Here is a 56982-nt window from a genome sequence, read left to right as displayed (position 1 = left end):
GTCGCGCAGGCGCACGTCCGTGTGGCACACGGTGTGCGCGATGGTCGCGAGCCGGTGCACCTCACTCGACAGCGACTCCTTGACGATCTCGAGCTTGGCCTCCGAGATCATCTCCGGAAGCGTGCCCATGGCGTCGCCCGTGAGCCGGTGCAGGGTGCCCGCCAGGGGGGACGAGCCGGCGGGGTCGCGCAGCAGCGCCCCCACCCGCCACGCGGCGTCGTAGCCGGTGGTGCCGGCGGTGCGCCACGATCGCGGCAGCTGCTCGTCGCCCTCGAGGATCTTCTCGACGACGACCCAGGCGCCGTCGGTGGCGTCGTGTAGGCGCTGAAGATAGCCGGCAGGGTCCGCGAGGCCGTCGGGATGGTCGATCCGCAGTCCCTGGAGTGTGCCGTCCTTCACGAGGTCCACGATGACCCGGTGGGTGGCCTCGAACACGTCCTCGTCCTCGACGCGCACGGCCACGAGCGAGCCGACGTCGAAGAACCGTCGGTAGTTCAGCTCCTCGTTCGCCACGCGCCAGTAGGCCAGGCGGTAGTGCTGCTGGTCCACGAGGTCGGCCATCGGCAGGTTCTCCGTGCCCTCGCGGACGGGGAAGACGTGCTCGTAGTACCGCAGCACGTGGACCTCGCCGGCGTCCTCGAAGCCGGGGATCACCATCGTGTCGAGGTGCAGTTCGTCGGCCGCGAGCACCGTGCCGATGCGCTGGCCGAGCACCGGCATCAGCACCGGGTCGCCACCGGACCAGTCGACATCGAACCAGTGCGCGTGGTCGGACTCCTCACCGTGGGCGAGGACCGACCACAGCGCCTTGTTGTGGAACGCAGGAGTGGGAACGGCCATGTGGTTGGGAACCACGTCGGCGATGAGGCCGATGCCGCGCTCGCCCGCCTTCCAGGACAGCTCGCGGAGAGAGTCCACGCCGCCCAGGGACGCGGCGATGCGCGAGTGGTCGACGACGTCGTAGAAATGCGTCGACCCGGGGGACGCCTCGAGCACGGGGGACAGGTAGAGGTGGCTCACGCCCAACTCGACGAAGTAGTCGAGGTGCTCGGCGGCATCGGCGAACGTGAAGTCCGCGTTGAGCTGCAGCCTGTACGTGGAGTTCGGTACCGGTGCGTCGAGCCGGTGCCCGGCCCTGCGCGTGCGTTCGTGAGTGGCGTCGGTCATCGAGTCGCGTCCCCGTTCGTTGCGGTCGTGCACATCATCCCAGATCCGCAGGGACGCGCGTCGCCTCAGCTGGTGGTAACCGTGACCCTGACGGGGATATTTCCGCGAGTGGCGTTCGAGTAGGGGCACACCTCGTGCGCCCTGTCGGCCACCCGGCGTGCGGTCTCCTCGTCGACGCCCACGAGGTGCACCTCGAGGGTCACGGCCAGTCCGAACCCGCCGGTGAGACCGAGTGCGCCGATGCCGACCTTGCCCGTGACGGTCGAATCCTCGACGTCGACCTTGAGCTGCTTCGCGGCCTGGCCGATCGCCGAGTTGAAGCACGCGGCGTACCCGGCGGCGAACAGTTGTTCGGGGTTGGTGCGCTCGGCCTTCTTGAACGGCTTGGGAGTGGCGAGGTCCAGGTTCAGCAGTCCGTCGTCGGTGGCGACGTGGCCGTTGCGTCCGTCTCCCGTGGCGGTGGCGGTCGCGGTGTAGAACACCTTGGGCTTGGTGGCAGTCATGGGAATGCGGCTCCGTTTCGTGGGGAACTGTTGTTGAGGTACTAGTCAGTCTACAAAGGAACGCGAGTACCGTGGAGGGCATTCCCAGGTATGTGACAGCGATGGAGGCGATCATGGCCGCAGACACCATTCGGGGGCGCGCTCGTGAGGCGATTCTTGGGGCCGCCGTCGCCGAGTTCAACGCGCACGGGATCCGCGCGGTGAGCGCCGACCGGGTGATCGCCGATGCGGGCGTGTCCAAGGTGACCTTCTACCGGCACTTCCCGACTAAGGACGATCTGGTGGTCGCGTACCTCGAGTCCGAGCTCGAGCGCGTGCAGCGCACCGTTGCAGAGATGACGGTGGCCGACGCCGGTGAGGGGGAGGCGCCGGGTCACTGGTCCGCTGCGCTCGCGGAGGAGATCTGCCGCCCCGGGTTTCGGGGGTGCCCCTTCATCAACGCGGCCGCCGAGTACCCGGACCCCGATCACGCCGTGCGGGCGGTCGTGGCGCGATTCCGTGCCTGGATGATCGGCGCGATCGCGACTGGGCTCGAGTCGCAGGGCGTCGCGGAACCCGCCAGGGTCGCCCGCCAGGTCATGATGCTGCGAGACGGCGCTCTCGTGGAGGGCTACGTGTCGGGCGACCCGGACCGGGTGGCCGCCGAGCTCTGGGCCGGAGTCGACGCGCTCGTCGGCGCTTCATGACCGCCCCGGGTAGCGTCGAGGGATGAGCTACTCCTGGCACGTGCGTGACTGGCGCGGGCAAGTGTTCGAGCTCTACGCCGCGGTGCGAGCCGAGCCGGACCCGGTCTCCGCGCATCGGCTGTGGGTCGACGGTCGCGACCGACTGCTGTCCACGCACCCGGCGTCCCCGGTGCCCGAGGGCGAGCGCACCGGCTTCCGCACCCGGGTGGCCGACTACGACCCCGACTACCGCTTCGAGGTGCCGGTGCAGACTGCCGAGCCCGAGCGCCGCGAGGTGCCCACGCCGAGCGACGGGCTCGTACCCTTCGAGCGCATCGGCCGCGTGGCCTTGCCCAGCCTCGGAAGCCTCGATGTGTGGTGGCTGGACTCGTATGGCGGGGGAGTGTTCCTGCCGCTGCGTGACGGCGGAGCGGGCGACACGACCTATGGCGGCGGGCGCTACGTCCTGGACACGGTCAAGGGTGCGGATCTCGGCGGCGGCCCGCGATCGCTGGTGATCGACCTGAACTTCGCCTTTCAGCCCTCGTGCGCGTACTCGAGCGACTGGGTGTGCCCGCTGCCTGGGCCAGGGAATCGTCTCGATACCCGCGTGGACGTCGGGGAGCTCGTCGGCTCGGCGTAGCCCCGGACTGTGCGGTTCCTCACGTTCCCGGACCGTCGAGGTATCCCGGTGATAGCGTCGGCAGCCCTGGCAGACGGTCGAGGAGAGACATGGTTGCGTTGGCATCTACCCACTGCGTGGTGAGTGCCGCCGACGGTGCGAAGGGCCCCGAGTCATGACCACGCGCGAGCCGCTGGCGGTCGAGCTGCAGCGTGGGCTGCTGATGAACGTCGTGGACCAGGTGGGAGAGGGCGTCGCCGTCTTCGACATGGAGGACAGGGTCGTCTATGCGAATCTCGCCCTTGCCGAGATTCAGGGCACCACCGTCGACCAGATCGTAGGTCTGCACCTGAGTGCATTCATCCCCGAGCCGCCCCCGGGGACCGAGGAGCAGCGCAGCGCCGCAGAGCAGTCGGGCAACGGAGTCCTTCGCGCCGAGATGCCGGGCACGCGCCGTGACGGCAGCCGCGTTGATGTGGCGATCACGGTCTCACCACTCCTTGACAATTCCGGAGAGCAGATCGGCAGGATCGTCATCGTACGAGATGTGACCGTGCGGAGGCTGCTCGAGGCACAGCTCGAGCGAGCCGCGCTTCGCGATCCGCTCACCGACCTGCCGAACCGCCGGCTGCTGTCTGACCGTCTCGAGCAGGCGCTCGACCGTGCGGAGAGCTCTGGCAGTGCCGTCGCGGTGGTGTTCATCGACCTCGACGGGTTCAAGGTCGTCAACGACGCGTATGGGCACGAGGCGGGGGACGAGGTGCTGCGCGAGACTGCCCTCCGGCTCGAGGCATGCCTGAGCCCCGCTGACACCTTGGCGCGCCTGGGCGGCGATGAGCTGGTGGTCCTGGTGGAGGACGTGACCGACCTGGACCAACCGATGGAGAAGGCGCGCCAGCTGCTCGAGGCGCTCGCCACGCCCTTCACCGTCGGTGATTCGCGGATGACCATCACGGCGAGCATCGGCGTCGCGATGGCGACCACGGGGCCCCAACGGGCACTGCTGCATGCTGCTGACGAGGCGATGTACGAGGCGAAGCGGTCGGGTCCGGGCCGCATCGTCGCGAAGTCACCCGACGCGGGTGGCGACCGGGCGGTGTCGGATCCGGGCGTGGGAGACGGCCTGCACTGATCGCCGGTCCCGGGCCGGACACGACAAAAGTCGGCGGGAAGGTCGGTCTGTCGCGAGGCCGTTGACTGCGACACCACGATGGGAACGCTGCGTGAGCCGTTCGTGATGAGAAGGTCGCTCCACACCGGCGAGGGCTTGCGTTCTCCGGGGGCGCCCGCAGGCAAGTCGCCGTACCTCGGCATCGCCGTCGCAGCGCCGTTGCGGTGTCCTGTGGCCGCACCGCGAAGCGAGAACTTGCGGAGAACCAGCCGCCTCGCTCGGGCGCCGGACTCGCCACGGTGGGCATCGTCGCCGGCTATCTCGGCATCGCCGTCGGAGTGGTGTCGCTCCTCGCGCTTCTTGCCATCATCGACTCCCTGGGTGGCGCGTGGGACTAGGGCAAGCATGCGCGCCGATGAGAGGTCCATGCTGGATGCATGGCCGGTAGCCGTTCGACCCACCGTGTGAAGACGGCCGTCGCTCTCGTGGCTGTGGTCGTGGTCGGCCTTGGAGTCGCGGTGTGGTTCGGGCAGCGCGCGCTGATGTATCACCCAGACACCACACCGGTCGCCTCGGCAGGTGATGTCCTGACAGGTGGACGCGACGTCGTCCTGAGCACCGCGGACGGTCTCGCGCTTGACGCCTGGTACGTGCCGCCCGTAGAAGGCTGCGATGCCTCAGTGCTTGTCGCGCCGGGGAACGCGGGGAACCGGGCCGGGCGCGTCGCGCTTGCCGAGGCGGTGACCGACTCGGGCTTTGGGGTCATGCTCATCGACTACCGCGGCTATGGCGGCAATCCCGGAACTCCCTCGGAGTCTGGGCTGGCCCTGGACATTCGTGCGGCACGCGCCGCACTTCTCGAGCAGGGCCAAGCCGAGGACCGCATCATCTATCTCGGCGAGAGCCTCGGGACGGGCGTGGTGAGTGAGCTCGCAGTCGATCACCCACCGGCTGCCTTGGTGTTGCGTTCGCCGATGACCTCGTTCGGTGCGGTCGCTCAGGACCTATACGGCGTTCCGCTGGGTGGGCTGCTGCGTGATCAGTATCCGGTGATCGACCACGTGCGGCAGATCACGGTGCCCGTCGCAGTGGTCAGCGGGACGTCGGACGCGCTCGTGCCCCCGGCGCAGAGCGAGGCCGTGGCCGACGCGGCGCGCCACGCTGGCGCGGAAGTCGTCGAGGTCTCCGTACCTGGCGCGGGCCACAACGACCCCTCGCTCACGCGCGGTCCGGCATTGATCGGGGCGCTGGCAGACGCCAGCCGGCTCGCCGGCATCCGCAGTTGCCAATGATTGGGGTGCCGGAGTGACGCCGCGTGGCGATCAGCCGAGCCGACCTGGGCGCGTGTCGACGGGGGAGAGTTGATGCCATAAGAGCGGGTAGAACCACAAAAGCCGACCCGAAGGCCGGCTTGTCGTGGACATGGTGGGCGATACTGGGATCGAACCAGTGACCTCTTCCGTGTCAGGGAAGCGCGCTACCGCTGCGCCAATCGCCCGAGGTGGAGATGGGATTCGAACCCACGTATACGGCTTTGCAGGCCGCTGCCTCGCCTCTCGGCCACTCCACCGTAGTGCCGCAGCCACAGAGGGCTCCGGCGCTCCGAGCGGACGACGGGATTCGAACCCGCGACCCTCACCTTGGCAAGGTGATGCTCTACCACTGAGCCACGTCCGCACACGTCTGGGCTATTGCCCTGACGAGATTGGAACTCTAGCCGACTTCTGGGCCCAACACAAAACGCCGGGCGTCTCGGCGCGGCGGCCGCGAGGCCTCACCGCCCGAGCCCGCTAGCGTGGGGAACGTGATGAACGCAGACGCCGGGCGGGTGGCGGGCAGCGCCGAGTTCCGTGGCGTCCGTGCCCGTGGCGTGATCGAGCACATCGATGCGCGCGTGGACGGGCATCGCTTCTCCGAAGGCGGGTTCTGGGTCGTCGTCGGCGACTTCGACGGACGCATCGACGCGTGGCGAATGGACGAGGTCGACTACACCCATGAGCGTGAGGGCGACGCGCGTCCCGCGCCGCCGACGGGGCGCGCCTGGCAAGGCCCGGCGGCCGATGCGTGGGAGACCTCGCTCGATCGCGGCGCCTACATGGGGGGCGTCGCGCGCATTCGGGAGGACATCCGCGACGGCACCGTCTACCAGGTGAATCTCTGCAGGGTGCTGAGTGCGCCGCTGCCTGCGGGACCGGATGGTCCGGATGCTGTGGCGCTCAGCGAACGTCTCGCGATCGGCAACCCGGCGCGCTACGCGAGCCGGATCGTGATCCCCGCAGGCGACGCCCACCCGGGCGCGTGGATCGTGTCCGCGTCACCCGAGCTGTACCTGGGAGTCGAGGGGCACCGGGTGCGGTCCTCGCCGATCAAGGGGACCGCCGCCCCTGGAGTGGCGATGCTCGACAAGGACGTGGCCGAGAACGTGATGATCACGGATCTGGTGCGCAACGACCTGTCGCACGTCGCGCAGCCCGGGACGGTCGCCGTCCCCGAGCTTCTCGGGGAGCACGAGCACCCTGGCCTGACCCACTTGGAGTCGACCGTCGAGGCGTCGCTCGCACCGCGGTACCAGTGGACGCGGTCCATGTGGCCGATGCTGCTCGACGGCACCTTTCCGCCGGGGTCCGTCTCGGGGGCCCCCAAGTACTCGGCGCTGCGCATCATCGAGCGCGAGGAGACGGCTCCGCGGGGCCCCTACTGCGGCGCGATCGGGTGGATCGATGGCGATGCTCGGCGGGCGGAACTCGCCGTGGGCATTCGCACGTTCTGGTGGAGCGACGGCATGCTGAGGTTCGGCACGGGGGCGGGCATCACGTGGGGGTCCGACCCGGCAGGCGAGTGGGCGGAGACCGAACTGAAGGCAAGACGCTTGATCGGCCTGGCATCTACCGAGATACTCGACAGATGACGGTGATCGTGTGGAGTGGGGGCTCCCTGCGCGCCTCGGATGAGCCGATCATCACGGCAACGGATCACGGGCTCACCGTGGGCGACGGGGTGTTCGAGACGATCACGATCCGCGACGGGCGGCCCTTCGCGCTCACCCGGCATCTGGCGAGGCTGCGGTACTCGGCCGCGCGCATCGGACTCGCGGAGCCGGCCGAGGACGCGATCCGCGCGGGAGTGGAAGCGGTGATGGAAGCGGGCAAGGGGAGTCTCACTCGCCTGCGCGTGACCGTCACCTCGGGCCCGGGGCCGATGAGTTCGGCGCGCGGAGACGGAGCCCAGACGGTCGTCATCACCGGCGGGCAGGCGGCCCGCCCGCGCGTGTGTCACGCCGTGAGAGCGCCGTGGCATCGCAACGAGCGTTCGCCTCTGTCCGGAGTCAAGTCCACCTCGTACGGCGAGAACGCCGTGATGGCGGGATATGCACGCGAGCGGGGTGCGGACGAGGCGCTCGTGGCCAACACGCATGGCAACCTCTGCGAGGGCACGGCGACCAACGTCTTCGTCGAATGCGACGACGAGATCCTCACCCCGCCGCTGGCCTCGGGATGCCTTCCTGGCATCACGAGGGGCCTCGCGCTCGAATGGGCGGCCGATGCGGGGCTGCCGATCCGTGTCGCCGCGCCCGGCGAGCTCACCATGGGCGTCTTGGACGCGGCGATCGACGGCCGCGCGTTCCTGGCGGTCACGTCCTCGACGAGGGGGGTCCAGCACGTGGCGAGCCTCGACGGCCGCGACCTGGCTGCGGGCCCGCTGCTGCGCCGGCTCAGCACACTGTTCGAGCTCAATGCCGAACGCAACCCCGATCCGGCGCCCCGTCGTCCCTCGTAGAAGCCCTATGAGAGCACTCTCATCCGGATCTCCGGGTTCTCTCATGCAAGGCAGGGAGAGTAGTCCTCGTACAGCCCACTAGGGCTCGACGAGAGGAGAACATCATGGCAAAGCAGACAGCATGGATTGTCACTGGGGCACTGGGCATTGCGGCTCTCGGAACGGGCGCCGCGTTCGCCAACGTGAACGATGACCGCTCCGAGCCCGGCGCTGGAGTCGAGTTCACCGAGACGGGCGAGCGCGAGCGCGGTGTGGTCACTGTCGGCTCGCGGATGTCGAGCGTGTCCCCCGTGAGCGTTGCCTCGCTTCCGTCGCCGGAATCGACCGACAGCCCGGTGTCACCGGATAGCCCGGTCTCGCCGGACAGCCCTGACTCACCCCAGAGCCCGGATTCGCCCCAGAGCCCGGATTCGCCCCAGAGCCCGGTCTCGCCCCAGAGCCCGGATTCGCCGGACAGCCCGGTATCGCCCGCGAGCGCATACTCAGCGCCGAGCCCGGATTCGCCCCCGAGCCCGGATTCGCCCGACAGCCCTGACTCACCCGACAGCCCGGACAGCCCGGACTCGGCCGAGTCGGCCGACTAGGCACCCGGCACCAAGCCCGCCCGCTTCCCCTGATCCGTCAGTGGGAGGCAGGCGGGCTTAGTCGTGTCTGTGGTGCCGTGCACGTGGCCAAGCCGTGGAATGACCCGTCAGGCGGGGTCGGACCAGCGCGGCCATGGCGGCAGCACGACGCCACCGGGAGCCGTCGTCGCAGAGGCTCCGTGTCAGACGTCGTCACCGATACATGAGAGCACTCTCATCTGGCTCTCGCTGTGCTCTCATGGAGGGGGACCAGAGTAGTGGCCAAGGAATCCATTGGGGTTTCCGTGAGGAGGGAGATCATGGCCAAGCAGACGGCATGGATCGTGACCGGAGCGCTCGGTATCGCCGCTCTCGGCGCCGGTGCGGCGTTCGCTACCAACAACTCCGACGGATCGGACCTCGGCCCCGGAGTCGAACTCTCGGAACTGGGTGAGCGCCAGGGTGGTGCGGTGACCCTCAGCTCTCGCATGTCGACCGTCACCCCCGTGAGCGTTCAGTCGACGGCCTCGCCGCAGTCCGCCACGAGCACGCTCTCGCCGAACACACCGGTCTCCGTCAACACGCCGGCATCGCCCAACTCGCCGGCATCGGCCAACTCGCCCGCCTCGGTGAACAGCCCGGCATCGGCGCCCAGCCCGGCGTCGCCACAAAGCGTGGAGTCGGCCGACTCGCCCCCCTCAGCCGAGTCGTCCGACTGACAACCACGAGAACCCGCTCGCGCCTCCCTGACTCCTCAGCAAGGCGCGGGCGGGTTTTGGCTTGCCGCGCTCCGTCGCGAGCAATGGTCCGCGTGGGCTGCGGCCCGCACCCGCTTCACTCCCGCTGAGCAGCCCCAGCGCGGCGCCAGCGATAGCCGACGCCCCGGACGGTCTCGATCCACTCTGTCCCGACTTTGGCTCGCAGATAGCGCACGTAGACGTCGACCACATTCGAGCCGGGATCGAAGTCATATCCCCACACCTGGGCGAGCAACTGCTCTCGCGTCAGGACCTGGCCCGGGTGGCGCATCAAGGTCTCCGCGAGGGCGAACTCCCGAGCGGAGAGGTCGACGGTGCGGCCCTCGAGCGTGACTGTTCGAGCGCGCAGGTCCAGCACGAGCGCGCCTTGCTCGATGGTTGTCGAGTCGGCACTGTCAACGTGGCGCAGGCGCAGCCGAATGCGGGCCAGGAGCTCGTCGAATCCAAAGGGCTTGGCCATGTAGTCATCGGCTCCGCCCTCGAGTCCCGCCACGGTGTCGTCGAGAGACCGCCGGGCCGTGAGGATGATGACCGGTGCGCTGACGCCGCTGTCTCGCATGCTGCGCAGCAACTCCATGCCGTCGCCGTCGGGAAGGCCGAGGTCCAGAACGATGAGCGCTGGATCGTGCACCAGCACCGCATCCATGCCCTCCCGCACGCTCGACGCCCGGATCGGGACGTAGCCGGCGCCGGTCAGTCCTTTGGCGATGAAGGAGGCGATTCGTTCCTCGTCCTCCACGATGAGTATTTGAGTCACTCGGTGACCTCCGGTTCAGCAGGCAGCGGCAGCGCAATGGTGAAGGTCGAGCCGACCCCAGGCTCGGATTGGCACCGGACAGAGCCGCCGTGGGCGTCGGCGATCGCGCGCACGATGGTGAGCCCGAGGCCGGACCCTTCGGTGGACCCATCCCCTGCGCGGACGAACCGCTCGAAGATGCGGTCCTGGTCCGCGGGGGCAATGCCCACACCTTCGTCGCGTACCCAGAGTCGAACACTGTCCGCATTCGCATCCGCATCGGAACCGAGCGAGATCGCCGAGCCTGCGGGGGAGAACTTGACCGCGTTCGCCGCCAACTGAAGCCATGCCTGGGTGAGGCGCTCGCGATCGCCGAGGACCGTCACATCGGCCCGCGAGACGACGTTCCACTGGCGATCGCCGAGCATGGTCGCCTTATCGAGAAGCTCGTCAGTCAGCGGGCCAACGCCTACATCGCGGTGCACGACGAAGTCAGGTCTGTCGATGGTGGCGAGTGTGGTCAGGTCACCCACCACCCGGTTCATGCGGTTGATCTCGTCGAGCGCGAGCGCGCGCACCTCACGCGCGTCTTCGGGGTCGGCGGGGTCCATGAGTTCCAAGTGCCCCCGGATGATGGTCAGCGGAGTGCGAAGCTCGTGACGCACGTCTCCCACCAACTGGCCCTGGGACTCGAACGCGTACTCGATGCGGTCCAGCATGTCGTTGACGGATGCCGTCATGCGCGCCATGTCGTCCGTGCCCGAGACGGGGATGCGTTCCGACACGTCGCGGCGACCGATGCGCGTTGCCGTATTGGCGAGCACCCGCACAGGAGACAGCACGCGCCCGGCGACGAGCCAACCGACGGCCGCGACGACTGCCAGCGACGAGGCCGCCACCCACGCGTACGTGGTGAAGACGCCTCCGAACTCCGCCTGCTCGGCGGCGATGTCGTAGCCGAGGACCAAGGCGGCTACCGATTCCTCGGCGGGGGTGGGGTCTCCCGGCTGAGCGGTCGAGGGGTCGGTCGGCGAAACCGAGACGGGGACGGCGGCGAGGCGGTACTGCGTCGCGTCAGTCGTGATGGTGGTGTAGAGCGCCGTGTCCCCGGCCACGAGGGCGCCAAGGGCGTCGACGAGTTCGGGGTCGTCCTCGAGAGCGATATCGGCGCCGCGCGACGTGTATTCGATCTCCCCGTTGACGATGCCGAGCACTCCCTCATTGCGCCCAGGAATGATCCGCTCCATCGCGGTGCGCACGAGGTCTTGGGGAGAGGAGAACGCGTCGCCGGTGCGCGGGTCGACCCCGACCTCAGCGAGCACCCGAAACTCCTCAGCGGTGGCGCTCAGGTCCGCGTCGATGCGGGAGTTCACGCGTGTCTCTTGCAGCGCGAAGGCCGTGTAACCGGCGGTGACGAGTGCCAGCGCGGTGAGTCCGAGCACGGCGAGCAGGATCGCGGAGCGCACGGTGAGGTGCGGCCGATGCGGAGGCCACCGACGGCGGGACGGCGCCGCCTCAGGGTGGTCGTCTACGCTCTCGGACATGCCGCTAGTCTCGCACTGACACAGCCACGCACCAGGGCTGACGCGTGAGAGTTCTCTCACGAACGGAGCGCCGAGCGGCGCCGTCCGTGCACGAGTGGGGGCTGGGACGCGCTACTATGGATCTCGCTCAGGGCGATTGGCGCAGTGGTAGCGCGCTTCCTTCACACGGAAGAGGTCACTGGTTCGAACCCAGTATCGCCCACCCCGAGAAAGCCTCGATGTCCCTCCTCGCCGAGGGCGTCGGGGCTTTCTTGTTTCTGCGCTGCGGTTCGCGGTTAGCCCCGTAAGGGGGATCTCCCGATGGGCCCGCCGGTGTCCCACGAGCGCGGGACTGCAGAGGGCGGATGTGCAGAGCACCCTTCGTTTCACCACTGTCGTCGGCCCGAACTTCCGGGGACCGCGCCACGCGGGACTTGTGGGGGTGGACTCTGCGTTGGGGTGGGAGAGATGGCCTGGTGGCTCGATGCCGGGTGACGACGCACCACTCCAGGAGGAAACACGTGGAACTTGCAGCTTCCGGACGGCCGGCAACGGGTGCGGATGGCGTCCGCGTCCGCGGCGCGAGAACCCACAACCTCGTCGACGTCGACGTCGACATCCCTCGCGATGCGATCGTCGCGTTCACGGGGGTGTCCGGCTCGGGCAAGAGTTCGCTGGCCTTCGCCACCATCTACGCCGAGTCTCAGCGCCGCTACTTCGAGTCGGTCGCGCCCTATGCGCGGCGACTAATGAGCCAGGTCAGCGCTCCCGATGTCGACGCGATCGAGGGGCTGCCTCCCGCCGTCGCGCTGCCACAACAGCGGTCTGGCGGCAACGCGCGCTCCACTGTCGGCAGCGCCACGAGCATCGCCAACGTCGTGCGGATGCTGATGTCGCGGGTGGGAACCTACCCCGAGGGGGTGCCGATGCTGCTCGCTGAGGACTTCTCGACGAACACTGTCCAGGGCGCGTGCCCGAGATGCCACGGGCTCGGGCAGGTGCATGACGTGCCGGAGTCTCGCATGGTGCCGGACGACTCACTGTCCATCCGAGACGGTGCGCTGGCCGCATGGCCGAGTGCATGGCACGGTCAGCAGCTGCGGGACAGTCTTGTCTCGCTCGGCTACGACGTCGACATCCCGTGGCGGGAGATTTCCCCATCGAGGCGGGAGTGGGCGCTCCATACGCGCGAGACTCCGCAGGTTCCCGTCTATCGGGAGCTCACACCGCAGCAGGTATGGGCAGCGGTGGAGCGCGGCGACGAACCGTCGTACATGTCCTCGTTCGTGGGCGTGGAGCGCTACGTGTTCGACACGTTCGCGAACTCGAAGAGCGCACGCATGCGCGAGCGTGCAGCTTCGTTCATGGTGAGCGTCGCATGCCCGCAGTGCCACGGGAAACGCTTGAAGCAGGAGGCACTCGGCGTCACCTTCGAGGGATATGACGTCACCGAGCTGTCGGCGCTCCCTCTCGATGACGTCGCTGCGCTGATCGAACGCGTGCTCGACCCCAGCTGGGAGCCGCTGGGGGAGACTGCGCCCGTGGCGGCCGAGCGCAGGCTCGCCGCGCAGCGCCTCGGCACGGAGGCACTGTCGCGCATCGCGCCGCTTGCCGACCTGGGGCTCGGATACCTATCGCTCGATCGGACGACTCCGACGCTCTCGTCGGGCGAGCTCCAACGGATGCGGCTCGCCACACAGGTGCTGTCGCAGTTGTTCGGGGTGGTGTTCGTGCTCGACGAGCCCTCGGCTGGTCTCCACCCCGCCGACACCGAGTCGCTCGTGGGGGTCCTCTCGTCCCTCAAGGACGCCGGCAACACGGTGTTCCTCGTCGAGCACTCTCTCGATGTCATCCGTGGCGCCGACTGGATCGTCGACATCGGGCCGGGCGCCGGGGCCTCCGGGGGCGCCGTCGTGTACTCAGGGACGCCCGACGGACTGCGCGAGGCCGAGGAATCGGTGACCCGCCACTACCTATTCGACTGGGGTGACGTGCCTGCCGGGGCCCGGCAGGTGCGGCGGTCCTCGGATACGCGGCTCGAGCTCGTCGATGTCACCCGCAACAACGTGCGGGAGCTGTCGGTGAGCTTTCCCCTCGGCGTGCTCACCGCGGTCACCGGGGTCTCTGGCTCCGGCAAGTCGACGCTCGTCACCCAGGCGCTTCCCGACCTGCTGGGCTCCGAGGTCGAGGCCGAGGTCGAGGCGGATGCGGACAGGGGAGTCACGGGCCGAGGCGAAGCCGATGCCCCCGCTGAGGGCTCAGGCGCTCTGCTGCTCTCGCCTTCCCCGGAGCACACGACGGGGCGTGCCATCACGGCCGACCACGGGATTCGGCGGGTCGTCCAGGTGAGCCAGCGCCCGATCGGTCGCACTCCTCGCTCGAACGTCGCGACCTACACCGGACTCTTCGACCGGGTGCGGGCCCTGTTCGCCGCGACGCCAGAGGCTCGTCGCAGGCGCTACGGCGCTGGCCGGTTCTCCTTCAACCGAGCGAGCGGCCGCTGCCCGACCTGCAAGGGCGAAGGCACGATCGAGGTGGAGCTGCTCTTCCTGCCGACCGTCCAAGCGCCGTGCGCGACCTGCGGCGGCACGCGATACAACGCCGAGACTCTCGAGATCGAGCTCGACGGCCGCACGGTGGCCGAGGTGCTCGCCATGAGCGTCGCCGCGGCGCGCGCCGCCTTCGACGACCCCGAGCTCGTGCGTCACCTCGATGCGCTCGTCGACGTGGGACTCGGGTACGTCTCGCTCGGCCAGCCGGCGACCGAGCTCTCAGGTGGGGAGGCGCAGCGCGTCAAGCTCGCGTCGGAGCTGCGGCGGGCGCTCAGCGGTGACACTCTCTATCTCCTCGACGAGCCGACATCGGGACTTCACCCGGCCGACGCGGATCGCCTGCTGCGACACCTGCAGCACCTGGTCGATGCGGGCAACACGGTCATCATCGTCGAGCACGACATGCGCATCGTCGCCCAGGCGGACTGGGTGATCGATCTCGGGCCGGGTGCGGGAGATGCGGGCGGCTCGGTGGTCGCGCAGGGAACGCCCGAAGCAGTGGCGACCGCGTCACAGAGCCGCACCGCGCAGTACTTGGCAGACGCCCTCGCACACCGCGGCTCGCCGAGATAGCCCGGCGTCATGGCCGTGCATCGAGGTGTTGATCTGGACGCCGGCTGCGTTGCTGACGTGCACGACGCGGACCTGCCAACGGCGATCGATGGTGAGCGCCGTGGGGGAATGAGGAACCGGTAAGCGCCGTTGTCCGAACCGTCCGATGCCTTTCGATGGGGGCGAACCATGAGCACCGAGGACAATCTCAAGAAGGCCAAGGACCAGCCAGCGACGGTGGCGAAGGATCATCTCGACGACGCCGCCGAGCAGATCGCGGACGACACGTCGGCAGCGCCCGGCGAGTCCTCGGAAGACGGCAAGGGCTGACCGCCGCCTGCTGATCGAGAGGAGGCACATCATGGGAAAGCTCGGGATGATCCGCAAGGCCGTGAACGCGGTGAGGAACACCTCCGACGAGCAGATCGACAAGGCCACGGAGAAGATCAGACACAAGGCCCCCGAGTCGACGCACAGCAAGTTGGACAAGGGCGCCGACTGGGCGAAGAAGCACAACAAAGACTGAGCGCCGTCGCGCGCCCGTTCGGTCGACACAGCCGGCCCGGCGTGTTCCGGATGCGGCGCATCGGCCATCTGCGTGGTGAGATATTGCCATGGCGAGCGATCACGCAGCGGCGCCGCTGCTGACCGGGCCCCAAGCGGGCGACATCTTGGCGACCGCACTCGCCACCACTGAGATCGAGCTGGAGTCGTGGACCGTCGACTCCGTCAACGCGCGTCCCGGGGCAGAGACGTCGGTGGGCTACGACGTGGTCGCCGGGGGAGAGCGCATCTATCTGATCGCCTCGACCGTGGAGCTGACCGATGAGCAGCGTGCCGCGGCGAAGGCCGTGCGACTGGCCTCGGACGACGGCGAGGTGCACGTGTGGCGTCACCCCGCGGATCCGTACCTGCCCGGACTGGCCGATGCCTGCATCCCGGAGACCCTCGCGCCGCGCCTGAGCGCCGCGACGGGACGGAGCATCACCATCGAGTCGCTTGACATGATGGTGATGCGGCCCATGCGCCGCGCGGTGCTGCGGGTGCGCACCGTCGCGGAGGACGGCCGGCGCACCTGGTACGTCAAGGTGGTGAGGCCCGAGCGGGCGGAGGCGATGCTGGCGCGGCACCGAATGTGCGATCTTGCGCCGCTCGCGCTGGACGCGGGCGACGGGATCGTGGTGGTGCAGGAGGCCGACGGCGTCCCCATGACCCGAGCGCTGCATCGCCCCGATGGCTCGGATCCCGCTCAGATCGATCCCCAGATGCTGCTCGCGGCGATGGACCGGCTGCCCGAGGAGGCGACGGCGCTGGATGCCCGACCGCCGGTGCCCGACCGCGTGTCGCAGTACGCACGCATGGCGATCGATGAAGGACTGCCCAAGGAGCGGGTGGAGGCGCTCGAGCACCGCATCGGGGCCGTGCTGGCCTCCGCGCCGTCGCACCCGACGGTCGCGACGCACGGCGATCTGCACGCGGCCAACATCTACCTGGACGATGCGGCGGCCCCGTCGCGCATCGAGGCGGTCATCGATCTCGACACCCTGGGTCCGGGGCGCCGCATCGATGACTGCGCGTGCATGCTCGCCCACATGATGGTGCTGCCCCAGCTCGATGCGGAGGGGTACCGCGGCGTGCCCCCGGTTGCCGAGCGCCTGCTCCAGGTCTTCGGCGAACGATTCGGCCTCGAGGAACTGCGGGCGCGGGTCTCCGCCAACATCCTGTCGCTGGTGGCCGGGGCCGAGGATGACGGCGTCGCCGCCGCGTGGCTGGGCACCGCGGAGTCAGTGCTCGAGGACTCATCCGGGACCTGACGGGCCGGTGTGCGCACCGCCTGGGAGGGGTTCGGCACCCACGATGCGCAGGCACCTCAGCACGCAGCACCCCCACGTGCCTCGTCCGGCCGTCCGATGCTTGGAATACCCGCGCCCGTTCGGGGTTTCTCCAAGTGTCAGCGATCGTGATTCCGCGAGGAGGTTCATGATGACGAGCGCACCGACGCCAGACGACGAGCCGGCTTTTCCGGACGACCCCATCGACGATGGCACCGCGAACGACGACGAGCTCGTGCCGGATGAGGAACGGGTGGTGCCCCAGGGCGCCGACGACGAGGTCCAGCTCGCCGGGGACTGGGTCAAGGCGGACGAACCGCCGCAGAACGAGCAGGAGCAGATGGAGGGCGACGGCTACCGGTGACGACGCAGCTCGCGTATCGGTAGCATCGTCGGGTGACCTGGACGCGCATCGGCGCGTCGATGACCCAAGCCTGCCCACCCGAGGAGATCACTGGTGCCCACCATCAACCTGACCGTCGACGGAGACCAGCGACAGGTCGACGCGACGACGACGGGCACGGAACTGTTCGGAGACCGCCGCGAGGTGCTCGTGATGCGCGTCGACGGCGCGCTGTGGGACCTCGCCCGCGAACTTCCCGACGGTGCAAGCGTCGAGGCCGTCACGATCGACGAGCCCGACGGCCTCATGGTGCTGCGCCACTCGACCGCACACGTGCTCGCTCAGGCCGTGCAGCAGGCGCATCCGGACGCCAAGCTGGGCGTGGGACCGCCCATCGACAACGGCTTCTACTACGACTTCGACGTCGCGGAGCCCTTCACTCCTGACGACCTCAAGAAGCTCGAGAAGGCGATGCAGCGCATCGTCAAGGAGGGCCAGGCGTTCGTGCGCCGCGACGTCTCCCGCGAGGAGGCGCTCGCGGAGCTCTCCCACGAGCCGTACAAGTGCGAGCTGCTCAGCCACGAGGCCGACGGTGCCGAGGGCGCCTCGGTCGAGATCGGTGACGGCGACATCACCATCTACGACAACGTGCGCCGGGGCGGCGAGGTCGCCTGGAAGGACCTGTGCCGCGGGCCGCACGTGCCCAGCACCAAGCTGCTTGCCAATGGCTGGTCGCTGATGCGCTCGGCGGCCGCGTATTGGAAGGGCTCCGAGAAGAACCCGCAGCTGCAGCGCGTGTACGGCACGGCGTGGCCCACCAAGGAGGAGCTGACCGCGTACAAGGAGCGGCTCGCAGAGGCCGAGCGGCGCGACCACCGTCGGCTGGGCAGCGAGCTCGACCTGTTCTCGTTCCCCGATCAGATCGGCTCGGGACTGGCCGTCTTCCATCCCAAGGGCGGGATCATCCGTCACGAGATGGAGGAGTACTCGCGACAGCGGCACATCGAGTCGGGCTACGAGTTCGTCTATACCCCGCACGCGACCAAGGCGCAGCTGTTCGAGACCTCCGGTCACCTCGACTGGTACGCCGACGGCATGTACCCGCCCATGCAGATGGACGAGGAGCGCGACGAGGCCGGCAACGTCACCAAGCAGGGCCAGGACTACTACCTCAAGCCCATGAACTGCCCCATGCACAACCTGATCTTCGACGCGCGCGGGCGTTCGTACCGCGAGCTGCCGATGCGGCTGTTCGAGTTCGGCACCGTGTACCGGTACGAGAAGTCCGGGGTGGTGCACGGGCTGACCCGTGCGCGCGGCTTCACCCAGGACGACGCCCACATCTACTGCACCCGCGAGCAGATGAAGGACGAGCTGAACGGTCTGCTCACCTTCGTGCTCGACCTGCTCAAGGACTACGGTCTCGACGACTTCTACCTCGAACTGTCGACGCGCAACCCGGAGAAGTCGGTGGGCTCGGACGAGATCTGGGACGAGGCGACGGAGACTCTGCGAGAGGTGGCCGAGGGCTCGGGCTTGGAACTGGTGCCGGATCCGGGAGGCGCGGCCTTCTACGGCCCCAAGATCTCGGTCCAGACCCGCGACGCCATCGGCCGCTCGTGGCAGATGTCGACCATTCAGCTCGACTTCAACCTGCCCGAGCGGTTCGAGCTCGAGTACACGGCGTCGGACAACAGCCGTCAGCGCCCCGTGATGATCCACCGCGCACTCTTCGGTTCGATCGAGCGATTCTTCGCGATCCTCACCGAGCACTACGCGGGCGCGTTCCCGGTCTGGCTCTCGCCGGTGCAGGTGCGCGCGATTCCCGTGGCCGATGCCTTCGACGACTACCTGGCAGACGTGGTCTCGCAGCTGCGTGCGCACGGCATCCGGGCGGAGCTCGACGCGTCCGACGAGCGGTTCCCCAAGAAGATCCGCTCCGCCTCCAAGGAGAAGATCCCGTTCGTGCTGATCGCCGGCGGTGAGGACGCCGAGGCCGGAGCGGTGTCGTTCCGACTGCGCGACGGGAGCCAGGACAACGGCGTTCCCGTGGCCGACGCCGTGGCGCGGATCGTGGACGCAGTCCGGACCAAGGCGCAGGTGTAGCAGATGGCGGAGATCGTCGACGGCGAGATGATGGGCGGCGAGGCCGACGGCTTCGAGCGACTGTGGACTCCGCACCGCATGGCTTACATCCGCCACTCGTCCGACCGCCCCGAGTACACCGGCGAGCACGAGTGCCCGCTGTGCACCAAGGTGACCGGCGACGACCGCGAGGGGCTGGTGGTCCACCGCGGGGAGCACTGCTACGTGGTGCTGAACCTGTATCCGTACAACCCCGGCCACCTGATGGTGTGCCCGTACCGTCATGTGGGCTGGTACACCGAGGCGACCGACGCCGAGCGCGACGAGATGGGCGAGCTGACGCAAGCCGCGATGCGGGTGCTCACGGACGTCAGCGGCACCAAGGGGTTCAACATCGGGATGAATCAGGGCCAGGTGGGCGGCGCCGGCATCTCTGAGCACCTCCACCAGCACGTGGTGCCCCGCTGGACCGGGGACTCGAACTTCCTGCCCATCATCGGTCGCACCAAGGCTGTGCCAGAGTTGCTCGACGACACCTGGGAGCGCTTGACGCGCGCGTGGGGCGGACTCTAGGACCGGGAGGTCACCTATGTTCGGCAAGCTGCGGCCGTTGATGGCCGCGATCTGGCAGGCGCCCGCGAAGGCGCTGCTCGGCCTCGGGGTCCACCCGAACGCCGTCACGATCGCGGGCACCATCGGCGTGGTCACCGGCGCCGTCGTGCTGCTCCCTCGCGGTGGAATCGCGATGTTCTGGGGCGTCATCGTCATCACGTTCTTCGTGGTCACGGACATGCTCGACGGCACCATGGCGCGGCTGTCGGGCAAGACGTCCCGGCTGGGCGCATACCTGGATTCGACGCTGGACCGCGTGGCCGATGCGGCGATCTTCGGCGCGCTCGTGTGGGGCTTCCGCGAGGTGCACCCGCCGACCGCGCTGGCCGCGCTGCTGTGCCTGACCATCGGCTCGTTCGTGCCGTATGCACGGGCGAAGGCGGAGTCGCTCGGCGTCGACGCCTCCGGTGGCATCGCGGAACGGTCGGACCGGCTCGTGATCAGCCTCACCGCGACCGGCTTCGTGGGCCTCGGCCTGCCGTTGTGGGTGCTCACCTGGACACTGTTCCTGCTGGCCGCGGCCGGTGCGTTCACCGTGGGCCAGCGGACCATGGCGGTGGTGCGCGCCAATCGCGAGGACCTGCGCGACCACGACGACCAGCATCGCGACTCGCTTGACTACGGAGACCATCCCGAGCACAGCCCCGGAGAGCCAGCCTCGGACGGCAACGACCGCGACGCGGGTCGATGAGCGCGTTCCTCACCGCGTGGCGCGTGTCCTCGAGGTCGCCGATCGCGGTGACCCGCGCCGCCGCATCGGCCGTCGCATGGTGGGCGTGGGCCACCCGCGCCAAGCCGGCCGCACGCCTCGAGGACAACCTGCACCGCGTCACCGGGCTCGAAGGGCGTGAGCTGCGCCGGCTGTCCCGGCAGGGGATGGCGTCCGCCGCGCGCTACTACTCCGAGGTTCTCGAGCTGGGCCGCATGAAGCACAGCCAGATCGACGCCCGCGCGCGCACCGAGAACTTCGAGGAGGTCCGCGAGCTGCTGGAAGGCGACGAGCCCGTGGTCGCGGTGCTGTCGCACTGTGGCAACTGGGACCTGGTGGGCGCATGGGGCGCACGCAACCTCACCCGGATCACGGCGGTCGCCGAGGTGCTCGAGCCGCGCGAGGTCTTCGACGAGTTCGTCGCGATGCGCGAGCGGGTGGGCATCCACGTGCTGGGCCATGAGGGCGGCTCGACGTTTCGACAGCTGATCCAGCTGGGACGCGGCGACCGGGGGCTGATCTGCCTGCTGGCGGACCGCGACATGTCCGGCCGGGGCGTCGAGGTGGAGATGTGGGGGCGGCCGGTCAAGGTCGCCCCCGGTCCCGCGGCCGTTGCGGCGGCGGCGCGCATCTCCGTCATGCCGGTGATGCTCCACTACGAGCGCCTGCGTGGCGCGCGGCGCCGAGCGGCGGGTTCCCGCTGGGGCGTGGTGATGACCTTCGGTCCCGTGATCGACCCGGCGGACTTCCCCAAGGACTCGCGCGTCGAGCAGGTGAGCCAGGCGTGGGCGGGCTGGATGGCGCAGCAGATCGCCCGGCATCCGCAGGACTGGCACATGCTGCAGCGGTTCGGGTGGGTCGCATGAGGGTCGGCATCGTGTGCCCGTACTCCTTCGACCGCCCGGGTGGCGTCCAGCTGCACGTGATGGACCTCGCGGAGGCGCTCATCGGGCGCGGCCACGAGGTGTCGGTGCTCGCGCCGGCGGCGCCGGCCACCGGCGTCCCCTCCTACGTCACCACCGCCGGGCGGTCGCTGCCCGTGCGCTACAACGGCTCGACGGCGCGCATCACGTTCGGCATGGCTGCAGCAATGCGGGTGCGCAAGTGGCTGCGCGAGGGGCACTTCGACATCGTGCACCTCCACGAGCCCGGCACCATGTCGCTGTCGGTGATCGCGATGTGGGCGCGCCTGGGGCCGACCGTCGCGACGTTTCACACGTCGAACGACCACTCGCGGATCATGCGCATCGCGAAGCCGTTCATCAAGCCCGGTTACGAGGAGCTGGACGCGCGCATCGCGGTCTCGCCCTCCGCTGACCGCACGGTGAAGGAGCACCTGGGGGTGTCCGCGACGCACATCATCCCCAATGGCGTGGACACCGCCGCCTACACCGAGGCGAAGCCGGTGAAGGAGTGGCGCGGCACCAAGAACGCGCCGACCATCGGCATCCTGGGTCGCATGGACGAGTCCCGCAAGGGACTCGAGCCGCTGCTCGCGGCGATCCCGATCGTGCGGCGCAGGCATCCACGCGCCCGGTTCCTCGTGGCGGGCCGCTTCTCGGATCGCATCGCCGCACGCGCGGCCCGCGCGGGGGCCGAGGTGGTGGGTGAGCTCGACGAGGGCATGAAGGCGCGGTTCATGGCCTCCGTGGACGTGTACTGCGCACCCAACCTGGGCGGCGAGAGCTTCGGAATCGTGCTGGTGGAGGCGATGGCCGCGGGCGCCGCGGTGGTGGCGAGCGACCTGGTCGCCTTCCGCGACGTCGCGACCGACTCCGACGGCGAGGCCTGCGTGGCGATGCACACCGTCGGCGACTCGGTGGAGCTGGCCGCCCGAGTGAACGCCCTGCTCGCGGATCCCGAGGCCCGCCGCGATCTCGCCAACAGGGGCCAATCGCGTGCGTGCACGTTCGACTGGCGCCAGGTTGCGCCCCGAATCGAAGCAACCTACCGAGACGCGATTAGAATGGATGCTGAATTCCATCCCCAGCAAGCGAAGGACAGCACCGCATGAGCGACAACGCCGATCACCCCACCCCCCAGGTAGGCACCGACCTGGTCAAGCGCGGCATGGCCGAGATGCTCAAGGGCGGCGTGATCATGGACGTCGTGACCCCCGAGCAGGCCAAGATCGCGGAGGACGCCGGCGCGGTGGCCGTCATGGCCCTCGAGCGCGTCCCCGCGGACATCCGCGCACAGGGCGGCGTGGCCCGCATGAGCGACCCGGACCTCGTCCAGGGCATCATCGACGCCGTGTCGATCCCGGTGATGGCGAAGGCGCGCATCGGCCACTTCGTCGAGGCGCAGGTGCTCCAGTCCCTGGGCGTCGACTACGTCGACGAGTCCGAGGTGCTGACGCCGGCCGACTACACGCACCACATCGACAAGTGGAACTTCACCGTCCCGTTCGTGTGCGGCGCGACCAACCTCGGCGAGGCGCTGCGTCGCATCTCCGAGGGCGCGGCGATGATCCGCTCGAAGGGCGAGGCCGGCACCGGCGACGTGTCGAACGCGACCACTCACATGCGCCAGATCCGAGCCGAGATCAAGGCCCTTGCGGCGCTCCCGCAGGACGAGCTGTACGTGGCGGCCAAGGAGCTCCAGGCGCCGCTTCCCCTGGTCAAGGAGATCGCCGCCACCGGCAAGCTGCCCGTGGTGCTGTTCACCGCGGGGGGCATCGCCACGCCGGCGGACGCCGCGATGATGATGCAGCTGGGTGCCGAGGGCGTGTTCGTCGGATCCGGCATCTTCAAGTCGGGCAACCCCTCGGAGCGTGCCAAGGCGATCGTCAAGGCGACCACGTTCTACGACGACCCCGCCGTGATCGCGGACGTGTCGCGCGGGCTGGGCGACGCGATGGTGGGCATCAACGTCGAGGACGAGCCTGAGCCCCACCGCCTCGCCGAGCGCGGCTGGTGACGCGACCGCACGACTCGTGACCGCATCGGCCGCCGGGCGCACCCAGCGCCGTGGCGCGCGCGTGCTGCTCGTGGACGACTCGGACCCTGCGGATCCGCGCGTGCTCATGGTGCGCGGCCATGACCCGCACGAGCACGGGCGCTCGTTCTGGTTCACCCCGGGCGGCGGGCTCGAGGCCCAGGAGACGATGCGCGCGGCCGCGGTCCGCGAGCTCGCCGAGGAGACGGGGTGGGTGCTCGAGGAGCACGAGCTGGCCGGCCCGGTGTGGCGGCGAACGGCCATGTTCGACTTCGCGTCTCGCCCTTATGTGCAGTACGAGGAGATCTTCGTGGGGCGGCTCGCCGATGCCGATGCTCGCGCCCGCACCGCTGAGGAGTGGACCGAGGTGGAGCGGGAGACCATCGATGCGGTGCAGTGGATGACTGCCGCGGACCTGCGCGATGCGGCCATCGAGGTCTTCCCGGCCCAGCTGAGGGTCGATTGGAGTGTCTTCTTGGACTGGAACGGCAGCACGATCGATTTGGGAGAGGTGGACGAATGACCACCGTGGGAGTGCTCGCTCTGCAGGGCGACGTCCGGGAGCACGAGGTGATGCTCTCCGGCCTGGGCGTCGAGGTGGTGCGTGTGCGCCGGCTCAGCGAGCTGGACGCCGTGGACGGCCTGGTGATTCCGGGCGGCGAATCCACGACCATGGACAAGCTGCTGAGGGCCTTCGACCTGCGTGACCCGCTGATCGCGCGCATCGGTGACGGGCTGCCCGTCCTGGGGTCCTGCGCCGGAATGGTGCTGCTCGCGCGAGACCTGCGCGACGGCATCGAGGGCCAGCTGACGCTCGACGCGATCCCCATGACGGTGCGGCGCAACGCCTTTGGGCGCCAGGTCGATTCGGCAGAGGTGGACCTGGTGTGGGAGATCGACGGCAGCCCCATGCATGCGACCTTCATCCGTGCGCCGTGGGTCGAGTCATGCGACGAGGGGGTCGAGGTGCTCGCGACCGCCACCGGTCCCGACGGCGAGCGTCATCCCGTCGCGGTGCGTCACGGATCGGCGATAGCGACGGCGTTCCATCCCGAGATCTCGTCGGACACGCGCGTGCACGAACTGCTGCTGGCGCAGCTGTAGGGCCTGGAACCCGCGTGTTCTAGGGCATGGCCTTGATTCGCTGACCTCAAGCCCCTAACCTTGAATCATGTTCGTCGTGACCGCTGACCAGCGCGGCAGCACCGAGAAGGGCGACCGAGTCGAGTCGCTCATGACCTCGCTGCGGCCGTGGGCCGAGCGCTGGGCCGACGAGATCGCGCTGCCGCTCGAGAGGACGGTGGGCGACGAGGTGCAGATCATGCTGACCGACGCCGAGCCCGCGGTCGACCTCGCCCTTCACCTCATGCGCTTGGGGGAGTGGTCGGTGGGCGTGGGGGCCGGTCCGGTCAATGAGCCCTGGGGGCAGAGCGCGCGCGCGAGCTCCGGGGCCGCCTTCGTGCACGCGCGGCAGGCCGTCGAGCGCGCCCGCGGGAGATCCGAGTCGGTGCCGGTGGTGGTGTCCGGCGAGGACGCCGAATCCGGCGAGGGGGCGACCGCGCTGCTGCAGCTGCTGGCCGCGGTGGTGCGGCGTCGCTCCACCGCAGGCTGGGAGGTGGCCGACCTGCTGGGCCCCGATGCCACGCAGCGCGACGTGGCGGCGCGGCTGGGAATCTCGGAGCAGGCCGTCAGCCAGCGCGTGACCTCCGCGATGCTGGATGAGGAGCGCCGCGCGCGACCTGTGGCCGCCGCGCTGCTGGCGCGCGCCGCACAGACGGAAGGGGAGTCATGACGTTCGTGGCCCAGGCCGGGGTGGTGGTCGCGGCGCTCGTCGTGGCCGCAGTCGTCGGCGCGCCGTTGGTCGGTTGGCTGCTGCGCCGCGTGGAGCCCGGCACGGAGACGCCGGGCCTGCTGCGCGGCGGGATGTGGATCGGCGTGCTCGAGAGACTCGCGATCGCGGGTGCGGTGATGGCCGGGCATCCCGAGGCCGTGGCGGTGGTCATCGCCGTCAAGGGCCTGGGCCGCTATCCAGAGCTGCGCGACACCGAGCCGGCGCTGCGGGGCGAGACCGCGGAGCGATTCATCATCGGCACGCTGGCGAGCTTCGTCTGGGCCGCGGCGTGCGGCGCCGCGGGCGCCGCCGCGATCGTGGCGCTCGAGTGATCCTCGTCTCCAACCGCGCACGGCCCCTGCATGAATCCCCGGGAGTGACGCTCTAGACTGTCGGGCAGTCCAATAACGCGTTCGTTGAGGAGCATCACGTGTCCGGCCACTCCAAATGGGCAACCACCAAGCACAAGAAGGCGGTTGTCGACGCCAAGCGCGGCAAGCTGTTCGCCAAGCTCATCAAGAACATCGAGGTCGCCGCTCGCTCGGGTGGCGCGGACATGGCGGGCAACCCCACGCTGTTCGACGCGGTCCAGAAGGCCAAGAAGTCGTCGGTGCCGAACGACAACATCGACCGCGCGCTCAAGCGCGGCGCTGGTCTCGAGGCCGGCGGCTCCGAGTACGAGACCATCATGTACGAGGGCTACGGCCCCAACGGCGTCGCGATGCTGATCGAGTGCCTGACCGACAACCGCAACCGCGCCGCGATGGAGGTCCGCACCGCGCTGACCCGCAACAACGGCACCCTGGCGGACCCGAACTCGGTGGCATACCTGTTCACGCGCAAGGGCCAGATCATCGTGTCGAAGGAATCGGGCGTCACGGAGGACGACCTCATGGTCGCTGCGCTCGACGCCGGCGCCGAGGAGATCGAGGACTACGGCGAGGTGTTCGAGATCACCTCGGAGGCCACCGACGTGGTCGCGGTCCGCACCGCCCTGCAGGAGGCGGACATCGACTACGACTCCGCCGAGGCCACCTGGGTGCCGTCGGTGAAGATCGAGCTCGACGTCGACGGCGCGAAGAAGATGCTGCGCCTGATCGACGCTCTCGAGGATTGCGACGACGTCCAGAACGTGTTCGCGAACATGGACGCCTCGGACGAGGTGCTGGAGGCGGCGGCCGCCGAGTAGCGGCAGCCGCGGACGCCTCAGCACCATGCGCATCCTCGGCGTCGACCCCGGCCTCACCCGCTGCGGTCTGGGCGTCATCGACGCCGCGGGTGCACGCAAGGTCAGCCTGGTGCACGTCGAGGCGGCCACGTCTCCTGCGGGAGACCCGGTGCCGGAGCGCCTCGCGCGCCTGGCCGATGCGCTCGACGTCGTCCTGGAGCAGCACAGGCCCGATGCCGTCGCCCTCGAGCGGGTCTTCGCCCAGGCCAACGTGCGGACCGTGATGGGCACGGCCCAGGTGTCCGGGGTGGTGATGCTCGCGGCCCAGCGGCGCGGACTGCCCGTGGCCCTCTACACGCCCTCCGAGGTCAAGGCCGCCGTGACCGGCGACGGCCGTGCGGCCAAGCCGCAGGTGGGCTACATGGTGGCCCGCGTGCTCGGCCTCGCCGAGCCGCCGCGCCCGGCCGATGCGGCAGACGCCTTGGCCATCGCGATCGCCCACGCGTGGCGCGGCGGGGCCGCCCCGGTGGGCTCGGCCGCGACCACATCGGCGCAGCGACGCTGGGCCGAGGCGGAGCGCTCGTCGCGCCGGCGTGGATGACGGCGGGGCGCGGGCAGCGGCGAGTCGTGGTGCCGCACTGCCGTGCGTCCCGTAGCGTGTTCGTACACATGTTCGAAGGGAGACCGCGGTGATTGCACAGCTGTCCGGCACCGTGCTGTCCGTGCGCGCCTCGACCGCGGTCGTCGAGGTGGGCGGCGTGGGGATGCTCGTGCACTCGACCCCCGCGACGCTCGCGGAGCTGCGCGCTGATCAGGAGGCGCGATTCTTCACGCACCTGGTGGTGCGGGAGGAGTCGCTCACGCTGTTCGGCTTCACCGCCGAGTCGGAGCGGGACACGTTCGAGGCGCTGCAGTCGGTCCAGGGGGTCGGCCCCAGGCTCGCCCTCGCGATGCTCGCGGTGCATTCGCCGGAGTCCCTGTCGCACGCCGTCGCCGATGGGGATCGCAAGGCTCTGGAGCAGGTGCCGGGGATCGGCGCCAAGGTCGCCGCACGGCTGCTGCTCGAGCTGGGCGGCAAGCTGGCGCTGCCGCAGGGCTCGGCCTCGCCTGCCGTGCCCGATGCGCGCGACCAGGTCGAGGAGGCGCTCGTCGCGCTCGGCTGGAACCAGAAGGCCGCCGCCAAGGCCGTCGAGAACGTGGCGCCCGAACCGATCGCGGATGCGGACGTCCCGACCACGCTGAAGGCGGCACTCAAGGCGATGGGTGGGGCACGTGGCTGACGAGCCGGAATCCTTCGAGGGAAGCGTGGTCGACGCCGATGCGGACGCGATCGAGCGCTCCAACGAGGCGGCTCTGCGCCCCACCAGCCTCGACGAGTTCGTGGGTCAGCGCACCGTGCGCGAGCAGCTGTCGCTGGTGCTGCGCGCGGCCGTGAGCCGGGGTGCGACCGCGGACCACGTGCTGCTGTCGGGGCCTCCGGGGCTCGGCAAGACCACGCTGGCGATGATCGTGGCGGGGGAGATGGGCGCGACCCTGCGCGTGAGCTCCGGTCCCGCGATCCAGCATGCCGGTGACCTGGCGGCGATCCTCAGTTCGCTGGAGGAGGGGGACGTGCTCTTCCTGGACGAGATCCACCGGCTCGCGCGACCCGCGGAAGAGATGCTGTACCTCGCGATGGAGGACTTCCGCGTCGACGTGGTGGTGGGCAAGGGCGCGGGGGCGACGTCCATCCCGCTCAGCCTGCCGCCCTTCACGATCGTGGGCGCGACCACCCGGGCCGGGCTGCTGCCCGCGCCGCTGCGCGACCGGTTCGGATTCACCGCGCACCTGGACTTCTACACCGACGACGAGCTGCACCAGATCGTCGGACGGTCGGCGGGCAAGCTCGCGTTCTCCATCAGCGGCGACGCCGCCGCGGAGATCGCGTCCCGCTCCCGCGGCACGCCGCGGATCGCGAACCGGCTGCTGAGGCGTGTGCGGGACTGGGCGGAGGTCCACGGCAGCGGCGAGGGCGACCTGTCGGCGGCGCAAGAGGCGCTGACGGTCTACGAGGTCGACGAGCGCGGTCTGGACCGCCTCGACCGGGCGGTGCTGCGCGCGCTGTGCACGCGGTTCGGCGGAGGTCCCGTGGGGCTGTCGACCCTGGCGGTGTCCGTGGGCGAGGAGCCGGAGACGGTCGAGACGGTCGCGGAACCCTTCCTGGTCAGGGAGGGTTTGATGAGCCGCTCCCCGCGCGGCCGGGTCGCGACGGCCGATGCGTGGGCCCACCTGGGGCTCGAGGCGCCGGTCGAGGCGCTCCCTGGGGCGGCCGGCGGGAGGCTGTTCGACTGAGGGTGGTTCGACGCGCGCGAGATTCACCCCTAGAATCACCAAGGCTCTCGTGAGCAAGTATCAATCGTGAGGAATTCAGTGTCGAAAGTCACCAAGAGCGCGCGTAAGTCGCTGATCTGGCTCGGAGCGATCCTGATCGCTGTCTTCGGGCTGCTGTCCGGAGGTGCCCTGACGGGCAACGCGTCGTGGACCCCAGGTCTCGCACTCGACCTCGCCGGTGGTCGCCAGATCATCCTGACCCCGGTGCTCGATGAGGGCGCCGAGCAGGAGATCCAGGAGTCCGACCTCGAGCAGGCGGTGCAGATCATTCGCGACCGCGTGGACGGGTCTGGCGTGGCCGAGGCCGAGATCACCACCCAGGGCGACAACATCGTGGTCGGCCTGCCGGGCAATCCGTCGGATCAGATCATCGACCTGGTGTCGCAGGCTGCTCAGCTGCAGTTCCGCCCGGTGCTGCTCGTGGGCAACCCGGGATCTCTCAGCGAGGACCTGCCTGCCACGGACCCGAGCGCGGAGCCAAGCCCCGAGCCCGGCCCGGATGACCTCGTGGAGCCGACCCCGAGTGCATCGGCTGAGCCCGGCGCCGAGCCGTCGCCGACCGCCTCCGAAGTGGCGAACCTGGTCACCGGAGCCGACACGGCCGCATCGGCCGAGTCCGCCGCCGAGCCGGAGACCGAGCCGACCCCCGCAGCCACCGCCGCACCCGGCGAGGCTGCCGCAGAGCCCGAGGACCCGTCGTCCTTCGCGTGGCTCGACGAGAACCTCATCGCAGAGTACGAGTCGCTCAACTGCCTGGATCCCGCCAACTGGTCTGGGCGTTCCATGGGAGACCCCGACTCCGGATACGTGGCGTGCGCCGAGTTCGGCGCAGGCAAGCTCGCCATGGGCCCCGTCGAGGTCGAGGGCGACGACCTCGCCACCGCGACCAGCGGCCCCGAGTCCTCGCAGGCCGGCACCCTGACGGGCCGCTTCGAGGTGCGGCTGCAGTTCGACAGCGAGGGCGCCGACAAGTTCGGTGACGTCACCACGCGCCTGATCAATCTCGAGGAGCCGCGCAACCAGTTCGCGATCGTGCTCGACGGAGTGGTGATCTCGAACGCGACGGTGCAGGCCCGCATCACCAACGGCGAGGCCTCGATCACCGGGGACTTCACCCAGGAACAGGCCGAACAGCTCGCGAACCAGCTGCGTTTCGGTGCGCTGCCGCTCAGCCTGGAGGTGCAGTCGAACCAGCAGATCTCCGCGACCCTCGGTGCCGACCAGCTCGAGAAGGGCCTGATCGCCGGTGCGATCGGTCTGCTGCTCGTGTTCGCGTACTCGCTCTTCCAGTACCGCGCTCTCGGATTCGTGACCATCGCGTCGCTCATCCTCGTGGGAGGTACCACGCTGGGCGTGATCTCCCTGTTGTCGTGGGGGATCGGCTATCGACTGTCGCTCGCGGGAGTCGCCGGTCTGATCATCGCGGTCGGTGTGACAGCGGACTCGTTCATCGTGTACTTCGAGCGCATTCGCGACGAGCTGCGTGAGGGCAGGTCCCTGACCTCCGCCGTCGACCACGCGTGGAGGCGTGCGCGCCGCACGATCCTCGCGTCGGACGCCGTGTCGCTGCTGGCCGCCGTCACTCTGTACACGCTGGCCGTGGGCGGCGTGAGGGGCTTCGCGTTCACGCTGGGTCTCACGACGCTGCTGGACGTGCTCGTGGTGTTCCTGTTCACCCACCCGTTGATGGTGCTGCTGGCCCGCACCAAGTTCTTTGGCGAGGGCCACAAGTGGTCCGGGCTCGACCCGCGCCAGCTGGGCCGCGAGGCGCTCTACAAGGGCCGTGGGCGCGTGCGCAGTGGCGGATCCACTCCCGGTGCCAGTGACGATGGGCTGACGCTCGCGGAGCGCAAGGCCGCGGCTCGCCGCGCCGAGCAGCCCGGCGAGCCCGCCACGGTCGGGGGAGCAGATGCGCCCCGATCCCAGGATGACGACGCAAAGGGGGACGCGCGATGAGTTCCAACCTCGGCACGTGGGGCAACCGGCTCCACTCGGGTGAGAAGACCTACCCGATCGTCCAGAGCCGCGCCAAGTTCTTCATCGCGTCCGCGATCCTCGTGCTGGCCGCGGTCGGGCTGCTGCTCGGCAAGGGCCTGAACCCCGGCATCGACTTCACCGGCGGCACGCAGTACGTGCTGGCGGACGTCGCCGACACCGACACGACGCTGGCGGAAGAGGCGGTTGCGGAGATCGCGCCCGCCCAGGAGCCGCGCGTCAGCATCCTCGGCGAGAACGATGTCCGCATCCAGCTGGGCGTTCTCGAGGACGCCGATCAGCGTGCACTCAGCGATGCTCTGGCAGAGGCGTACGGGATCTCCACCGACGACATCAGCTTCGACCAGATCGGCCCCACGTGGGGCGCGTCGGTGGGCAACGCTGCGCTCCAGGCACTGGTGATCTTCCTGCTGCTGGTGTTCACGGTCATCACGCTCTACTTCCGCGCCTGGCGCATGGCGGCCGCCGCGATCGTGGCGCTCCTGCACGACCTGCTGTTCACCGTCGGCATCTACGCCTTGGTGGGCTTCGAGGTGACGCCCGCCTCCGTGATCGGCTTCCTCACCATCCTGGGCTACTCGCTGTACGACACGGTGGTGGTGTTCGACAAGGTCAAGGAGAACACCCAGGACCTGACCGCTCAGAACCGCTACACGTACGCCGAGCTCGCGAACCTCGCCGTCAACCAGACGCTGGTCCGCTCGATCAACACGTCCGTCGTGGCGCTGCTGCCCGTCGGCTCGATTCTGTTCATCGGGTCGTTCCTGCTGGGCGCCGGCACCCTCAAGGACATCGCGCTGGCGCTGTTCGTGGGTATGGCGGTCGGCACGTACTCGTCCGTCTTCGTGGCGACTCCGCTCGAGGTGGCCTTCCGTGGTCGCGAGGCCCGGATCCAGGAGCACACGGCCAAGGTGCTGGCGCTGCGCGAGTCCGGCGAGGCCGACGTGGTGACGCGCGAGGACGGCACGGTTCGTGTGGGTGCGCTGCAGCCGGGTGAGCACCGCGGGACCCAGGCGCAGCCTCGTCGCAAGGGACGCGCCTGAGCCCCTCGAGCCGCCAGTAGACTGGGGCCTCCACCCGAAGCGCTGAACCCGGCGAACCGTGAAGGAGGCGTCAGTGACTGAGATCCGCTCGTCGTCGCCGCCCACGGGTCCGCTCGCGTTCCTGCGCCGCCCGGCGAAGGAGCCGACGGCGATCGACGGGGTGCTGGACACCTACAAGCGGATGTACCCGCGTGCCAAGACCGGCATGATCGAGCGTGCCTACCGCATCGCGGACCAGGCCCACGAGGGCCAGCAGCGCAAGAGCGGCGAGCCGTACATCATCCACCCGATCGCGGTGGCGCAGATCATCGCGGACATGGGGCTGCCCGACACGGTGATCGCGGCGGCGCTGCTTCACGACGTGGTGGAGGACACGCAGCACCCCCTGGACAGCATTCGCGAGGAGTTCGGCGACGAGGTTGCATCCTTCGTCGACGGCGTGACCAAGCTGGACAAGGTCTCGTACGGCGACGCCTCTCAGGCGGAGACGGTCCGCAAGATGGTCGTCGCGATGGCCAAGGACATCCGGGTGCTGCTGCTCAAGCTCGCGGACCGGCTTCACAACGCCCGCACGTGGAAGCACGTGTCGCCCGAGAGCGCACGCCGCAAGGCGCAGGAGACGCTCGAGATCTACGCCCCGCTCGCGCACCGCATGGGGTTGAACGCGATCAAGTGGGAGCTCGAGGACCTGTCGTTCAAGACGCTCTATCCGAAGATCTACCAGGAGATCGTCGACGTGGTCGCGGAGCGGGCGCCCGAGCGTGAGCGCTACCTCGCGGAGATCCGGGCGGAGATCGAGACCGAACTCAAGACCATGAAGATCCGGGGCGTCATCACGGGACGGCCCAAGCACTACTACTCGGTGTATCAGAAGATGATCGTCCGAGGTCGCGACCTCAACGAGATCTACGACCTGGTGGGGATGCGGATCCTGGTGGAGTCCGTGCGCGACTGCTACGCGGTCCTGGGAGCGATGCACGCCCGGTACCAGCCGGTGCCTGGCCGGTTCAAGGACTACATCGCGATGCCCAAGTTCAACCTCTACCAATCGCTGCACACGACTGTGATCGGCCCCAGCGGCAAGCCCGTGGAGCTGCAGATTCGCACCCACGAGATGCACCGCCGCGCCGAGTACGGTCTGGCATCGCACTGGCGCTACAAGGATCGCGGCAACGGCAACGCCGGTGGCGGCAACGACATGGGCTGGCTGCGGCAGATCGCCGACTGGCAGCAGGAGACCGCGGACCCGACGGAGTTCCTCGATGCGCTGCGAGGCGAGATCTCGCGCGCCGAGGTGTACGTGTTCACTCCGCGCGGGAAGTTGCTGGCGCTGCCGCAGGGCGCCACGCCCGTGGACTTCGCCTACGCCGTGCACACCGAGGTCGGGCACAAGACCATCGGCGCGAAGGTCAACGGCCGGCTGGTGCCGCTGGACACCACGCTCGACAACGGCGACACGGTGGACGTGCTCACCACCTCGGACGAGAACGCCCACCCCAAGCGCGACTGGCTCGACTTCGTCCAGTCCGCCCGCGCGCGCAACAAGATCCGCCAGTGGTTCACGCGAGAGCGCCGCGAGGAGTCGATCGAGACCGGCCGCGACATGCTCGCGCGCGCGATTCGTCGTCAGCACCTGCCGATGCAGCGCCTCATGTCCAAGTCGACGCTGCTCGCGCTCGCCAAGGAGATGCACTACGAGGACGTGGAGACTCTCTACGCGGCCATCGGCGAGCACAAGGAGCAGGCGGGCGACGTCGTCGCGCGCATGGTCGACGCCGTCGGCGGCACCGAGGGTGCGGACGAGGACGTCACCGAGATTACGCGGCCCGGGACCGGCGGCGCGCGCGCGAGGCGGGGCGATCCGGGCATCTCCGTGCACGGGCTCACGGACGTGGTGGTCAAGCTCGCGAAGTGCTGCACCCCCGTCCCCGGCGACCCGATCCGCGGCTTCGTGACGCGCGGCAACGGCGTCAGCGTGCACCGTGCCGACTGCCAGAACCTGACCGCCCTCGAGAGCGAGCAGGAGCGGTTCATCGATGTGCAGTGGACCGGCCAGTCCGACGCCACGTTCATGGTGCAGATCGAGGTCGAGGCGCTCGATCGCAACCGTCTGCTCAGCGACGTGGTGCGCGTGCTGTCCGATTACCACGTGAACATCCTGGGCGCACACGTGCAGACCAATCAGGACCGGGTGGCGCTCAACACGTTCACGTTCGAGATGGCTGACCCGTCCCATCTGGGCGCGGTGATCGCGGCGGTGCGCAAGATCGACGGCGTCTACGACGCTCGCCGACTGACCGGAGCCAAGCGCCGCCCGTTCTGACCGGGCCCGACCGCATCGGCCGGTTGCGGTGGCTCCGCCCACCGCGATGCGTCCCGGGACGCGGTGGCCGCATCCGCGACGGCTCCTCCTGGCGGCGCCACACCGATGCCGTGGAAGACCACGGGCAGCGGCCCGCTCCAGTTGCGCACATGGCGGCCGGCGCGATGGCGGGCGTGAATCACCGAGGGAGCCTCGGCGGCTCCGTGCGCCCACAGCGCCGCCGCGCCTGTCGCCTGGCACCCCACGGGCACGCACGCGCCCAGGACGTGGCGTCGCACCGCGGGCACGTCCGGGATGTCGCGGGGCAGGGCGATGCCGGGCAGCAGCGGCACGACGATGCCGTCCCGCACCAGCCGTCCGAAGGCCAGCCGGCCCACGTCGGCACGTGTCACGATCCACATGCGCGGCAGTGTGGCACGCTCACGGGCCCGCGCGCCGGGCGGCATGGCAGGCCTGTGGACAGTCCTGTGGCTCGGGGCCGTGTCGACGCGACGGCCTGCGCCTACTTGACGACGCCCTCGATCTGCTCGAGCCATGCGCGGCGGGCGGCGAGGGCCTCCTCGGCCTCCTTGATGCGACGCTTGTCGCCCTTGGCCTGGGCCTTGGTGAGGTCGTCCTCGAGACCCGCGATCGCGGACTGCAGCTGGGCGGCGGCGCCGGAGGCCCGCCTCTCGATCTCGGGATTGCGCTGGTTCCAGCGCGCGTCCTCGGCGTCGCGCACGGCCTTCTCGACCGCGCCCATGCGCTTATTGAGGCGCGCGACGTCTCCTCGCGGCACCATCCCGGCCGCGTCGAATCGGTCCTGGGCGACGCGCAGCGCCTGCTTGGCGGCGTTCAGGTCCGTGATCGGCAGGATGCCCTCGGCCTCGGCCACGGCGGCCTCCTTGGCCTCGACGTTGCCGGCGAGGGCCTCGTTCTCCGCCTCGGACGCTCCCCGACGCGCGTCGAAGAACGCGTCCTGAGCCGTCTGGAATCGCTTCCACAGCGCATCGTCGACGCTCCTGCGGCCCCGACCGGAGGTCTTCCACTGGGCCATGAGGTCGCGGAACTCGCGGGCAGTGCGGTCCCAGTCCGTCGACTCCGCGAGATGCTCCGCCTTGGCGGCGAGCTCCTCCTTGCGGGAGGCGACCTCGGTGTTGGCGCGGTCCAGCTCGGCGAAGTGGTGCTTGCGCGCCTTCTCGAAGGACGAGCGGGCGGTGGTGAACCGCTTCCACAGCGCCTTCTCGGAGTCCTTGGCGAGGCGGGCGTTGTCGCGCTGGGCGGCCTTCCACTCGTCGAGGAGGGAGCGCAGCTCGGCGGTGTCGTTCTTCCAGTGGACCTGCGCCTCGGGCTTCGCGGCGATCTCCTCGGCGCGGGCGACGATTCTCTCGCGGTCCGCGAATGCGGCCTCGCGGGCGGCGCGGCGCTCCTCGTGGATGCGTTCACGGATCGCCTCCGCCTCGCCCGCGACGACCTCGAGCCGCTCGCGGAGCGCGGCGAGGTCGCCGACGGCCTTGGGCTCGGCGACGGACTCGCGCAGTCCCGTCAGCGCGTCGTCGATGTCCTTGGGCGAGAGCTCGGCGGACTCGAGCCGAGCGTGGAAGCGCTCGATCGAGGCCTTGAGCTCGAAGTAGGCCCTCACGTACGGCTTGAGGGGATCCTCGCCCTTGGCGGGACCGACGGCTCGGGTGTCGTCGCCATCCTTGACCATGACCTGGTCGTCCGCGACGGACCCGTGAGCGGCCGCGGCGGCCAGCTCCTCGTCGGAGACGTCGCTCGCGACGGGGACCCTGACCGGGTGGGTCGCGTGTGCGGCGACCACGGCGGGACTGGCGCCCGATGCGGGCGGGCCAGGCTTGGGGATCGGCTTGGGCTTGGGGGTGGTCATGACAGGGACACCTCGTTCACGATGACGGACTGTGCCGGGCGCCCGTCGGGCTCGCCTGTGATCGTTCCGGCACTGGCAACGTCCTCCACAATACCCAGACCCTGGGTGACCTCACCGAACACGGTGTACCCGCCGGCCGCGTCAGAGGGGATGGTGGAGTCCTGGTAGACCACGAAGAACTGACTGCCCATGGACTCGCCGTCGCCGCCCACGCGCGCCATGGCGAGCGTGCCAGCAGGGTAGACGTCGTCCTCGGGGGCGTTCTCGATGGGACCGTAGCGGTAGCCGGGGCCACCCATGCCGGTCCCGTCCGGGTCGCCGCACTGCAGCACGTAGATGCCTGCGGTGACCACGCGGTGACACTCGGTCTGGTCGAAGAACCCGTCGCGGGTCAGGGCGACGAAGCTCGCGACCGCCTGCGGGGCGGCCTCGCCGTCCAGCGCGAACTCGATGTCGCCCAGGTTCGTGCCCAGCGTGGCGGTCCACGTGCGGTCCTCGGCGAGCGACGGATCGGGCGCCACGCCGGACGTCGCCCAATCGTCGTCACCCGTGGCGGAGGCCTCGGGTGAGGGGTCGGCGGACTGGTCGCTCGGGGCAGTGGTCGATTCGCCCGCGGTGGATTCGGCGGTGGGGACGGCGCTCGGGGTGGTGGCCGCCTCGACGCCCTCGTCGTCCCCGCCGAGCAGCGTGATCAGCACCCACACCACGATGGCGACGACGGCGATGCCGGCGGCGACCAGCGCGCCGATGCGCCAGCGACGGCGGCTGACGGCGCGGGCGGCGTCTCGCTGCTCGTGCTTGCGCGCGAGCGCCTCGCGGCGGCGCTTCTCGTACTCGCGAGCGGCGCTCTTGGAACGCTGGTGCGACATTGCAACTCCTCAGGGCCGAGAGCGGGGTGCGATGCGGTCCCCGGCGCACCATTCTAGGAGGAGTCACGAGTCGCACTGACCAGCGCCGGCGGGGTGGAACAATGTCTGCATGGCCCGCCTCAGACCCCTGTCCGGATACCCCGAGTGGACGCCGTCCGAGCGCGTCGTCGAGGCGCAGCTGATCGAGTCGCTGCAGGAGACGTTCCGCCTGCACGGCTTCGCGGAGATCGAGACCCGCGCGGTCGAGCCGCTGGACCGGCTCGCCGGCTCGTCCGACGCCGCCAAGGAGATCTACACGCTCGGCCGCCTGGGTGCGGACGCGGACGCGGAGTCGAAGGTGGGCCTCCACTTCGACCTGACCGTCCCCTTCGCCCGCTACGTCGAGGAGTTCCAGCACGCGCTGGCCTTCCCCTTCAAGCGCTTCCAGGTCCAGAAGGTGTGGAGGGGCGAGCGCCCCCAGGAGGGCCGGTACCGCGAGTTCTATCAGGCGGACATCGACGTGGTGGGCCGGGACACCCTGCCCGCGCACCTCGAGGTCGAGGTGGCGGTCGTGATGGCTCGCGCGCTCGCCGCGCTGCCGATCCCCGCGGCGACCATGCGCGTCAACAACCGCAGGCTGGTCGAGGGCTTCTACCGAGGGGTCGGCATCGAGGACGTGGCCGGCGCGCTGCGTAGCGTCGACAAGCTCGACAAGATCGGCCCGGATGGCGTGCGCGCCGAGCTTTCCGGCAAGGGCGTGAGCGAGACGGCGGCCGATGCGGTCCTCGAGCTCGCGCGCATCAGCGCCTCGGATGCCGGTTTCGTCGCGGCAGTCGAGGACCTGTGGGCGACGACCCCGACGGTCCCCGACGTCGCGGCGGCGGAGGAGGAGCTCCGCGAGGGGCTGGCTCAGCTCGTGGCGCTGGTCGAGGGCGTGAATGCGGCCGTCCCCGGCACCGCGGTGGCGGACCTGCGCATCGCGCGCGGCCTCGACTACTACACGGGCTCGGTGTATGAGACGTTCCTGACCGGCCACGAGGACCTCGGCTCGATCTGCTCGGGAGGGCGCTACGACTCCCTGGTCGCCGGCGGCGGCTTCCCGGGAGTCGGCATGTCGATCGGCGTGAGCCGGCTGGTGAGCCGCGTCATCGGCGCGGACCTGGCCAGGGCGTCGCGAGCCGTGCCGTCGGCCGTGCTGGTGGCGGTCACCGACGAGTCGTCTCGCGCCGCCTCGAACGCGATCGCGGACGCCCTGCGCGAGCGGGGGATCGCGGCCGAGGTCGCGCCCGCTGCCGCGAAGTTCGGCAAGCAGATCCAGTACGCGGACAGGCGCGGCATCCCCTTCGTGTGGTTCGCGGACTCGGGGGAGGTCAAGGACATCCGCTCGGGCGAGCAGTCGCCGGCGGATCCGGCGAGCTGGGAGCCCCCGGCCGAGGACGCCCGGCCGCGCATCGTGACCGACTGACCCCCGCATCGGCCGCCTATCCCTGTCCGGCACTCATGTCCGGGCGGTGCCGGACAGGAGGCCGCGGCCTCCTGTAGGGGTCAATGAGTGCCGGACAGGGTGGGGGAGGGCGCGCACCGGCCCACGGACCTCGCGCCGCTAGACTCGAACCCACGCTTCCCGTCGTAGAACTCCCGCGCGCCACTCGCGCGCCAGAAAGGCTGACTGTGCTTCGCACCCATCTCGCTGGAAACCTCCGGGCGTCCGACGCCGGCTCGACCGTCACCCTCGCCGGATGGGTGGGACGACGCCGCGATCACGGGGGAGTGGCGTTCATCGACCTGCGCGACGCGTCCGGCTTCGCCCAGGTGGTGATCCGCGAGGAGGTCGCGCACAGCCTGCGCAACGAGTACGTGATCCAGGTCACCGGCGAGGTCCGCGAGCGTCCCGAGGGCTCCGCGAACGCGAACCTGCCCTCGGGCGAGATCGAGGTGGTGGTGAGCGACGTCACCATCCTGAACGAGTCCGCCCCGCTGCCGATGCCGGTCGACGAGCACGTCACCGTGGGCGAGGAGGCGCGTCTCAAGCACCGCTACATCGACCTGCGCCGCCCGCAGCCGCGCGCCAACATCGTGCTGCGCTCGAAGGCGAACCAGGCCGCCCGCCGCGTGCTGGACCGCCACGACTTCCTCGAGATCGAGACCCCCACGCTGACGCGCTCCACGCCCGAGGGCGCCCGCGACTTTCTGGTGCCGGCCCGCCTCGCGCCCGGCTCCTGGTACGCGCTGCCGCAGTCGCCTCAGCTGTTCAAGCAGCTGCTGATGGTGGCGGGCATGGAGAAGTACTACCAAATCGCCCGCTGCTACCGCGACGAGGACTTCCGCGCGGACCGCCAGCCGGAGTTCACCCAGCTCGACGTCGAGATGAGCTTCGTCGACCAGGATGACGTGATCGAGCTGGGCGAGGAGATCGTCCGCGAGCTGTGGGCGCTGGCGGGACACGAGATCTCGACGCCCATTCCGCGCATCACCTTCGCCGATGCGATGGCTCGGTTCGGCTCGGACAAGCCGGACCTGCGGTTCGGTCTCGAGCTCACCGAGCTCACCGAGTACTTCAAGGACACCCCGTTCCGGGTGTTCCAAAACGACTACGTGGGTGCCGTGGTCATGCCCGGCGGGGCGGATCAGCCGCGGCGCACGCTCGACGCGTGGCAGGACTGGGCCAAGCAGCGCGGCGCGCGCGGGCTCGCCTACGTGCTGATCGGCGCCGACGGAGAGCTCACCGGCCCCGTGGCCAAGAACCTCTCCGACGCCGAGCGTGCGGGACTGGCCGAGGCCGTGGGGGCCGAGCCCGGCGACTGCGTGTTCTTCGCCGCAGGCAAGCCCGGCCCGTCGCGTGCGCTGCTGGGCGCCGCGCGGCTCGAGATCGGCCACCGCGTGGGCCTGATCGACGAGGACCGGTTCGAGTTCGTGTGGGTCGTGGACGCGCCGCTGTTCAAGGCCGTCGGCGACGACGATGACGATGACGTCGCGGTGGGCTCGGGTGCGTGGACGGCCGTGCATCACGCGTTCACCTCGCCCAAGCCCGAATACCTCGACACCTTCGACAAGTCGCCCGGAGAGGCGCTGGCCTACGCGTACGACATCGTGTGCAACGGCAACGAGATTGGCGGAGGGTCGATCCGTATCCACCGCCAGGACGTGCAGGAGCGCGTGTTCAAGGTGATGGGGATCGGCGAGGAGGAGGCCCAGGAGAAGTTCGGGTTCCTGCTCGAGGCGTTCTCGTTCGGAGCGCCGCCTCACGGCGGCATCGCCTTCGGTTGGGACCGCGTGGTCGCGCTGCTCGCGGGCGCCGATTCGATCCGCGACGTGATCGCCTTCCCCAAGTCCGGCGGCGGGTACGACCCGCTGACCGCCGCGCCTGCCCCCATCACGGAGCAGCAGCGCGCCGAGGCCGGTGTGGACGCAAAGCCCGAGGAAGAGGCCCAGAACCCCGCTTAGCCGCCCGCGGGGCGTCGGCTCGCCATTCGTGGCGGTGCGACGGGCGCCGGGGTGGCGACGGTCGGTGAGTCGTGCCGACCGAATCGTGAGATGGTGGTCGATACTCGTGCTACGGGCCGCCAAGCTGAAGGGGGTGCCTCGTCCGGTCTTCCATCGCTGTGCCCTTGACGTGCCGCGTAGACCCGGCACGTTCCTCCCCACGGGCGGGGAATGCCGCGAGGCCCACCGCCTGCACCCCTGAACGGTGACGATCATGAAGGTCCGTCAGAGCTCAGACGAGCTGCTTCGCTTGGACAAGTGCGCCCTCGAGCCGATCAGGGTGCCAGGAGCGATTCAGCCCCATGGAGCCCTGCTGTGCGTGGACCTGGAGTCGTTCGAGGTGCTGCAGGCGTCAGAGAACGCCATCGACGTGCTGGGTGTCGCCGCGGCGGCGCTGGTGGGCTCGCACCTGGGCGACCTGTCGGGCGATGCGGTCGTCGAGGACCTCCGCGCGGTGCTCGATGACGAGAGCACGGCCGCGAACCCGGTGTCGATGCGGATCGGCGACCGTGGATTCGACGTCGTGGTCCACCGTGCCGATGGCTTGGGCCTGGTGGAGTTCGAGCCGGCGGGAGCGGGCGATGACTGCGTGGCGGCGGTGCATTCCGCTGTCCATCGGCTCGGCTCGTTGACGTCGGTGTCCGAGGTCTATGAGCAGACCGCCACGGAACTCAAGCGCCTCACCGGGTTCGACAGGGTGGTCGTCTACAAGTTTCACGCCGATGGCCATGGCGAGGTCGTGGCGGAGCGGGCGGAGGAAGGAATGGAGCGCTATCTGGGTCTCCACTTCCCGGCCTCCGACATCCCGTCCCAGGCGCGCGAGCTGTACCTCTCACAGCTCAGCCGCATGATCATCCTGGACGACGAGCAGCCGGCGGCGCTGGTGCCGCCGGTCAACCCGGTCACCGGCGAGTCGCTCGACCTCGGGCACGCCCAGCTGAGGAGCGTCTCCCCTCATCACGTGGAGTTCATGAGGAACATGGGGCAGGTGACCACCATGTCCCTGTCGATGGTGTACGTGGGCCGCCTGATCGGCATGGTCACCTGCTCGCACCGCAGTCCAATGCGCCTCCGCTACGCGATGCGCCAGGCTTACGAGGTGCTGGCACGTCAGGTGGCGATGCAGCTGGGTGCGGTCGCGGAGATCGAACGACTGACCCACCTGCACGCCGTGCGGTCGGTGCGCGCTCGCGTGGGCCGTCAGGTCAAGACGGGCACGGACATCCGGAACTCGTTGTTCAACGGCGAGTTCACGTTGCTGGACCTCATCCCCGCCGATGGCGCCACGCTGCGGCTCGATGGCGTCGCCACGTCGATGGGCGAGGTCCCGGATGCGGTGGTCGATCACAGGCTCCTCGAGGAACTCGCCGGCGACGAAGAGCCGATGCTGGTCTCGGATGCCCTGAGCGAGGACTACCCGGAGCTTCATGCGCTGATGCCTGAGGTCGCGGGTCTGCTGGTGGTGCCCTTCGGGGGTCAGAACGACTGCCTCGCGTGGTTCAGGAAGGAGTCGATCTCCACGGTCCACTGGCTCGGCGATCAGTCGGCCGCCAACCGGAGTTCGCCGCTCGCGCCTCGCAACTCGTTCGCGAAGTGGGGCGAGAGCGTGGCGGGCCGGTCCGAGCCCTGGGATCAGATGGCGCTCATCGAGGCCTCCGAGATTCGTCACGACCTCAACGCCGCGATGCTGCGGGTCGCCGAGTCGGAGCTCGCTCGAGTGGCGCTGCACGACCCGCTGACCGGCCTGCCGAACCGGCGTCTGCTGAACGATCGCATGGGAGACGCGCTGGCCAAGCGCGAGCGCGGCACGCCCGCGGCGCTGCTGTTCGCCGACCTCGACAGCTTCAAGCACATCAACGACACCGAGGGCCATGGCACCGGCGACGCCGTGATCGTGGCGGTCGCGGAGCGCATCCGCGCCATCACCCGCACCCATGACATCCTCGCGCGGGTGGGCGGCGACGAGTTCGTGGTGCTGTGCGAGGAGGCGACGGCCGAGGACGCCGATGCCGCCGCCGCCCGCATTCTGGAAGCGTTCTCCACGCCGATCGAGGTGGGTGGGCGGAAGTACGACGTGGGCGCGTCGATAGGCGTGGCGCTGGCCGAGCCGGGGCAGTCTCCCGACGATCTGCTGCGCGCCGCCGATGCGGCGATGTACCGCGCCAAGGACGGCGGCAGGGGGCGGGCGTCCCGCTGACGTCCGCGCGCCATGGCGTGTGCGATTGGTCACCACCCGGCCTGGCGTCCGTGTGCCGGCGTTGCGGCGCGTGCGGGTGGCGCTTACAGTCAAGAAGAGTGGCCGGAGTCCCCGGTCCAGTGGTGCATGGTCGCGTGAGGGTCGCGTCCGGACATCGCGTCAGCGGAAACTGACCGCGGAGGATGGAGCAGATCAATGGTGTTGCAGCAGATCTCACGGAGATGGGCCGGGCTAGCCGCCGCGGTCTCGATAGCGGCGTTGTCGACGTTCGTGGCGGTGCCGGCGGGGGCCACTCCCGACGCCTCGCCCACGCCTGAGTCGACGATCACGACAACGTCAGAGCCCACGGCCAGCCCAGAGCCCTCGACCAGCCCGGAACCGTCGACGACGGATGCGGGAGAGCCTGCGCCCGAGGTCTCCGAGGAGCCCTCGTCCCTGCCCGCGACCTCGGAGCAGGACGACTCCGAGGCCTCAATGTCCACCCTGGCGGAGCAGAGCGAGACGGCCTCCGCCGTCACGTTCGAGGACGAGGGACTGTCCGCCGAGTTCACCGACGAGATCCGGTGGATGGGCGCCCAGGCGATCTCGACCGGCTACCCCGTCGACGGGGGCCGGGAGTACCGGCCCTTCGGTCTCGTCACGCGTGACGCGATGGCCGCGTTCCTCTACCGCTATGCGGGTGAGCCGACCTTCACGGCCCCGACCACGCCCACGTTCTCCGACGTGTCGCCCTCATCCTCCGAGTTCTACAAGGAGATCGAGTGGGCCGCGGCTGAAGGCGTGACGCGCGGGTACAGCGACGGCACGTTCAAGCCGACCCGTCCCGTGACGCGCGATGCGATGGCGAGCTTCATCTATGGACTCGAGGGCGGCAGCGCCCCCAGCGGCTCGGCCGTCTACGTCGACTCTTCGAAGTCCAGCGAGCACAAGGGCGCGATCGAGTGGCTCGCGACTCAGGGCGTGTCCCAAGGGTGGGTGACGTGGCGTGGCCGCGAGTACCGGCCCTTCGGCAACGTGACGCGCGACGCCATGGCCGCGTTCCTGTACCGGCTCGAGCACGGGGCGGAGCCCGTCAAGGCGGCCGAACCGCTGCTCGAGGCACAGAAGGACGTGTGGGTCACGGCCTCGTCGCTGAACCTGCGTTCGCAGCCCACCTGGGACTCGAGCGTCGTGGTCACGGGCGCCAAGCACACTCGGGCGCGTTACCTGGGTGCCCGCGAGGGCGGCTGGATCCAGGTCCGCATGGGCGGGATGATCGCGTGGGCGCCGACGGCGCACCTCACCACCACGGCTCCCAGCGCCGCCCCGACCAAGGTGGGTCTCGCGGACTCGCGGGTGACGTTCAGCGAGCGGCCCAACCTGAGCGCTCCGACGGTCGCGACCGTGAGCCAGGGCACCCGTGGCTACTTCACGGGCGTCTCGAAGGGCAGCTGGAAGTGGGTGTCGATCGCCGGCACTCGTGGCTGGACCCCGGCGTCCAACCTCAACACCGTGAAGCCTTACGACGCGGATCCGATCATGTCCCGCGCCTACTCGCAGGTGGGGTACCGGGGCGGCAACCGCACCAACAAGTACAGCGCCTGGTACGGCACCACCAACCCGTACTGCATGGTGTTCGTGATGTGGGTCTTCCACCACGCCGGCTATCCGAACGGCGTGCCTCACCGCGGCCTGTACTCGGACTGGGCGAACGTGCTGCAGCGCTCCGGCGTACTCGACACGAACGTCTCGCGCAGCGACCTCAAGCGCGGCCACGTGGCGCTTGTCGACTGGCCGCCGCACAACGGCCCCACCCACACCGGCATCGTCTCCCGCGTGGACGGCGACTACGTGTGGCTCGTGGAGGGCAACACCACGGACGGCACGGGTGACTCCTCGCGAGGAGTCTTCGAGCGGCGCCGTGCGATCTCGAACATCCATTCGGTCTTCGACCCGGACGACTACGCGAGGAGCATCGGGTACTAGCGGAGATCCGCGTCACTGGCGCGATCTAGAGTGACAGGCATGGACCTGTTCGAGTCGACCGAGCGCACCGGCACCGGCGTGCCCGAGCCGGGCGCCAACGCCCCGCTCGCGGTGCGCATGCGCCCGCGGGTGCTCGACGAGGTCGTGGGCCAGGCCCACCTGCTCACCGACGGCTCCCCGCTGCGGCGCCTGGTCCAGGAGGGCTCGTCGGCCACCTCGGTGATCCTGTGGGGGCCGCCGGGCACGGGCAAGACCACGCTGGCCTACCTGGTGGCGGGGGCGCGGCCGTTCGTCGAGCTCTCGGCCGTCACGGCGGGCGTCAAGGACGTGCGCGCGGTCATCGAGGCGTCGCGGCGGCGGGTCACGACCGGCGAGCGCGAGACGGTGCTGTTCATCGACGAGATCCACCGCTTCACGCGATCCCAGCAGGACGCGCTGCTGCCCGCCGTGGAGAACCGGTGGGTGACGCTGATCGGCGCCACCACCGAGAACCCGAGCTTCTCCGTCGTGGGCCCGCTGCTGTCGCGGTCCCTGCTGCTCACGCTCCAGCCGCTCACGAGCGACGACCTGGGCGCCTTGGTGGACCGCGCGGTCGAGGACGAGCGGGGCCTCGGCGGCCGCGTGGTCCTCGCTCCCGAGGCGCGCGACCACATGCTGCGCGTCGCGGGGGCCGATGCTCGCAAGGCCCTCACCCTCCTCGAGTCAGTGGCCGATGCGGCGCTGAGCAGCGGAGACGACCCGCCCACGATCACGGGGGAGCTCACCGAGCGGGCCATGGACTCGGCGCTGGTGGCGTACGACAAGTCGGGCGATCAGCACTACGACGTGATCAGCGCCTTCATCAAGTCCGTGCGCGGATCCGACGTCGATGCCTCGCTGCACTATCTGGCACGGATGATCGTGGCGGGGGAGGACCCGCGGTTCCTCGCGCGCCGGCTGGTGATCCTCGCGTCCGAGGACGTGGGCCTCGCTGACCCGCAGGCCCTGGTGATCGCGCAGGCCGCGGCGGACGCGGTGAGCTTTATCGGCATGCCCGAGGGCCGCATCCCGCTCGCCGAGGCCACCGCTTACCTGGCGACGGCGCCCAAGTCGAACCGCGCGTACTCGGCGATCAACGCCGCGATCGCCGACGTCAAGGCGGGCAAGGCCGGCGTGGTGCCCTCGCACCTGAGGGATGCCCACTACTCGGGCGCCGAGCGGCTGGGCCACGGCAAGAACTACGCCTACTCGCACGATGCTCCCGGCGGCGTCGCGGCGCAGGAGTACCTGCCGGAATCGCTGCAGGGGACGCGCTACTACCAGCCCACCGAGTTCGGCTTCGAGCGCACGCTGTCCGAGCGGCTCACGCGGATTCGCGAGAAGCTGGGTAGAGGCGTCACGGAACGCGGCGAGGCCGGATAGGCGAGGGGCGCGACCAGCCCGGCCCGCGCATCGGCCGCACTACCGCGATCCACCCCTCGCTCTGTTAGTATTGACCAGCCCTCGCGGACGGTTGGCTGCTGTCTCCGCGACCTCTCTAGAATTCAGGCGCGTGTGAACGCGCCACGAGTACGGCAAAAGGAACTATTTTGACTTCTGTTCAGCGCGCGCGCCGCCAGGTGCGCCTGTCCCGCGCCTTGGGTCTCGCACTGACCCCCAAGGCCGTCAAGCACTTCGAGAAGCGCCCCTACCCCCCGGGCGAGCACGGCCGCACCGCGCGCCGCAAGGAAAGCGACTACGCGGTCCGTCTGCGCGAGAAGCAGCGTCTTCGCGCCCAGTACGGCCTGCGCGAGAAGCAGATGACTCGCGTCTTCGAGGAGGCCCGCAAGGAGTCCGGCCTGACCGGTGAGGCGTTCGTCGAGCTGCTCGAGATGCGTCTCGACGCCCTCGTGCTGCGCTCCGGCTTCGCCCGCACCATCCTGCAGGCGCGCCAGTCGGTGCTGCACCGTCACATCATGGTCGACGGCAAGATCGTCGACCGTCCGTCGTTCCGCGTGAAGCCGGGCCAGACCATCCAGGTCAAGCCCAAGGCCGTCACGATGGAGCCCTACATGGCAGCCGCCGCCGGCGCGCACCGCGACGTGCTCCCCGAGCTGCCCGACTACCTCGACGTCAAGCTCGAGAAGCTGTCGGCCGAGCTGGTTCGTCGTCCCAAGCGCGCCGAGGTCCCCGTGACCTGCGAGGTGCAGCTGGTCGTCGAGTTCTACGCTCGCTGATTCGCACTAGGCTCATGCGAGCCGAATGACAACGGCCGTCGGCCCCTGGCACTCGCCAGGGCCCGGCGGCGTTGTCATATAGGTACCTATGAGCGGCCGATGCGCCACTCACCCGGCCTGCGCGGCAGGTTGGCAGCCCGGCAGGACATGGAGGACAGCATGCGCACCGCGGACATTCGCCAGCGCTGGATCGACTACTTCGAGGCCAATGGGCACCACATCGCGCCCAGCGCCTCGCTCGTGTCGCCCGACCCCAGCCTGCTGTTCACCGTGGCCGGCATGGTGCCGTTCATCCCGTACATCATCGGCACCGAGACGCCGTCGCATGCCCGCATCGCCTCTGTCCAGAAGTGCATCCGCACCAAGGACATCGAGGAGGTGGGACAGACCACCCGTCACGGCACGTTCTTCCAGATGCTGGGCAACTTCTCCTTCGGCGACTACTTCAAGCGCGGCGCGATCGAGCTCGCGTGGGACCTGCTGACCGGACCCGAGGATGAGGGCAAGTACGGGTTCGAGCCAGAGCGGTTCTGGGTCACCATCTGGAACGAGGACGACGAGGCCTACCAGGCGCTGGTCGACGTGGGCGTCAACCCCCAGCACATCGTCAAGCTCACGCGCGAGGAGATCTTCTGGGACACCGGCCAGCCCGGCCCCGCCGGTCCGTGCGCCGAGTGGCACTACGACCGCGGCCCCGAGTTCGGCCCCGAGGCCGTGGGCGGCACAGTCGACCCCGGCGGCGACCGCTACCTCGAGATCTGGAACCTGGTGTTCGACCAGTTCCTGCGCGGCCCCGGCTCCGGCAAGGACTACCCGCTGATCCGCGAGCTCGACCAGAAGGCCATCGACACCGGTGCCGGCCTGGAGCGCATCGCGTACCTCAAGCAGGGCGTGTCCAACATGTACGAGATCGACGAGGTCTTCCCCGTCATCGAGAAGGCCCAGGAGCTCTCGGGTCGCGCCTACAAGGCGAATGAGGAAGACGACGTCCGCATGCGCGTGATCGCGGACCACGTGCGTTCGGCCATGATGCTGATGCACGACGGCGTGGTGCCCGGCAACGAGGGCCGCGGCTACGTGCTGCGCCGCCTGCTGCGCCGCACCGTGCGCGCCATGCGCCTCCTCGGCGTCGAGGACCCGAGCTTGACCATCCTGCTGGACAGCTCGTACCGCGCCATGAGCGCCTCGTACCCCGAGCTGGTGAACACGATCACCCGCATTCAGAGCATCGCCGGGGCCGAGGAGGACGCGTTCCGCCGCACCCTGACACAGGGCACGACCATCCTGGACACGGCCGTGGCCAAGGCCAAGAGCGCGGGCACCTCCGCGCTGTCCGGCGAGGACGCGTTCCAGCTGCACGACACCTTCGGCTTCCCGATCGACCTCACCCTCGAGATGGCGGCCGAGCAGGGCGTGAGCGTCGACGAGGCGGGATTCCGTTCCCTCATGGCCGAGCAGCGCGACCGCGCGCGGGCCGACGCGAAGGCCAAGAAGGGCGGCCACGCGGACGTCAGCGTCTATCAGGCGGCTGGCGCGCAGACGCCCACCACCTTCCGCGGCTACGACGAGCTGTCGCTGGTGAGCCAGGTCTCCGCCGTCATCAAGGACGGCGTCTCCGTGCCGGTGGCGACCACGGGCGACACCGTCGAGGTGTTGCTCGCGCAGACCCCGTTCTACCCCGAATCGGGTGGCCAGGACGCGGACACGGGCGAGATCCGCGGCGCCAACGCGACCCTGACGGTGATCGACGTGCAGAAGCCCGTCGCGGACGTCATCGTCCACACGGTCACGGTCGACGAGGGCGAGATCGCCGTGGGCGACCAGGTCTCCGCCGAGGTCGACCCCGTCAACCGCAGGCTCGCGTCCAAGGCGCACTCGGCGACCCACCTGATCCACGCCGCCCTGCACGAGGTGCTGGGCGACGACGCGACGCAGGCGGGCTCGTACAACAAGCCCGGCTACATGCGCCTGGACTTCGCGTGGCGCCAGGGCATCTCTCACAGCGCCCGCGAGGAGATCGAGGGCATCGCCAACCGCGCGATCCGCGAGGAGCTGCCCGTCGGGACGCAGGTGATGGCCCTCGACGAGGCCAAGAGCCTGGGCGCGATGGCGCTGTTCGGCGAGAAGTACGGCGACCGCGTGCGCGTGGTGGAGATCGGCGGCCCGTTCTCGCGCGAGCTGTGCGCCGGCACGCACGTCGACAACTCGGGCCAGATCGGCCTGCTCAGCGTCACCTCCGAGGGTTCCGTGGGCTCCGGCGCGCGCCGGATCGAGGCGCTCGTGGGCGCCGACGCCTTCCAGAACCTGGCGGCCGAGCGCTCGATCGTGAGCGAGCTCAGCACCACGCTGAAGGCGCGTCCGGAGGAGCTCAGCGACCGCATCGGCGCCCTGCTGACGCGGCTGAGCGAGGCGGAGAAGCAGCTGACGCAGTACCGCCAGCAGGCCATGCAGCAGGTGGCCGGCCAGCTGGTCGATACCGCGACCGACGTGAACGGCATCCGCCTGGTCGCGCACGAGTCCACCACCGCGGCGGATGGCGACGACCTCCGCACGCTGGTGACGGATGTGCGCGCCCGGCTGGGCGAGTCCGAGCCCACCGTCGTGGCGGCGTCGGCGGCCATCAACGGCCGGCCCCAGATCGTCATCGGCACCAACCAAGCCGCCCGCGATGCGGGCGTCCGGGCGGGAGACCTGGTCAAGACCGCATCGGCCGTGCTGGGAGGCGGGGGCGGCGGAAAGCCGGACCTCGCCCAGGGCGGCGGCCAGGATGCGTCCAAGATCTCCGATGCGCTGGTCGCGGTGCGCGACGCCGTCGCCTCGCGCTAGGCCTCGCGTCAGATGAACGACGGGCCGGTGGGCAGGGGAGTGCGGATCGGCGTCGATGTGGGCACCGTGCGCATCGGCATCGCAGCCTCCGACCCCGACGGGATGATGGCCTTCCCCGTGACCACCGTGACCCGCGGCGACGGCGACGTCGACCAGGTCGCGGCGATCGTGAGCGAGCGCGAGGCCGCGCGCGTCTATGTGGGACTCCCACGCAAGCTCTCGGGGCAGGACGGCGCGAGCGCCGCCTTTGCCCACGATTTCGCGTCGGCCCTGGCGGAACGCTGCGCCGCAGTGGTTCGTTTGGTGGACGAGCGGTTCTCGACCGCGACCGCGCAGCACGCCATGCGTCAGGCGGGCAGGAACTCGCGTCAGCAGCGGCAGGTCATCGACCAGGCGGCGGCCGTCGTGATCCTGGAGAGCGCGTTGGATATCGAACGACAGGGCAACCTCGATAAGGTGACCTACGAGCCTACCCTCAAGGGGAATGATGACTGACCTCTTCCACCCGCAGACGGAGGCGACGACCACCACGTCGCTGGACCTGCGGCGACTGCAGCGGCAGAAGCGACGCCAGACACGCCAGAAGTGGACGCTGTTCGTGTCCGCCGTGGCGCTGGTGGTGCTCGCGATCGGCGGCTCGGTCGCATGGAACTTCCTGGGAAGCTTCGAGACCGAGAGCACCGAGATCGCCGACTACGACGGCGCCGGCCAGGGCGTGGTCGAGGTGGTGGTCGAGCAGGGCGACACCGGCGCCGACATCGCGAAGACGCTCTTCGACGCGGGCGTGGTCGCCTCCCCGGAGGCCTTCATCCGCGAGGCGAATGCCAGCCCGGAGGCGGGCAACATCACTCCCGGCTACTACTTCATGCAGCGCGAGATGAAGGCCGAGTTCGCGCTCACCGCCCTGCTGGACCCGGGCAACAAGAACGAGCTCACCATCACCATCCCCGAGGGCCGCCGGGTTGAGGCGTACTACCAGTCCATCGCCAACCTCACGGACTACTCCGAGGACGAGATCCGCGAGGTCGCCGAGGACACCGACGCGCTCGGACTGCCCGAGCAGGCGGACGGGAACCTCGAGGGATGGCTGTTCCCGGCGACGTACACGTTCACCCCGGACGTGCAGCCGGCGGACATCCTCGCGGAGATGATCGAGACCACGGTCCAGGTGCTGGACCGCAACGGCGTCGCACCCGAGGACCGTCACGAGGTGCTGACGGTGGCATCGATCATCGAGCGCGAGGCGCGCCTCGACGAGGACCGCCCCATGGTGTCCGGCGTGATCTACAACCGCCTGGACATCGACATGCGGCTCGAGATGGACTCGACGGTGAAGTACATCAGCCCGTCCGAGGGCGTGTTCACCTCCGACGAGGAGCGCGCCATCGACGACCCGTACAACACGTACATGTACACCGGCCTGCCGCCGGGGCCCATCGCCGCGCCCGGCGAGGCCGCGATCCAGGCGGCCGCGGACCCGACCCAGCACGACTACCTGTTCTTCGTGACGGTCAACACGAACACGGGTGAGACCCGGTACGCCGAGGACTTCGCGGCGCACCAGGAGAACGTGGCCGTGCTGCGTCAGTGGGCCCAGGAGCAGGCTGCCGCGTCCGAGGACGAGGACGGTGCCACGGACTAGCGACGCGGGCGGTGCCACGCGCCGCGCAGGCGTGCTCGGTCACCCGATCGAGCACTCGCTGTCGCCGGTGCTGCACCGCGCCGCGTACCGGGCGATGGGGCTCGACTGGGAGTACGACGCTCACGATGTGACCGAGGAGTCGCTGCCGGCGTTCATCGACGGGCTCTCGGGTGAGTGGGCCGGGCTGTCCCTCACCATGCCTCTCAAGGTCGCGGCGCTGCCTCTCGTGGACTTCGTGGAGCCCATGGCCAAGCTGGTGGGCGCCATCAACACGTTGCTGGTGCAGCCCGTGGCCGACGGACGCCAGCTCGTGGGCGCCAATACCGACGTGCACGGCATCGTGGCCGCCCTGCATGAGGGCGGGGTCCAGGAGGCCGATGCGGGGGTCGTCGTGGGCGGGGGAGCGACGGCGACCTCGGCGCTGGCGGCGCTCGGCCGGCTCGGCGTGACGCGGCCCATCGTGGTGGTGCGCTCTCGAGCGCGCGCCGGCGCGCTCGTGCGCGCCGCGACCAAGATGGGCGTCGAGCCGCGGTTCGTGTCGTTCGAGGATGCTCCCCACTACCTGTCACGCGCCAGCGCGGTGGTCTCCACGGTCCCGGCCGATGCGGGGGCCGGCTTGGCGCAGGCGCTGGGTGGGTCCGGGGGCACGCTGTCGGCGGACGCCGTGCTGCTGGATGCGGTCTACGCGCCGTTGGACACGCCCCTGGGAGCGGCCTGGGAGCAGGCGGGCGGAACGTTCGTGCGCGGCACCCGGATGCTGCTGCACCAGGCGGGTGAGCAGGTGCGTCTGATGACGGGGCGCGAGGCCCCGCTGGAACCGATGTCAGAGGCGTTGGACCAGGCACTCCAGTCACGGTGAACGGCCCGGAGTGACATGTGCAACACCGATGTGTCCTCATGCACCTGCCGATGTTAGTTTGCGCACAGCGCATCATTTGCTGAGGGACCTGAGGGAGTGTTGTGAAGCAGCTTGGAGCGATCCTGCTCGAAGAAGGCGTCCTGACTGAAGAGCAGTTGCTGGACGGCATCGACGAGCAGCAGGCACGCGGTCAGTCGCTGGGCCGCACCCTCGTGGAGTTGGGGATGATCTCCGAGGGTCAGTTGGTGCGCGCCCTCGCCAGCCAGGTGGGCATGGACTTCGTCGAGCTCGCCGAGGAGTCGGTGGACAGGGCGGCCGTGGCGATGGTGCCGGCCGCAGTGTGCCGCCGTCACAACGCGCTGCCGATCGGCATCAACGACGGCATCCTGCGCGTCGCGATGTCCAACCCCGGCAACGTGGTCGCGGTCGACGACTTCCGCACCATCACCGGCATGTCCGTGACCCCCGTGGTTGCGGCGCACGATGACGTGATCAGCGCGATCGACCGCTACTGCCGGTCCGACGCGGAGCTCGAGGACCTGCAGGAGGAGCTGTCCGAGGGCGAGGTCAACCTCGACGAGGAGGCCATGGGGAGCGCGTCGGAGGATGACGCCCCCATTGTGCGGTTCGTGAACCTGCTGATCAGCCAGGCCGTGCAGGACCGCGCCTCGGACATTCACATCGAGCCCACGGAGAAGGACCTGCGGGTCCGCTACCGGATCGATGGCGTGCTCCACGAGATGCAGCACGCGTCGAAGGCGATCGCCAATGGCGTGACCAGCCGCCTGAAGATCATGTCCGACATCGACATCGCCGAGCGCCGCAAGCCTCAGGACGGCCGCCTGTCCGTGAACCACCAGGGACGCAAGATCGACCTGCGCGTCGCGACCCTGCCCACGGTGTGGGGCGAGAAGGTCGTCATGCGTATCCTCGACAACTCGACGGCGACGCTCGACCTCGAGGACCTGGGGATCCGCGAGAAGAACTACGAGGCGTACTCCCGCACCTTCAGGAAGCCCTACGGCATGATCCTGGTCACCGGGCCCACCGGTTCCGGTAAGTCCACCACGCTGTACGCGACGCTCAACCAGATCACCCGGCCCGAGATCAACGTCATCACGGTCGAGGACCCGGTCGAGTACCGGATTCCTGGCATCAACCAGGTGCAGGTGAACCCCAAGGCCGGGCTGACCTTCGCATCGGCCCTGCGGTCGATCCTGCGTGCGGACCCGGACGTGGTGCTCGTCGGTGAGATCCGCGACCACGAGACGGCGCAGATCGCGGTCGAGGCGGCACTCACCGGCCACCTCGTGCTCTCGACGCTGCACACCAACGATGCGCCCTCCGCGCTGACCCGACTCATCGAGATGGGCATCGAGCCCTTCCTGGTGGGCTCCGCGATCGACTGCGTGGTCGCGCAGCGGCTTGCTCGCCGCCTGTGCCACAACTGCGCTGTCGAGTACCAGATGGACGAGGCCGAGATCCCCACCAGCGTCGAGTGGGAGCCGGGCACGCCCGCGCCGGTCGTGTACCGGCCTGAGGGCTGCCAGCGCTGCTCCAACACCGGCTACCGCGGGCGCCTGGCGCTGCACGAGGTGATGGTCGTGAACGAGGACATCGAACGCCTCGCCGTCGGGCGCGCGTCCTCTGCGGAGATCAACCGCACCGCACGTGCGAACGGCATGGAGAGCCTGCTGATGGACGGATGGGCCAAGGTGCTCGACGGCACCACGTCGGTGGAGGAGCTGCTTCGTGTTGTTAAGTAGCGCAGTGTTGTTAAGTGATCGAGGCGGACTTGAGTTCGCGTGCGTTAGCGCCGATAGGCGTGGTACGTCAGAAAGCCGGCGCCACGGCGCACGGTATGAGGGGAAGTGAAGATGACGTCGTTCATGCCTGAGGAGACGCCGCCGCAGCAGGGTCAGCAGCCGCAGCGGCCCAGCAACCCGCCAGCGAACCCGCAGCAGGGTGCGCCCGGGAGCGCTCCAGGCACGCCGTCACCCCAGGGCACGCGGCCCCCGCAGGCGCCCAGCGGTACTCAGGTACCGGGCAACTCGCAGGCGTCTGGCACGTCACAGGCACCGGGCGCTCCGCAGGCAGGAAATGCTCCGGCCCGCCCGCCGATGGTGCCGCAGAACCACTTCGAGGAGGCGCTGCCGAGTGCGCGCACCGCGCCGCCCCTCGCGCCGCCGCAGCGGCCCACGACCGGTCAGGTGCCCGTCTCGGGTGGCCCGCAGCGTCAGCCCGCGCCGCAGAGTGCTCCGGCTCCGCAGCGTCAGCCCATGAACCCGGGTCAGCAGCCCGCGCAGCGGCCCGGTGCCGCCGGGCCCGGACAGGGTGGCCCAGCAGCGCCGGGTTCGCCCCGTCAGAGCCAGCCCGCCGGATCCGGCCGCATCGGCATGAGCCAAGAGGCGCACGAGAACGACCTTGACGTTGCCGCCGCTCTTCGCGGCATGTTGAAGGTTGGCGCCTCGGACCTGCACGTGACCACCGGCGCTCCGCCGATGGTGCGCGTGGACGGCAGCCTGACCCCGCTCGAGGGCTTCCCCAAGCTGATGAAGGACGATCTGCAGCGTTCGCTGTACCAGATCCTCACTCAGGCGCAGCGCGAGAAGTTCGAGGAGGAGCTCGAGCTCGACTTCTCGTACGCGCTGGTGGGCGAGGCGCGCTTCCGCGTCAACATCTACAAGCAGCGCGAGTCCGTGGGCGCCGCCTTCCGTGTGATCCCTTACGAGATCAAGCCGCTCGAGGCACTGGGCATCCCGCAGGCCGTCTCGAACTTCGCGACCCTGTCGCGCGGACTGGTGCTGGTCACGGGACCCACGGGATCCGGCAAGTCCACCACGCTGGCCTCGCTGGTCGACCTCGCCAACCGCTCGCGCAGCGACCACATCATGACGGTCGAGGATCCCATCGAGTTCCTGCACCGCCACAAGCGCAGCCTCGTGAACCAGCGCGAGGTCGGCTCGGATACCAAGTCCTTCCAGCGCGCGCTCAAGCACGTGCTGCGTCAGGACCCGGACATCATCCTCATCGGTGAGATGCGCGACCTGGAGACCATCCAGGTGGCACTGACCGCCGCGGAGACCGGGCACCTCGTCTTCGCAACCCTTCACACGCAGGACGCGGCGCAGACCATCGACCGCGTGATCGACGTGTTCCCCTCGGAGCAGCAGGGCCAGATCCGCACCCAGCTCGCGACGGCGATCCAGGGAGTGCTGTGCCAGACGCTGCTACCGCGTTCCGGCACACCCGGCCGTGCGGTCGCGGTCGAGGTGCTGGTGGCGACGCCGGGCATCCGCAACCTCATCCGTGAGGGCAAGACGCACCAGATCCACACGGCCATGCAGGCCGGCGCTTCGCTGGGCATGCAGTCGATGGACCAGCACCTCGCCAAGCTCGTCAAGGACGGCACGGTGGAGTACGACGATGCCGTCGAGATGTGCCACTCCTTGGACGAGTTCAACCGACTCTGCGGGCGCGCCAGCGCCGAGCGACACTAGGGGAGCGCAGCGATGGCCACCGCGACCAAGCAATTCGAGTTCACCGCCCGGGACACCCAGGGCAAGGAGCACAAATCAACGATGGAGGCGCCGTCGAGCGCCGCCGTGGCGAGCCGTCTGCGGGAGAAGGGCCTCACCCCGCTCTCAGTGAACGAGGCGGGCGGCAAGGGCTTGAATGCGGAGCTCAGCATCCCTGGCCTCGGGGAGAAGATCACGCTCAAGGACATTGCGATCCTGTCGCGGCAGCTCGCCACGATGATCTCGGCCGGGCTCTCGCTCCTTCGTGCCCTATCGATCTTGGCGGAGCAGACCGAGAGCAAGCCGCTCCAGAAGGTCGTCGCAGAGGTGCGCGGCGACGTCGAGACCGGTCAGTCCTTCTCCAAAGCGCTCAGCCGCCACCCTCAGACCTTTCCCCCCATCATGATCAACATGGTGAAGGCCGGCGAGGTGGGCGGCTTCCTCGACGAGGTGCTGGTGTCTATCGCCCAGAACTTCGAGAATGAGGTCAAGCTCCGCGGCAAGATCAAGTCGGCAATGACGTATCCGGTGGTCGTGTTTTTCATCGCGATCCTCGCTACCGCCGCCATGTTGATCTTTATTGTCCCGGTGTTCGCCGCAATGTTCGACAACCTTGGCGGTGAACTACCGTTCGCCACGCAGGTGTTGGTGTACATGTCGGACATCCTCAAAGTGGGGGTCGTTCCGATTGTGATCGGTATCATCGCCTTCTCGATGTGGTGGGGCAAGAACAAGCACAAGGAACACATCCGTCGTAAGTATCAGCCCGCTTTTCTTAAGGCACCCGTTTTTGGCTCGCTGGTGCAGAAGATCGCCGTCGCGCGCTTCTCGCGCAACTTCGGGTCGATGATCCGTTCGGGCGTGCCGATCCTCCAGGCATTGGACATCGTCGGCCAGGCGTCCGGCAATATCGTGATCGAAGATGCGACACGAGCCGTGTCTCAGTCGGTGCGTAAGGGCGAGTCCTTGGCGCGCCCGCTCGCGCAGCACGCGGTCTTCCCGCCCATGGTGGTGCAGATGATCGCGGTCGGTGAAGACACGGGGGCATTGGACGAGATGTTGGACAAGATCGCAGACTTCTACGATCAGGAAGTGGAATCCACCACAGAGCAATTGACCTCACTGATCGAGCCCATCATGATCGCAGTGCTGGGGGGCATGATCGGTGCAATGGTGATTGCGCTCTATATGCCGATCTTCAAGGTCTTCGACATGATCGGATGATCTTCCTCCATGCGATAAATCCATAGACGTGGTTGCGTGCCCGGGCGATAGCCGGGCTACCGAATGGTCGGGCGTGACCGTGACCGTGAGACAACCGTCACACGGTAGAGAAAAAGAAAACAAGATCCGAAAGGCACCATCATGATTGCTCGTATTCAGAAGCGACTCGAGGAGCGCGAGAACGAGGGTGGCTTCACCCTCGTCGAGCTGCTCGTCGTCATCATCATCATCGGCATCCTCGCCGCGATCGCTATCCCGCTGTACTTGAACCAGCAGGAGAAGGCCAAGGATTCCGCGCTCCAGTCGGACCTCAAGAACGCACAGATTGCCGTTGCCACGTACATGGTGGACAACCCGACCGCCACCCAAGTAGATGTCGCGGATCTGGACTTCGCCGCATCGCCCAACACGACGATCACGACCGACCCCATTGCGATCAGCGACTCGTTCGAGATCTGCGGTACTGCGACGGGTGGCGCGTCCGAGAACGGCTACTGCATCAACAGTGACGGAACTCTGACCGAGGCCACGTCGTAGTAGAGCGCCAACGTTGGTGTGGGGCCCGGGCCGCGGCCCGGGCC

The 56982-nt window shown here is 69.3% G+C and carries 53 protein-coding genes and 4 tRNA genes (1 of these 57 only partly in view); 46 read left to right on the top strand and 11 right to left on the bottom strand.

The window, feature by feature from the left end; genetic code table 11:
- A protein-coding gene (gene treY, locus ACNI14_RS09500; protein ID WP_420519764.1) for a malto-oligosyltrehalose synthase crosses the window boundary here: on the bottom strand, nucleotides 1–1167 show its 5' portion. The gene continues 1347 nt to the left of window position 1, outside the view; the window shows 1167 of its 2514 coding nt (coding positions 1–1167); it begins with the start codon at nucleotides 1165–1167; the stop codon falls past the left edge of the window.
- A gap of 65 nt (nucleotides 1168–1232) precedes the next feature.
- Nucleotides 1233–1670 carry an organic hydroperoxide resistance protein gene (locus ACNI14_RS09495; RefSeq protein ID WP_420519763.1) on the bottom strand — a complete coding sequence of 146 codons (438 nt, stop codon included), beginning with the start codon at nucleotides 1668–1670 and terminating at the stop codon, nucleotides 1233–1235.
- 113 nt (nucleotides 1671–1783) lie between these two features.
- Between ACNI14_RS09495 and ACNI14_RS09490 the strand changes: the two genes are divergently transcribed.
- The 5 genes from ACNI14_RS09490 (at nucleotide 1784) to ACNI14_RS09470 (ending at nucleotide 5360) form a co-directional block, all read left to right on the top strand.
- Nucleotides 1784–2356 carry a TetR/AcrR family transcriptional regulator gene (locus tag ACNI14_RS09490; RefSeq protein WP_420519762.1) on the top strand — a complete coding sequence of 191 codons (573 nt, stop codon included), beginning with the start codon at nucleotides 1784–1786 and terminating at the stop codon, nucleotides 2354–2356.
- Nucleotides 2357–2378: 22 nt separating this feature from the next.
- Nucleotides 2379–2978 carry a DUF1684 domain-containing protein gene (locus ACNI14_RS09485; RefSeq protein WP_420519761.1) on the top strand — a complete coding sequence of 200 codons (600 nt, stop codon included), beginning with the start codon at nucleotides 2379–2381 and terminating at the stop codon, nucleotides 2976–2978.
- A 154-nt stretch (nucleotides 2979–3132) separates the two neighbouring features.
- Nucleotides 3133–4089, top strand: coding sequence for a diguanylate cyclase domain-containing protein (locus ACNI14_RS09480; RefSeq protein WP_420519760.1), 957 nt, complete (start codon nucleotides 3133–3135; stop codon nucleotides 4087–4089).
- A 203-nt stretch (nucleotides 4090–4292) separates the two neighbouring features.
- Entirely contained in the window at nucleotides 4293–4466 is a 174-nt protein-coding gene (locus tag ACNI14_RS09475; protein WP_420519759.1) for a hypothetical protein, read from the top strand.
- 39 nt (nucleotides 4467–4505) lie between these two features.
- Nucleotides 4506–5360, top strand: coding sequence for an alpha/beta hydrolase (locus tag ACNI14_RS09470; protein ID WP_420519758.1), 855 nt, complete (start codon nucleotides 4506–4508; stop codon nucleotides 5358–5360).
- A 131-nt stretch (nucleotides 5361–5491) separates the two neighbouring features.
- Here ACNI14_RS09470 and ACNI14_RS09465 read toward each other — a convergent pair.
- From ACNI14_RS09465 to ACNI14_RS09455, 3 genes are all read right to left on the bottom strand, one after another.
- Nucleotides 5492–5566 (bottom strand) — tRNA-Val (locus ACNI14_RS09465).
- 1 nt (nucleotide 5567) lies between these two features.
- A tRNA-Cys gene (locus ACNI14_RS09460) sits at nucleotides 5568–5638 on the bottom strand.
- A gap of 35 nt (nucleotides 5639–5673) precedes the next feature.
- Nucleotides 5674–5745, bottom strand: a tRNA-Gly gene (locus ACNI14_RS09455).
- Nucleotides 5746–5875: 130 nt separating this feature from the next.
- Between ACNI14_RS09455 and ACNI14_RS09450 the strand changes: the two genes are divergently transcribed.
- The 4 genes from ACNI14_RS09450 (at nucleotide 5876) to ACNI14_RS09435 (ending at nucleotide 9127) form a co-directional block, all read left to right on the top strand.
- Nucleotides 5876–6976 carry a chorismate-binding protein gene (locus ACNI14_RS09450; protein ID WP_420519860.1) on the top strand — a complete coding sequence of 367 codons (1101 nt, stop codon included), beginning with the start codon at nucleotides 5876–5878 and terminating at the stop codon, nucleotides 6974–6976.
- A complete protein-coding gene (locus ACNI14_RS09445; RefSeq protein WP_420519757.1) occupies nucleotides 6973–7845 on the top strand; it encodes an aminotransferase class IV in 873 nt (290 codons plus the stop codon). The genes ACNI14_RS09450 and ACNI14_RS09445 overlap by 4 nt, the downstream gene beginning before the upstream one ends.
- Nucleotides 7846–7949: 104 nt before the next feature.
- A complete protein-coding gene (locus ACNI14_RS09440; RefSeq protein ID WP_420519756.1) occupies nucleotides 7950–8429 on the top strand; it encodes a hypothetical protein in 480 nt (159 codons plus the stop codon).
- A 299-nt stretch (nucleotides 8430–8728) separates the two neighbouring features.
- Entirely contained in the window at nucleotides 8729–9127 is a 399-nt protein-coding gene (locus ACNI14_RS09435; protein WP_420519755.1) for a hypothetical protein, read from the top strand.
- A gap of 115 nt (nucleotides 9128–9242) precedes the next feature.
- On the opposite strand, the gene ACNI14_RS09430 is transcribed toward ACNI14_RS09435, so the two are convergent.
- Both ACNI14_RS09430 and ACNI14_RS09425 read right to left on the bottom strand, forming a co-directional pair.
- Entirely contained in the window at nucleotides 9243–9923 is a 681-nt protein-coding gene (locus tag ACNI14_RS09430) for a response regulator transcription factor (RefSeq protein ID WP_420519754.1), read from the bottom strand.
- Nucleotides 9920–11446, bottom strand: coding sequence for a sensor histidine kinase (locus ACNI14_RS09425; protein WP_420519753.1), 1527 nt, complete (start codon nucleotides 11444–11446; stop codon nucleotides 9920–9922). The genes ACNI14_RS09430 and ACNI14_RS09425 overlap by 4 nt, the downstream gene beginning before the upstream one ends.
- Nucleotides 11447–11576: 130 nt before the next feature.
- Between ACNI14_RS09425 and ACNI14_RS09420 the strand changes: the two genes are divergently transcribed.
- The 23 genes from ACNI14_RS09420 (at nucleotide 11577) to ACNI14_RS09310 (ending at nucleotide 33777) form a co-directional block, all read left to right on the top strand.
- A tRNA-Val gene (locus ACNI14_RS09420) sits at nucleotides 11577–11648 on the top strand.
- A 298-nt stretch (nucleotides 11649–11946) separates the two neighbouring features.
- Complete coding sequence (locus tag ACNI14_RS09415; protein WP_420519752.1) at nucleotides 11947–14550, top strand: excinuclease ABC subunit UvrA; 2604 nt, start codon at nucleotides 11947–11949, stop codon at nucleotides 14548–14550.
- Between the two features lie 168 nt (nucleotides 14551–14718).
- Nucleotides 14719–14859 carry a hypothetical protein gene (locus ACNI14_RS09410; RefSeq protein ID WP_420519751.1) on the top strand — a complete coding sequence of 47 codons (141 nt, stop codon included), beginning with the start codon at nucleotides 14719–14721 and terminating at the stop codon, nucleotides 14857–14859.
- Nucleotides 14860–14890: 31 nt separating this feature from the next.
- Nucleotides 14891–15055 carry a hypothetical protein gene (locus tag ACNI14_RS09405; protein ID WP_420519750.1) on the top strand — a complete coding sequence of 55 codons (165 nt, stop codon included), beginning with the start codon at nucleotides 14891–14893 and terminating at the stop codon, nucleotides 15053–15055.
- An 88-nt stretch (nucleotides 15056–15143) separates the two neighbouring features.
- Nucleotides 15144–16343: a phosphotransferase gene (locus tag ACNI14_RS09400; protein WP_420519749.1), complete on the top strand. Its 1200-nt coding sequence runs from the start codon at nucleotides 15144–15146 to the stop codon at nucleotides 16341–16343.
- Between the two features lie 169 nt (nucleotides 16344–16512).
- A complete protein-coding gene (locus tag ACNI14_RS09395; RefSeq protein ID WP_420519748.1) occupies nucleotides 16513–16725 on the top strand; it encodes a hypothetical protein in 213 nt (70 codons plus the stop codon).
- Between the two features lie 93 nt (nucleotides 16726–16818).
- Complete coding sequence (gene thrS, locus ACNI14_RS09390) at nucleotides 16819–18810, top strand: threonine--tRNA ligase (protein ID WP_420519747.1); 1992 nt, start codon at nucleotides 16819–16821, stop codon at nucleotides 18808–18810.
- A gap of 3 nt (nucleotides 18811–18813) precedes the next feature.
- The gene (locus ACNI14_RS09385; protein WP_420519746.1) at nucleotides 18814–19362 is read left to right on the top strand and encodes an HIT family protein; all 549 of its coding nucleotides are present in this window, start codon (nucleotides 18814–18816) and stop codon (nucleotides 19360–19362) included.
- A 16-nt stretch (nucleotides 19363–19378) separates the two neighbouring features.
- Nucleotides 19379–20092, top strand: a complete 714-nt coding sequence (pgsA, locus tag ACNI14_RS09380; RefSeq protein WP_420519745.1) for a phosphatidylinositol phosphate synthase — start codon at nucleotides 19379–19381, stop codon at nucleotides 20090–20092.
- Nucleotides 20089–20976: a phosphatidylinositol mannoside acyltransferase gene (locus ACNI14_RS09375; protein ID WP_420519744.1), complete on the top strand. Its 888-nt coding sequence runs from the start codon at nucleotides 20089–20091 to the stop codon at nucleotides 20974–20976. Before pgsA ends, ACNI14_RS09375 begins: the two co-directional genes overlap by 4 nt.
- On the top strand, nucleotides 20973–22124 hold the full coding sequence (locus ACNI14_RS09370) for a glycosyltransferase family 4 protein (protein ID WP_420519743.1): 1152 nt from the start codon (nucleotides 20973–20975) through the stop codon (nucleotides 22122–22124). Before ACNI14_RS09375 ends, ACNI14_RS09370 begins: the two co-directional genes overlap by 4 nt.
- On the top strand, nucleotides 22121–23029 hold the full coding sequence (pdxS, locus tag ACNI14_RS09365; RefSeq protein WP_420519742.1) for a pyridoxal 5'-phosphate synthase lyase subunit PdxS: 909 nt from the start codon (nucleotides 22121–22123) through the stop codon (nucleotides 23027–23029). The genes ACNI14_RS09370 and pdxS overlap by 4 nt, the downstream gene beginning before the upstream one ends.
- A 16-nt stretch (nucleotides 23030–23045) precedes the next feature.
- On the top strand, nucleotides 23046–23570 hold the full coding sequence (locus ACNI14_RS09360) for an NUDIX hydrolase (RefSeq protein WP_420519740.1): 525 nt from the start codon (nucleotides 23046–23048) through the stop codon (nucleotides 23568–23570).
- Nucleotides 23567–24151 (top strand): pyridoxal 5'-phosphate synthase glutaminase subunit PdxT, encoded by a 585-nt coding sequence (gene pdxT, locus ACNI14_RS09355; RefSeq protein ID WP_420519739.1) that lies wholly within the window; start codon nucleotides 23567–23569, stop codon nucleotides 24149–24151. Before ACNI14_RS09360 ends, pdxT begins: the two co-directional genes overlap by 4 nt.
- Nucleotides 24152–24218: 67 nt before the next feature.
- Nucleotides 24219–24839: a hypothetical protein gene (locus ACNI14_RS09350; protein WP_420519738.1), complete on the top strand. Its 621-nt coding sequence runs from the start codon at nucleotides 24219–24221 to the stop codon at nucleotides 24837–24839.
- Nucleotides 24836–25210, top strand: a complete 375-nt coding sequence (locus tag ACNI14_RS09345) for a hypothetical protein (protein ID WP_420519736.1) — start codon at nucleotides 24836–24838, stop codon at nucleotides 25208–25210. Before ACNI14_RS09350 ends, ACNI14_RS09345 begins: the two co-directional genes overlap by 4 nt.
- A gap of 98 nt (nucleotides 25211–25308) precedes the next feature.
- Nucleotides 25309–26067 carry a YebC/PmpR family DNA-binding transcriptional regulator gene (locus ACNI14_RS09340; protein ID WP_420519734.1) on the top strand — a complete coding sequence of 253 codons (759 nt, stop codon included), beginning with the start codon at nucleotides 25309–25311 and terminating at the stop codon, nucleotides 26065–26067.
- Nucleotides 26068–26092: 25 nt separating this feature from the next.
- Nucleotides 26093–26647: a crossover junction endodeoxyribonuclease RuvC gene (gene ruvC / locus ACNI14_RS09335; RefSeq protein ID WP_420519732.1), complete on the top strand. Its 555-nt coding sequence runs from the start codon at nucleotides 26093–26095 to the stop codon at nucleotides 26645–26647.
- Nucleotides 26648–26735: 88 nt separating this feature from the next.
- Nucleotides 26736–27326: a Holliday junction branch migration protein RuvA gene (gene ruvA / locus ACNI14_RS09330; protein WP_420519731.1), complete on the top strand. Its 591-nt coding sequence runs from the start codon at nucleotides 26736–26738 to the stop codon at nucleotides 27324–27326.
- A complete protein-coding gene (gene ruvB / locus ACNI14_RS09325; RefSeq protein WP_420519729.1) occupies nucleotides 27319–28377 on the top strand; it encodes a Holliday junction branch migration DNA helicase RuvB in 1059 nt (352 codons plus the stop codon). Before ruvA ends, ruvB begins: the two co-directional genes overlap by 8 nt.
- A gap of 78 nt (nucleotides 28378–28455) precedes the next feature.
- Nucleotides 28456–30372 (top strand): protein translocase subunit SecD, encoded by a 1917-nt coding sequence (gene secD, locus ACNI14_RS09320; RefSeq protein WP_420519727.1) that lies wholly within the window; start codon nucleotides 28456–28458, stop codon nucleotides 30370–30372.
- Entirely contained in the window at nucleotides 30369–31454 is a 1086-nt protein-coding gene (secF, locus tag ACNI14_RS09315; protein WP_420519726.1) for a protein translocase subunit SecF, read from the top strand. The genes secD and secF overlap by 4 nt, the downstream gene beginning before the upstream one ends.
- A 73-nt stretch (nucleotides 31455–31527) precedes the next feature.
- The gene (locus ACNI14_RS09310) at nucleotides 31528–33777 is read left to right on the top strand and encodes a RelA/SpoT family protein (RefSeq protein WP_420519725.1); all 2250 of its coding nucleotides are present in this window, start codon (nucleotides 31528–31530) and stop codon (nucleotides 33775–33777) included.
- Here the strand turns inward: ACNI14_RS09310 and ACNI14_RS09305 are convergent.
- The 3 genes from ACNI14_RS09305 to ACNI14_RS09295 form a co-directional block, all read right to left on the bottom strand.
- Entirely contained in the window at nucleotides 33732–34178 is a 447-nt protein-coding gene (locus tag ACNI14_RS09305) for a hypothetical protein (RefSeq protein ID WP_420519724.1), read from the bottom strand. The genes ACNI14_RS09310 and ACNI14_RS09305 overlap by 46 nt on opposite strands.
- A 101-nt stretch (nucleotides 34179–34279) precedes the next feature.
- Nucleotides 34280–35644, bottom strand: coding sequence for a DUF349 domain-containing protein (locus ACNI14_RS09300; RefSeq protein WP_420519723.1), 1365 nt, complete (start codon nucleotides 35642–35644; stop codon nucleotides 34280–34282).
- On the bottom strand, nucleotides 35641–36513 hold the full coding sequence (locus tag ACNI14_RS09295; protein ID WP_420519722.1) for a peptidylprolyl isomerase: 873 nt from the start codon (nucleotides 36511–36513) through the stop codon (nucleotides 35641–35643). The genes ACNI14_RS09300 and ACNI14_RS09295 overlap by 4 nt, the downstream gene beginning before the upstream one ends.
- A 109-nt stretch (nucleotides 36514–36622) precedes the next feature.
- On the opposite strand from ACNI14_RS09295, the gene hisS reads away from it, so the two are divergent.
- The 3 genes from hisS (at nucleotide 36623) to ACNI14_RS09280 (ending at nucleotide 42172) form a co-directional block, all read left to right on the top strand.
- On the top strand, nucleotides 36623–37957 hold the full coding sequence (gene hisS / locus ACNI14_RS09290; protein WP_420519721.1) for a histidine--tRNA ligase: 1335 nt from the start codon (nucleotides 36623–36625) through the stop codon (nucleotides 37955–37957).
- 206 nt (nucleotides 37958–38163) lie between these two features.
- The gene (aspS, locus tag ACNI14_RS09285) at nucleotides 38164–39936 is read left to right on the top strand and encodes an aspartate--tRNA ligase (protein WP_420519720.1); all 1773 of its coding nucleotides are present in this window, start codon (nucleotides 38164–38166) and stop codon (nucleotides 39934–39936) included.
- A gap of 253 nt (nucleotides 39937–40189) precedes the next feature.
- Nucleotides 40190–42172: a bifunctional diguanylate cyclase/phosphodiesterase gene (locus ACNI14_RS09280; RefSeq protein WP_420519719.1), complete on the top strand. Its 1983-nt coding sequence runs from the start codon at nucleotides 40190–40192 to the stop codon at nucleotides 42170–42172.
- An 89-nt stretch (nucleotides 42173–42261) separates the two neighbouring features.
- Here the strand turns inward: ACNI14_RS09280 and ACNI14_RS09275 are convergent, their stop codons facing one another.
- Nucleotides 42262–42654, bottom strand: coding sequence for a hypothetical protein (locus ACNI14_RS09275; protein WP_420519718.1), 393 nt, complete (start codon nucleotides 42652–42654; stop codon nucleotides 42262–42264).
- Here ACNI14_RS09275 and ACNI14_RS09270 point away from each other — a divergent pair.
- The 11 genes from ACNI14_RS09270 to ACNI14_RS09220 all read left to right on the top strand — a co-directional run bounded on the left by ACNI14_RS09270 (nucleotide 42647) and on the right by ACNI14_RS09220 (nucleotide 56938).
- Complete coding sequence (locus ACNI14_RS09270) at nucleotides 42647–44137, top strand: S-layer homology domain-containing protein (protein WP_420519717.1); 1491 nt, start codon at nucleotides 42647–42649, stop codon at nucleotides 44135–44137. The genes ACNI14_RS09275 and ACNI14_RS09270 overlap by 8 nt on opposite strands.
- Nucleotides 44138–44176: 39 nt before the next feature.
- A complete protein-coding gene (locus ACNI14_RS09265) occupies nucleotides 44177–45538 on the top strand; it encodes a replication-associated recombination protein A (protein ID WP_420519716.1) in 1362 nt (453 codons plus the stop codon).
- A gap of 167 nt (nucleotides 45539–45705) precedes the next feature.
- On the top strand, nucleotides 45706–46332 hold the full coding sequence (gene rpsD / locus ACNI14_RS09260; RefSeq protein ID WP_420519715.1) for a 30S ribosomal protein S4: 627 nt from the start codon (nucleotides 45706–45708) through the stop codon (nucleotides 46330–46332).
- Nucleotides 46333–46491: 159 nt separating this feature from the next.
- Nucleotides 46492–49158, top strand: coding sequence for an alanine--tRNA ligase (alaS, locus tag ACNI14_RS09255; RefSeq protein WP_420519714.1), 2667 nt, complete (start codon nucleotides 46492–46494; stop codon nucleotides 49156–49158).
- A gap of 39 nt (nucleotides 49159–49197) precedes the next feature.
- Nucleotides 49198–49653 (top strand): Holliday junction resolvase RuvX, encoded by a 456-nt coding sequence (gene ruvX / locus ACNI14_RS09250; RefSeq protein WP_420519713.1) that lies wholly within the window; start codon nucleotides 49198–49200, stop codon nucleotides 49651–49653.
- Nucleotides 49646–50800, top strand: a complete 1155-nt coding sequence (gene mltG / locus ACNI14_RS09245) for an endolytic transglycosylase MltG (protein WP_420519712.1) — start codon at nucleotides 49646–49648, stop codon at nucleotides 50798–50800. The genes ruvX and mltG overlap by 8 nt, the downstream gene beginning before the upstream one ends.
- Nucleotides 50787–51659: a shikimate dehydrogenase gene (locus tag ACNI14_RS09240; protein ID WP_420519711.1), complete on the top strand. Its 873-nt coding sequence runs from the start codon at nucleotides 50787–50789 to the stop codon at nucleotides 51657–51659. Before mltG ends, ACNI14_RS09240 begins: the two co-directional genes overlap by 14 nt.
- Before the next feature lie 101 nt (nucleotides 51660–51760).
- Nucleotides 51761–53425, top strand: coding sequence for a GspE/PulE family protein (locus ACNI14_RS09235; RefSeq protein WP_420519710.1), 1665 nt, complete (start codon nucleotides 51761–51763; stop codon nucleotides 53423–53425).
- A gap of 354 nt (nucleotides 53426–53779) precedes the next feature.
- Nucleotides 53780–55159: a type IV pilus twitching motility protein PilT gene (locus ACNI14_RS09230; RefSeq protein WP_420519709.1), complete on the top strand. Its 1380-nt coding sequence runs from the start codon at nucleotides 53780–53782 to the stop codon at nucleotides 55157–55159.
- Nucleotides 55160–55171: 12 nt separating this feature from the next.
- Nucleotides 55172–56401 carry a type II secretion system F family protein gene (locus ACNI14_RS09225; RefSeq protein ID WP_420519708.1) on the top strand — a complete coding sequence of 410 codons (1230 nt, stop codon included), beginning with the start codon at nucleotides 55172–55174 and terminating at the stop codon, nucleotides 56399–56401.
- Between the two features lie 141 nt (nucleotides 56402–56542).
- Nucleotides 56543–56938: a prepilin-type N-terminal cleavage/methylation domain-containing protein gene (locus tag ACNI14_RS09220; RefSeq protein ID WP_420519707.1), complete on the top strand. Its 396-nt coding sequence runs from the start codon at nucleotides 56543–56545 to the stop codon at nucleotides 56936–56938.
- Nucleotides 56939–56982 lie beyond the last annotated feature (44 nt).

This window comes from Demequina pilifera (assembly GCF_048814985.1).
Taxonomy (GTDB): Bacteria; Actinomycetota; Actinomycetes; order Actinomycetales; family Demequinaceae; genus Demequina.
Note: the sequence above shows the minus strand (reverse complement) of the source record. Positions and strands in the feature narration are given on the sequence as shown.

Excerpts from the sequence above, each read along its gene's own strand:
- ACNI14_RS09350 (WP_420519738.1), top strand. The coding sequence starts at position 24,219 with ATGTTCGTCGTGACCGCTGACCAGCGCGGCAGCACCGAGAAGGGCGAC.
- ACNI14_RS09410 (WP_420519751.1), top strand. The coding sequence starts at position 14,719 with ATGAGCACCGAGGACAATCTCAAGAAGGCCAAGGACCAGCCAGCGACG.
- pdxS (WP_420519742.1), top strand. The coding sequence starts at position 22,121 with ATGAGCGACAACGCCGATCACCCCACCCCCCAGGTAGGCACCGACCTG.
- ACNI14_RS09440 (WP_420519756.1), top strand. The coding sequence starts at position 7,950 with ATGGCAAAGCAGACAGCATGGATTGTCACTGGGGCACTGGGCATTGCG.
- ACNI14_RS09230 (WP_420519709.1), top strand. The coding sequence starts at position 53,780 with ATGGTGCCGCAGAACCACTTCGAGGAGGCGCTGCCGAGTGCGCGCACC.
- ACNI14_RS09265 (WP_420519716.1), top strand. The coding sequence starts at position 44,177 with ATGGACCTGTTCGAGTCGACCGAGCGCACCGGCACCGGCGTGCCCGAG.
- alaS (WP_420519714.1), top strand. The coding sequence starts at position 46,492 with ATGCGCACCGCGGACATTCGCCAGCGCTGGATCGACTACTTCGAGGCC.
- ACNI14_RS09470 (WP_420519758.1), top strand. The coding sequence starts at position 4,506 with ATGGCCGGTAGCCGTTCGACCCACCGTGTGAAGACGGCCGTCGCTCTC.
- ACNI14_RS09400 (WP_420519749.1), top strand. The coding sequence starts at position 15,144 with ATGGCGAGCGATCACGCAGCGGCGCCGCTGCTGACCGGGCCCCAAGCG.
- ACNI14_RS09435 (WP_420519755.1), top strand. The coding sequence starts at position 8,729 with ATGGCCAAGCAGACGGCATGGATCGTGACCGGAGCGCTCGGTATCGCC.
- ACNI14_RS09300 (WP_420519723.1), bottom strand. The coding sequence starts at position 35,644 with ATGACCACCCCCAAGCCCAAGCCGATCCCCAAGCCTGGCCCGCCCGCA.
- ACNI14_RS09480 (WP_420519760.1), top strand. The coding sequence starts at position 3,133 with ATGACCACGCGCGAGCCGCTGGCGGTCGAGCTGCAGCGTGGGCTGCTG.
- ACNI14_RS09295 (WP_420519722.1), bottom strand. The coding sequence starts at position 36,513 with ATGTCGCACCAGCGTTCCAAGAGCGCCGCTCGCGAGTACGAGAAGCGC.
- ACNI14_RS09220 (WP_420519707.1), top strand. The coding sequence starts at position 56,543 with ATGATTGCTCGTATTCAGAAGCGACTCGAGGAGCGCGAGAACGAGGGT.
- ACNI14_RS09425 (WP_420519753.1), bottom strand. The coding sequence starts at position 11,446 with ATGTCCGAGAGCGTAGACGACCACCCTGAGGCGGCGCCGTCCCGCCGT.
- ACNI14_RS09270 (WP_420519717.1), top strand. The coding sequence starts at position 42,647 with ATGTCCACCCTGGCGGAGCAGAGCGAGACGGCCTCCGCCGTCACGTTC.
- secF (WP_420519726.1), top strand. The coding sequence starts at position 30,369 with ATGAGTTCCAACCTCGGCACGTGGGGCAACCGGCTCCACTCGGGTGAG.
- ACNI14_RS09375 (WP_420519744.1), top strand. The coding sequence starts at position 20,089 with ATGAGCGCGTTCCTCACCGCGTGGCGCGTGTCCTCGAGGTCGCCGATC.
- ACNI14_RS09405 (WP_420519750.1), top strand. The coding sequence starts at position 14,891 with ATGGGAAAGCTCGGGATGATCCGCAAGGCCGTGAACGCGGTGAGGAAC.
- ACNI14_RS09225 (WP_420519708.1), top strand. The coding sequence starts at position 55,172 with ATGGCCACCGCGACCAAGCAATTCGAGTTCACCGCCCGGGACACCCAG.
- hisS (WP_420519721.1), top strand. The coding sequence starts at position 36,623 with ATGGCCCGCCTCAGACCCCTGTCCGGATACCCCGAGTGGACGCCGTCC.
- ruvC (WP_420519732.1), top strand. The coding sequence starts at position 26,093 with ATGCGCATCCTCGGCGTCGACCCCGGCCTCACCCGCTGCGGTCTGGGC.
- mltG (WP_420519712.1), top strand. The coding sequence starts at position 49,646 with ATGACTGACCTCTTCCACCCGCAGACGGAGGCGACGACCACCACGTCG.
- ACNI14_RS09395 (WP_420519748.1), top strand. The coding sequence starts at position 16,513 with ATGACGAGCGCACCGACGCCAGACGACGAGCCGGCTTTTCCGGACGAC.
- ACNI14_RS09280 (WP_420519719.1), top strand. The coding sequence starts at position 40,190 with ATGAAGGTCCGTCAGAGCTCAGACGAGCTGCTTCGCTTGGACAAGTGC.
- ACNI14_RS09370 (WP_420519743.1), top strand. The coding sequence starts at position 20,973 with ATGAGGGTCGGCATCGTGTGCCCGTACTCCTTCGACCGCCCGGGTGGC.
- ACNI14_RS09305 (WP_420519724.1), bottom strand. The coding sequence starts at position 34,178 with ATGTGGATCGTGACACGTGCCGACGTGGGCCGGCTGGCCTTCGGACGG.
- ACNI14_RS09345 (WP_420519736.1), top strand. The coding sequence starts at position 24,836 with ATGACGTTCGTGGCCCAGGCCGGGGTGGTGGTCGCGGCGCTCGTCGTG.
- pgsA (WP_420519745.1), top strand. The coding sequence starts at position 19,379 with ATGTTCGGCAAGCTGCGGCCGTTGATGGCCGCGATCTGGCAGGCGCCC.
- ACNI14_RS09385 (WP_420519746.1), top strand. The coding sequence starts at position 18,814 with ATGGCGGAGATCGTCGACGGCGAGATGATGGGCGGCGAGGCCGACGGC.
- ACNI14_RS09445 (WP_420519757.1), top strand. The coding sequence starts at position 6,973 with ATGACGGTGATCGTGTGGAGTGGGGGCTCCCTGCGCGCCTCGGATGAG.
- ACNI14_RS09485 (WP_420519761.1), top strand. The coding sequence starts at position 2,379 with ATGAGCTACTCCTGGCACGTGCGTGACTGGCGCGGGCAAGTGTTCGAG.
- ACNI14_RS09450 (WP_420519860.1), top strand. The coding sequence starts at position 5,876 with ATGAACGCAGACGCCGGGCGGGTGGCGGGCAGCGCCGAGTTCCGTGGC.
- ACNI14_RS09490 (WP_420519762.1), top strand. The coding sequence starts at position 1,784 with ATGGCCGCAGACACCATTCGGGGGCGCGCTCGTGAGGCGATTCTTGGG.
- pdxT (WP_420519739.1), top strand. The coding sequence starts at position 23,567 with ATGACCACCGTGGGAGTGCTCGCTCTGCAGGGCGACGTCCGGGAGCAC.
- ACNI14_RS09495 (WP_420519763.1), bottom strand. The coding sequence starts at position 1,670 with ATGACTGCCACCAAGCCCAAGGTGTTCTACACCGCGACCGCCACCGCC.